The organism is Hymenobacter sp. (genome assembly GCF_036388155.1).
Lineage (GTDB): Bacteria > Bacteroidota > Bacteroidia > Cytophagales > Hymenobacteraceae > Hymenobacter.
This window is the reverse complement of the sequence record NZ_DASVSI010000006.1, coordinates 1-56,597: the sequence shown is the minus strand read 5'-3', so window position 1 is coordinate 56,597 and position 56,597 is coordinate 1. Positions and strand designations below refer to the sequence as shown.

Genomic DNA, 56,597 nt, shown 5'->3' with positions numbered 1-56,597 from the left:
CAACAAGCCCGTCGAATTCAAGGGCCTAGTGGGCAGCAACATTTACTTCCTGGTCGCCGGCATCGGGCTGGTATTTGCCCTGTTCGTGACCTGCTACCTGCTGGGCGTGCCACTGGTACTCACGGTGCTGGGCACCTTCCTGGCCGGGGGCGGGATGTGGGCCGGGGTATTCGCCCTGAACCGCCGCTTTGGCGAGCACGGGCTGATGAAAGCCGCCGCCCGGCGCTCGTCGCCCAAGTACATCACCAACCGGCACAGCCGCTTATTCCAACGCCTCAACGAGGACCCGACCAGCCGCGCCTAGCGACTGGTTTTGGGTGTATTTCCGCATATGAGCAACAAGGTTCTGCCCTCCGTTTCGCTGGAATCCAAACAGCCCATCTACAAGGTGGAGAAGGATTGCCTTATCTCGAAGAATGCCGACGTGACCGTGGCGTTTCGGCTGGATTTGCCGGAAATCTTTACCCTTTCGCGGGAAGACTACGCCCAGCTGCAGGCCGCCTTCGTGAAGGCCGTGCGCCTGCTGCCCGACCACTGCGTGGTGCACAAGCAGGACTGGTACGTGGAGGATAAGTATGCTCCCGGCTTCGAGGCCGAGCGCACGCTGCTCTCGTCGGCCTACGAACGCCACTTCAACGAGCGGCCGTTCCTGAACCACTTCTGCTACCTCTACATCACCAAAACCTCGTCGGAGCGGCCCAACTGGGGCAGCACCTCGGGTCTGCTGGCCCGGCGCAACATCGTGCCCAAGGACATGCTCGACACCAAGGTGCTGGAGAGCTTTTTCGATAACGTAGGCCAGTTCGTGCGGACGCTGGAAGGAGTAGGGCCCACCAACGCGCCCTACATCCGCTCGCACCGGCTCACGTCGGATGAGCTGGCCGGCACGGCCGAGAAGGCCGGCCTGCTGGAAAAATACCTAGCGCTGGATTTGTCCGACCAGGCCCTGCAGGTGGACCTGGACCTGACCGAAGGGCTGAAGGTGGGGGCGGAGTTCTGCCAGATGTTCTCGGTGGCCAACCTCGATGATTTGCCCACGTCGGTGGAAACCGACATCCGCTACGAGCAATACAGCACCGAATACTCGGACTTCCCCATTTCGTTTGCTGCACCGCTGGGGCTGCTGCTGGGCGCGAATCACATCCTGAACCAGTATGTGTTTCTGGACAACACCACCAAGACAGTAAAAACCTTCGAGCAGAAGAAGGACCGGCTCAACTCGCTCTCGCTCTACTCGCGGCAGAACGCCATCAACTTCGAGTACTACAACGCCTTCCTGAATGAGTTGATTGCCCACAAGCGCCGGCCGGTGCGGGTGCACTGCAACGTGCTCACCTGGGGCCGGCACGAGGAGGAGCTGACCGAAGTACGCAAGCTGGTGAACGCTGCCTTCAACGCCATGAACTGCAAGCCGCGGCAGAACACGGTGGACATCGCCGCGCTCTACTGGGGCGGGATTCCGGGCAACGCGGGCGACTTTCCCAGCGAGGAAACCTTCTACACCTTCATCGAGCAGGCCGTCTGCTTCTGGGCCTGCGAAACCAACTACCGCAGCACCGGGGCCACCAAGGGCATCAAGCTTTCCGACCGCCTCACGGGCAAGCCAGTGCTGGTCGACATTTCGGATGAGCCGATGAAGAAGCAAATCATCTTCAACCGCAACAAGTTCGTGCTCGGGCCCTCCGGTTCGGGCAAGTCATTTTTCACCAACCACATGGTGCGCCAGTACTACGAGCAGGGCGCCCACGTGCTGTTGGTGGACACCGGCAATTCCTACAAAGGCCTCTGTGAGCTGGTGGGCGGGGTGTACTTCACCTACGAGGAGGACGACCCGATTGCCTTCAACCCCTTCCTGATTTCGGGCAAGCTGGACGTGGAAAAGAAGGAAAGCATCAAAACACTGCTGCAGGCGCTGTGGAAAAAAGACGACGAAAGCGTGAGCCAATCAGAGTACGTGTCGCTCTCCACGGCTGTGAGCCTGTATTACGTGATGCTGGAAGCAAACGAGCTTATCAAGCCGAGCTTCAACACGTTCTACGAGTTTGTTAAAGGGCCTTATCGCAAGATTCTGGAGGAGGAGAAGGTGCGCGAAAAGGACTTCGACATCGACAACTTCATCTACGTGCTCAAGCCCTACTACCGCGGCGGGGAGTACGATTACCTGCTGAACTCTGAGAAAGAGCTGGACCTGGTGCAGGCCCCCTTCATCGTGTTCGAGCTCGACAACATCAAGGACCACCCCATCCTGTTTCCGGTGGTCACGCTCATCATCATGGAAACCTTCATCTCCAAGATGCGCAAGCTGAAAGGGGTTCGGAAGATGATTCTCATTGAGGAGGCCTGGAAGGCGTTAACCACGCCCGGCATGGCCGCCTACATCAAGTACCTCTTCAAAACAGTGCGCAAGTTCTTCGGCGAGGCCATCGTGGTGACGCAGGAAATCGACGACATCATAGGCAACGAGATTGTCAAGGATGCCATCATCAACAACTCGGACTGCAAGATTCTGCTTGACCAGCGCAAGTTCATCAACCGCTTCGATGAGATTCAGGCGCTGCTCTCGCTCACGCCGAAGGAAAAGGACCTGGTGCTGAGCATCAACCGCGACAATAAGGCTACGCGGGGGCGCTACACGGAGGTGTTCATCAGCCTAGGCGGGGTCGTGTCGAAGGTATATGCCATCGAGGTTTCGAAGGAGGAATACGTGACCTACACCACCGAGGAAACCGAGAAAGTGCGGCTGTTTGAGAAGCTTAAGCAGACGGGTGATATGCCCACGGCCATCAAGCTCTTCGCCAACGAGCTGCGCGAAGGGTAGCGCAGCTGATTTCAACCAAAGGGAAAAATCATGAAAATGAGAATCACGCTCCTGGGCCTAGCCATACTGGGCGTTAGCATCACCAAGGCTTCTGCGCAGCTCGTGGTTACCGCTCCCGTGCTTGAAGTGCAGTCGGGCGTGCAAACCGGCCTGCAGAACACCATGAAGGGGCTTTCCTCGGCGGCCAACGTGCTGGTAAAAGCCGGCGTGAAAGAGCAGGAATTGACCAAGGTCTTTTCGGAAAAGAACCTGCAGCTGGCCAAAACCTGGTACGACGGGCTGCTACAGGTCAGCTCGGCGGTGCGCACCTACCGGCGCGTGCAGTCGGTGTTTGAGAAGCAGGGCCGCATCATCCAGAACTACTCGACGGCTATTGAAACCCTTCGCCAGTCGCCCTACGTGGCCCCGGAACAGCTCTCGGCCATGGCGACGATTTACACCAAAATGCTGACCGAAAGCGCCAACACACTATCGGACTTGCAGACCATTGTGAGCCCGGCCATGCTCAAGATGACGGATGCCGACCGGATGCGCTTCATCGATAAGCTCGACGCGAAAATCACCGACCAGTTGGGTCTCATTAACTACTTCACCCAGCGCAACCTCGTGCAGATGCACCTGGCCGAGCAGAAAGCGCAGGACGCGCAGGCCCTCAACGCGCTGATGGGTGCTCGTTAAGCGCTGCTTCCACTTTACCTGGGCTATTTACTATGAAATCAAGCGCTAAACTTCTCGCCTTGGGCCTAGCCTTGCTGGCCAGCCCCGCTTACGCGCAAATGCCGGCCGTCATCTCAGCACCGATTGCCGAGGACCAGTCCCGCAAGCAAGTCGTGCACCAGGGTATTTCAACTACGCTGCTTGGGCAGGGAAAGGTGCTGGCCAGTGATATGACCAAGGTCAGTGGGCAGATTAAGGGCGTTATCGACCGGACGCAGGCGCTACATGACCAGTGGTACAGCAGCCTGTTGCAAATCAGCGCTGGGGTTCGCAACTACCGCCGGGTTCGGGAAATCTACACCCATCAAAGCGAGATGATTAGCCAGTTTTCGGCCATCATTCCAGAGCTGCGCACCAAGCAATTGTCGGCTGCTCAGCTCAGCGAGGCCTCGACGGTGTACCAGGGCATTCTCACGGAGAACATTGCCCTGATGGGGGAACTGGCCGGGGTACTCAGCGCCAGCAAAGCCAAGATGACGGACCCGGAGCGCATCGAGTTCATCGACAACATCGCCGATCGCATCAGCGAGCAGCACAACCTGATGAACTACTTCAGCAGCAAGTGCCGGGCCATCGCGCAGCAGCAGGCCCAGCAGGTGCAGGACCGCGAATCCATGCGAGCCTTCATGACCGCCCGCTAGCGCGGTGGTCTTCACCCAATTCCACCTTCTGACTTATGAAAACTTTCCTTTGGCTGGCTGCGGCGTTTCTGGTAACCAGCTGTGGTTCCAATGCAGCTAAGCCGGACCCACGCGTTGCCACCATCCGCCAGCAGCATGAGCAGTTGTTGCTTCAGCAGAAGCAGTACGTCATGTTGCTTTCCACACTTGCTGGCCCCGAAAAACTCAGTCCTGCCCATATCAAAGACTCGGAGCAACGCTTCACCGATATGGTGCAGCAGAGCCAGGACAACCTGACCGCGGTGGACCAGCTCGACCCTGGCAAAGCCCAGGACCCAGCCCAAACCGCACTAGTCGGGGAATTGGCCGCGAAGGAAGCCGCCATTCTGGCGCGGGCAACCCGGCGGCTGGCGAATGCCCACGACGAGCACTATCTGCCCTAAGCTGATTCACTCACCTCTCTATTCCTCCAACGCCCGAACTGCACCATGGACCCAACTTCCATCGACCTGAACATGGCCCTGTATGAGCAAAAGCTCGAAGGGATATACACCGAGATGCTGACGTTTACCGCGCAGTTTATCAACCTGGGACGCGCCATTGGCGGGGTAGGGGCGCTGCTTTTCATCAGCAGCCGGGTATGGGGCCACATTGCCCGGGCCGAGCCTATTGATTTTTTCCCGTTGCTGCGGCCCTTCGCTATCGGGCTGGCTATTCTGCTGTTTGTGCCGCTGTGCTCCGGCCTGCGCGGCATCACAATGGCCGTGGCTCATGGCACCGATGCCATTCGCCTCGGGCAACTGGGGGAAGTGAACCGGCTGACGGGTGAACGGGACCGGCTGGCTGCCGACGCCAAGGCCAAATCGGACATGCAGATAAACGAAAAGTATGAAGAGGATTTAGGTAAGCTCGGAGCACTGGACATTGGCCGCAAAGCCACATTGGCCATGAACCAAGTGCAATACTCGGTCGGCCAGAACTTCCGGGAATGGACCAAATCCATCCTGGAATTGGGCGCACTGGCCGCCAAGCTGGCCATTAGCCTCATTTCTACTTTCCTGCTCGTGCTGCTCAGCGTGGCCGGGCCACTGGCTTTTGGCATCGCCATCATCCCCGGTTTTGGCGGCGGACTGATGAAGTGGTTCGGTTACTTCATCACCATTTCGCTGTGGGTGCCGGTGGCCAACATCTATGCTGCCGTGCTGGCACATGTGCAGGTCACGATGCTTAACAGCAACATCCAGCAGCTGCAGGCCGGCGGCAGTGTGGAATCAGCCGACATCGGCTATCTGTGCCTGCTGGTGCTGGCCATCGTGGGCTACCTGATGGTGCCCAAGGCGGCTGATATGCTCATCGACGGCTCGGGTGTGGGCCGCGCCGCTACGTCATTCATCACCACTACCACAGTTGGGGCCGCCGGCATCGCCGGGGCTACGGGTGGCGCGGGCCTGCGCACCGGGGCCGATGGCCTGGGAGCTGCTGTCGGCGCGGGCCAGGGGCTGGCCGGCATGGGCGCGAGCAGCAATGCCACGCGGGGCGAATCCTTCGGCCACCGGGCGGGCACGGCGGTGCGCGAGCGAATCAACCGCCTCCGCGGCTAGCCGAAGCCGCTCTTCATCCTTCCACTTTCCATCCCGCTATGTTCGCGTCACTTAAAACCATCGACTCGGCTTTCCAGCAGGTCAAAACGCTGGCGTTGCTCTTCATTGTAGCGGTGCTGGTGCTGGCCGGCACCATTGCCTACTTCGCATTTCAATCCACCAACGCGGCCGCTAACCGCATCTACGTGCTGGAGGGAGGGCAGCTACTCACGGCCGGAGCACAGGATGCGCGGGCCAACCGGCCAGTGGAAGCCCGTAGCCACGTCACGCGCTTTCACGAGCTGTTCTTCACCCTCGACCCTGACCAGAAGGCCATTGACAGCAACGTGAACAAGGCGCTGTACCTGGCCGACAACTCGGCCAAGCGGCAGTATGAGAACTTCAAAGAGAAGGGCTTTTACAACGACCTGATTGCCGCCAACATCAGCCTGGAAATGACGGTCGACAGTGTGGTTATCGCCAACTCGCGGCCGCTGGTGGCGCGGTGCTACGGCCACCAGCGCGTCATCCGGGCCACCTCAGTGACCAACCGCAACTTCCTCTCGGAATGCTCGCTGCGCGATGTGACCCGCTCGGAGAATAATCCCCACGGCTTTCTGATGGAGAACTGGCGGGTGCTGAAGAATGAAGACCTGAACACCCAGCCCCGCTAATCCGCTCCTATGGAAACCAAACCGCACGACGCGCAATTTCTTCGCACCCGCAAGATGGCTACCTTCCTGCCGGTGGTGGGTGTGCCTTTTATGGCCGTGATGTTCTATCTGGGCGGAGGCGGCCAGGGCACGCCGGCTGCGGCTCAAAACACGGAATCCGGCTTTAACACCAACCTACCCAAAGCAGAAAAGGCTACCATCACCACCAGCAAGCTGGAAGCCTACGCTAGCCCGGTAGATTCCATGCGAAACCGGGGCCTGGTCGATGCCAAGCTGGACACGGCGAAAGGCTCGGGCTTAGCCTACGGCATTGGAGCTAATGGCCAGGCCGGACCCAATGGTTCGGTTGACAAATCAGTGGCCGCCGCACAGCAGCAGCTGATTGCCGCGCAGCAGGCCCAGCTCAATGGCGGTAGCAATACCACCGCTGCACCGGATGCCCAGCCTGGAGCCCTCACCCCGCAGGAGCAAATGGAGCTGATGCGCACGGAGCATGAACGCGACCTAGCCGAGCAAAAAGCGCAGCTGCAAATGGCCGCCATGCTGGCCCAGTCGAACAGTGCCGGTGGGGGAGGGGCAGCACCTCGGGCGTTAGCCACGGTTCCTAAAAAGAAGAAGCCCAGTACACGGCTGCGCGCCGTGGACGATGATGCCGTGGTATCACGCCTGGGCTCTAATGGGCCAGGCCGCAAGCGCACGGCCTCATTTCAGGGCTTTGATGCCGAAACCGGTACGGGCGGCGATGGCAACACGCTGCCAGCCGTCATCCATGAATCGCAGGAAGTAGTGAGTGGCTCGCTGGTCAAAATGCGCCTCACCGAGTCGGCCGTCATAAACGGCCACTCCCTGCCAGCCAACACCTTCATTTACGGCAAGTGCAGCCTGGCCGGCGAGCGGCTGAGCATTGCCATTGAAACCCTGAAATCGGGCAACAGCGTGTTTCCGGCGGCGCTGGAAGTGTACGACGTGGACGGGCTGGAAGGCCTGCACATTCCCGGGGCTATCACCCGGGACGCAGCCAAGCAGGCCGGCTCGGAGAGCCTGGGCGCGGCTGACATGATGACCATGAGCGCCAACCCCGCGACCGCTGCGGCGGGCGTGGCCGTGAGTGCTGTGAAGGGCATTGGCCAGAAGAAAATCCGCCTGGTTAAAGTCCGCCTGAAGGCCGGCTACAACGTGATGCTCAAAGTAGACAAAGACTAACGACTCCCCCCATGAAAACCGCTCTATTTGCCACCAGTGCCATTTTGCTTGGCTTAGCAGCTGCGCCGTTACAGGCCCAAACTTCGGCCGCCCGGATGCTGCAATACTCGGAAGCCAATAAGCTGCCGACCTATCCACTCTACATCAGCGACCAGAAGACCACCCACCTGGTGTTTCCCTTCCCAGTCACCTATGTCGACCTGGGCAGCTCGGGCTTGCTGGCGGCTAAGGCCACGGGCGCCGAGAATATCGTGCGTGTCAAAGCTGCTTCGGCCGGATTCCCCGAGTCGAACATGACCGTGCTCACCTCGGATGGCAAACTGTATTCCTTCGTGGTGAACTACCAGCACGACCCCAAGGTGCTCAGCCTCGACCTGGGCGCAGCCGGGTCGGCCTCGTCGACACAGGGCGAAGCCATCCTCTCGAACTCACCTATCCCGCAGGGCAACCTGGATGCGTACTCCCGGCAGGCGCTGGCGGCGGGTGGCACCTCGGCCAGCGAGAGTGCTAATCAGCTCAGCGTGCGCGCCGGCAACGTGGGATACAAGCAGGAAACCCTGTTTTTCCCGCTGCACATCGCCAACAAGTCGAACGTAACCTACGATGTGGACTTCGTCAAATTCTACATTCAGGACAAGCAGGTGGCCAAGCGCACGGCCGAGCAGGCCCTGGAAATCACACCTATCTACGTCTTCAACGGCGGGCTGAAAAAGATTGACGCCAAAGGCCAGCTCCAGCAGGTCTACATCTTCAAGAAATTCACCATCCCCGAGCAAAAGCAACTCATCATCGAGGTGTATGAGAAGGGCGGCGGGCGCAACATCAAGCTCAAGCTCACCAACGCCGACCTGCTCAAGGCCCGAACATTCAAGTAATCACCCCATCAGACGGGATGCAGATTTACTGCAAAGGCGCTTTCACTAATAACTGCCTGCCAAAGCGACGCCTGCGGAAAGCCCTGAGCCGCCTCCACTATCTCCTGCTTGTGGGCAGCAGAAGTATTGCAGCCAATAATGATTTGGGCGACTGATTCAGGGCGAAATTTCATCGCCTTATTAGAGGCCTGCGGTTTGGTGATACGGACTTCTTTTTCGTACTCCCACGGCGCTGCTTTTGTGTTCAATACTTCCATTAGCTCCCGCATATCATCCTCGCCTCCTAAGCCGGGCAGTATAGGTGGGTAAGCGGGCTGATAGGCAACACGGGTAAATTCTCCGCCCACATCCTTATGCAGCTTCTGGGTATTGAAACCTATCACGAATCCAGCGTGTGACCGGGCATAATGCGACCAAAGCAAAATAGTAGTCGCTTCTTCGGCCAACGACACGAAACCGAAAAAAGCCGCGGCCTGCTCGTAATTAACGTCGTGCAGTTGTTTGAGAAAAGCCGGATTGCGCAACTCAACCAACCTTTTCTCAACCTGCTGTCGAACCGCTTCGTCGCTCATCGCAGGCGCATGCAAACGAAGCTTTTTGTAAAGCATAAGCCGCATTTCCTGGTCAGAGAGGCTGTCGTAGCTCACCCGAAGCTTCGTATCAAAAGGGTCGTTGAAGCCTTTGGGCGATGAGAACCATAGCTCGCGGTCGGTCAACAGCTTACGATGGTTCGAGTCACTCCAATCCCGATACTTATAAAGGATTGCAGGAATTTCTTTTTGCATGAATTGCGTCTACAGCGGGGGTTTAATTAATCAAAAATAGAAACCGTAAGCCGTTGTATCAGGTACAATACGAACCTTACATTTTCCTGCCATGTCAGACTACCAACGAGGACTCGACGAAGGCCGCAATGAGCAGTACTCCTACCAATCCTCGCGGCAGTTTGGGCAAGGGCTTGGGCAGCTGGTTGGCTGGGTAGTGGTAGCCGGGTCACGTCTGACGGTTGAAGTGCTGCTGGCAGCTCCCTTCCTAATGCTGGGCTTCGTTGTAATGGCACCCCTGGATTTTCTCGGGCCAGTGCTCGGGGCCGTCCGCTTGCTGGGAATCGGGGTCATGGCGTACTTGTTTTATGCCGGCCTCTACTGGCTGAAAGGCCTAGTAGTTGCCCAACATCGCCGCGAGGGCTTGTTGTGGCTACTGCCATTCTCGGTGTGCGTGGCGGTTACTTGCCTGCTGCCCGGATGGCTGGTTCGGCTGTTTATCACCAGTTCGTTTCCTACGGCCAGCCCGGTATGGGGCTGGGGCCTCGGGGCAGCGTTCGCCCTGTTTGCCTACGGACGCTATCGCTTTACCGAAGACATTGCGCCCAGCCTCGTGCTTTGGTCTTACCGCCGAGGGTATAACTGGGCTCTTCGTTAGTGCTCAGGACTGTGTTTTCATGTTAGGCTGTCACAATTTCGGCCCTCGACGCTTCGGCCCGGGGGCTTTTTGCTTCGTGGAAGTTGCCGTAACCGGCGGTAAAATCACCCCTTTTGGTTCTGTCAGCAGTACCTCTTGCCGCACAGCCACCCGCTGCTGATGCAGCTTCACGGCCTGCTGCGTGGCCTGGGTGAAGCGCTGTAGCACGGCTTTGTCGGTGAACTGAGGTTTGGCCGAGCGGGCAATAACGATGTAGGCACTCTTCAGTTCATCCAGGGTGGCCTGCTCAGTTAGTGCCTCCGGCCGGGCCATGATGGCAGCCTGCACGTAGTTCATCACCGGCGAAGTAAGTACCGCACCGTTGGGCGCCTTCAATGATGCTCCGGTTTCCTCTGCGTGGCGAATCCCCACCCGCTGGCTACTGGCTTTTAGCTCGCGCAGGGCCTCGATACGGGCAACCTCCAGTGTGGATGCCGCCAAGGGCTGCGCCTGGTTGGGCAAACGGGCCAACAAGCCGGCGGCACCAGGCAATGGCGTAGTGGCCGTGTCGAGCAGGTAGCGCAGGCGGGTCTGGTTCTCTTGCTGATTGGCGGAAACGCCCACCACGCCCGTATCCCGCGCTAGATTGAAATCCTTGTAAACTTTCTCAAAGCTTATGCGGTAGCCAGCCTGGTGGCCCAGCTGCATCAGCACGGCCTGCATAGTACGGCCATTGCCTTCCCGAAATGGGTGGACGTGGTTGAAGTGGTCGAGATAGTAGGCCGCCCGCTCCACAAACTGCGGCTTGGTCAAGCCTTTTAGGTTGTTTTCAGCAGCCAGCTGCACCGCCAGTGCCTCTACATCCGGACTAATGCGGCGGTGGTTAGCATAAGTCATCAAGTGGTCGGCCTGCACATTAGGGGCGGGCTTGTAGCCCTGGAACGCCCGGTCCTGGCGGGTTTCACCAGCCCACGGGTACACGTCCTGAAACAGGTACCGGTGCATCGCACGCAGGTACTGTTCGTCAAACCGCAGTGGAGTAAGGGGAATGGGGTACGCCGGGCCCACGATGGGCTCACTGGATGGCCGGGGGGCAGCCAGCCCCACCTGCGCCCGCACCAGCATCAGGCGCTTGATGGACAGGTCGGCTTCGAGGCGGTCGAGCTGCACCTCGCTGGTGGCGCGCACGTTATTGTAGAGCAACCCATCGGCGGGGTTGGCAAAAAGGTCGGCCATAGGGTGGGAAGTACCAGGGCAAGCCTAGCAAAAAGCCCGGCAACCGGCCGGGCTCTGCGAAGAATACAAGGTGCGGCAGCGCGGGCGGACTAAGCCAAGCTCACGATGCGCTCTTCGAATTGCAGATAGGGTTCGTAAGATTGAGCGGGCTCCACGAGCGGGCCTTCGCCCGGCGCGTATTTGACGTGCGGGTCCGGGCCAGGCGCGGGGCCGTATTCAGCGTCGAGCACGGCAGCCAGCTGCTCTAAGTCAATCTGCCCGGCTATGTAGCGGTTCTGCAACTCGACCAGCTGCGCCGAGGGTGGCTGGCTCTGGCTCAGCGACACGCCCACCGCAAACTTGACCACGTCGCGGCGCTGCTGCTCGGTGCGTTCGTTTTCGGAGAAATACGGGGTCTTTTCCATTAATACAAGATACGTAAAATCGGCGACAAAGGCGGTCCTGAGCGGTTAATGGCACGTGGTTGCCGAGCCAGAACAAGCGGGAAAATGCGCGCCTTTCCCCATCAACAACAAGACAACCGACTTAATTGCTCTGGTCTATTAGATGATAGGCTTCCAGCTGCGTGTTTACTTCGGCCAAGCTCAGCTCACCATTGATGTAGCGCGGGCTCAGTTGCTCGGCGAAAGGACTCAGCTTGCGCGACCCTGAGTCGCATTTAACGCGGCCGCTCGGTCCGCCAGTACCTGGCGCTGCTCCTGAGTTGTTTCCTTGGGACCAAATTTCGGGGTGATGTCCATTCTGTTTTGACCAGCTTTACCACAGAATATGGCAGAAATCGCGAATCCATTGTCGTGCGGCACGCATATCCTTGCCAGCAGGGCGGAAATCAAAGAGAGGAGCGACGTTGTAGCTAGTCAGATAATCCAAAAAATCTAAGCGTCGGTGATAGTGGTGCTGACAAGCAAAATGGCTTTGGAACCCGCCGCCAATAAGCAGGCAGTCCTTGCGAACAGCGTCATAGGGGGACAAGTCGAGTACACCCCCAACCAGCCCACGCAGTTGTCCCTTAAGTCCATTCAAGTCTGCAAAGTATTTGCACTCAACGGCAAATCGTAACTGACCAGGCAGGGCGTAAGCGCCGTGCGTAAGGGGCGTACTGATAGCAACATCAACTTCGTGCCTCATCTGGTGCCCGTCATACTCAATCCCATTCCGCAACTCATAATCGTGGCCATTTATATGAAAAGCGCAGAAGCTATAGTCATCGCTTACTGCTGTTGGTCGACATTTGAAACGAAAATCGGAACCTCCCCCAGGATTTTTTATTACGAAGCGCGGGGTGACAGCTTTAATGTTTTCCGCAACGCAGAGATAAGTGTATAGCTCGTAACGGTGAGGTGGTCTAGCTAAGCTGGACACAAGTGGGACGTGGTTTGAAAGTGGGTTTCGAAGTGGTTGGGCGATTGGTAGCCGAGGGCAGAGTGGCGGCGTTCAGCGTTGTAGTAAGCCACATGGTGGCTGATTTCGAGTTTGGCTTCGGCCAGGCCAGGGAAGCTGCCGCCGTCGAGCAGTTCGGCCTTGAAGCGGCTCCAAAACGATTCCACATGGGCGTTGTCGTAGCAGTTGCCGCGCCGGCTCATGCTTTGCTGGGCGCCGTGTTTGGCGACCAGGTCTTTGAAGCGGGTGGCCGTGTACTGACTGCCCTGGTCGGAGTGCACGATGAGGCCAGCCGGCGGGCGGCGCACGACCAGGGCGCGGCGCAAAGCCTCGCTGACCAGGTCTTCGGGCATCGTCTCGCGCACGTCCCAGCCGACGACCTTGCGCGAGCAGCGGTCGAGCCAGACAGCAAGGTAGAGCCAGCCGCCGCCCTGGCGGGGCAGGTACGTGATGTCGCCCACCCACACCCGATTCGGGGCCGTAGGGGCCGATTGGCCCAGCAAGCGGTTCGGGGCGGCGCGCACGGCCGGGTCCGAGTCGGTGGTGCGCGGTACAAACGAGCGCGGCTGCTGGGCGCGCAGGCCGTGGGCCTTGAGCACGCGACGGATGCGCCAGCGGCCTACGGCGTGGCCCTGGGCCTGCATTTCGGCCCGCAGCCGGCGCGTACCATAGCGCTGGCTGTGGTGGGCAAACGCTTCGCGCACGGCCACTTGCCAGGCCGGTTCGACAGCAGGCTGTTGCCGACGGTGCCGCCAGGCATAATACGCGGCCGGGGCCACGCGCAGCACCTGGCAGAGCTGACGCACCGGTGCTTGGCGGGCCTGCTGAGCGATGTACTGGTAGGTGCTCACGGGGTCGGCTGGCCGAAGATGACCAAGGCTTTTTTTAAAATATCCAGTTCCTGCGCCAGCCGCTTGTTAGCGGCGCGCAGGGCGCGCACCTCCGGGTCGCGGGCCACTTCCGCACTGCCCACTTCGGCCACGACTTGCGCCTGCTGCCAGCGGTAAAGCAACTTGGGGCTGATGCCCAACTGCCGGGCGGCGGCTTGGGTGCTGCGGCTCTCGGATGCTAGGCGCAGGGCCTCGGCCTTGAAGGCCTCGTCGTATTTACGCCGTTTGTCGGGCGACGCCCCGCTGGGTTTTGCTGCCATAACAGAAGAAATATACGTCCTTCTTCCGTCCTTCATCTCTAGACCACCTCACGGTTTCCCTTACCAGTAACAGGTATTAGGGTGGAGCTGGGTGCTAGGGCCCGAAATGCCCGACGTACCTCTACCAAGATGCGTAGCTCGTCCCACGTCATTGGAGGCGTCACAGTTTTAGCCTTGGGTACTTTGGGCCGTGAAGTCATTGGGGTCGAATGTAGCAGGAAATAGTAAGCGGCCGATACCAGCGAAAGCAGTGCGTGCAGCAAATAGGGCTTGGGCTGCTTTGTCTACATTAAACGATTTGAGTCTTACTGTACTCTCCCGGTCAGCATAAATTGACTTCATCGAAGTGATGTCCAAGGCCTGGGTCGATTGAACGATGGCAATATCCTCCTCTAAGGGCAGCACAAAGGCATTGTAGAAGCTCATCAGCAATAAGTAGTAGCGCCGATTCTGTTGATACTTCTCCTGTGCAACCGCTTGGCGACGCAGGTAGTTGGCTATGAATGAAGACATCGCTTGAGGGCCCACTTGCTCATCTCGAAAAACCCCAGTTCTGTCATTACGACTCACTATTTCAACATCGTCCAATTCTCCGTAAAGCTGATACAGGCGGTTAAAATCTGCCACTTGTGCTGGCTTCATTCCCTGAGCTTTAGCAAGAGCACGAATGTGCTGAAGTAACCTGTCAATGTCGATATCACCGGCCATTTAGAAAAGAATCAGGGCCAGTTGAGAAGAGGCCGTATCGAAAGTAGTTGTTTCAAAACACCAATTCCATATAAGCGGTGCAATGAGTGGTGTTTGAGTAGTCCAGCCAGTTGGCAACAGCCCATAATCACGCTGCAAAGGAACGGATATCGAAGAGCAAAGTAGGCACTAAATACCGCCGCAGAATTGCATAATTTGACGGATTGGCCTGGTCAAACGCCGCCATATCTTACAACTCTATATTGTCTGTTTCCGGGTATTCATCCTCGTGCGCAGTTGAGGCCACGGCGTTGCGAAAGAACAGCAGATTGGCCTGCTCAGCCAGCGCTTCCTCCTGCTCTCCCCACTCTTCGCCCTCCAGATACATGAGGTCGTAGCTTTCCAACGCATCAAATCCGCCGGCTTCCGTGGCAATGCCTACAAACTTCTTCGTCTTACCAAAATTTCGAAATTTCACTGCCAACCCGTAAGCTTGCAGCATCTCGAATCGCTCGGCCCGGTATGCTGCCTTGCTCTGTTCTGCCCGCCGGGGTAGCAGCAGGAAAATATACTGCACCCCGCTGTCCTCCAACGCACCGGTATGCCGCACGCGGTACTGGTCAGGCTCTGATTGCACAATCATATCCCGAAAAGCTCGGGCCAGCATCCGGCGGCTCAGCCGGGGTTCCCGCGCCATAATGCGCAGGCCGGCCTCCCGGTCGGCAAATGAAGAGGTAGCACTGAGTGGGTGCGCTTTGTCCTCGGCGGTGTTTTCGTAGATGTACTCAATAAGGCCATCCCAACCATAGCTGACCCGGTCAGCCTCAAGCCGGGCCCGGAACTGGTCGCTATGCACGAAGCCCTCCCAAAAGCCCTCTTCGATGTGCAGCCCTTCGTACCCGGGCGAAACCGGGAAAATGTGCCGCCCAAACGTGGGGCTGTTCTCGTCGTGGTCGGTATTGCGCAGGTAGTAAGCCAGCAAGTCGTCTTCGCCGGCGGCCCACACTTTAAGACCTCGCTTCGATAACAAGGCCTCCTTTTTCTCCAAGTAAGCCACAAAATCAGAAACGGTATCCAGCATGCGCATCACGGCAGCCAGCGACGCATCGTCAAAAACGTGCACGTATTCCTTGGTGGGGTCCACTAAACCCAAGGTGAACGGCTCGGGTTTAAACCACCTGGTGTCGTAGTGAGCCGCGCCCGTAATCTGATTATTGAGCATCAGGCTGCCGGTACCGCCGTACTCTGCCTGACAGGGTTCCGAAGCGCCATGCGCTACCACGATGCGGTGCACTTTCATGGCCGCGGGCAGCGGCACTGGAAAGGGATGCTGGCATTCTTTATCCAGAAACACCCGGTCAGGGTGTTGCTTCAGCCACCGCTCGGCCCCGTAAAGCTGGTCAGCCCCGGCGGCTACGGCTCGCTTATACCACCGGGTCCAATTGAGTACCGCGTCGTCAGTGGTGGGGTACTCGCAGTGCTTGCTGGAAAAGATAATGACGTGCTCGTCGAACACAACCAGCATATCGCACAGCTCTTTGCCTTCGCTGGCTTTGGCACTGGCACTCTGGTCACGAAAAGGACTGGCGTAGCTCCACAGTGTTAGAAAAGACCGTTCGCCAAGTTGGGTGAGATACTGCTCGGCGGGGGTTCCACCAGGGTTTTTGGGTAAAGATGGCATAAGGTGTTTGGAGGTAAGGAAAGTTAGGCAAGCCTGTTTTCAGGTAGCCTGGAGGAAAGAACACCAAACCGCCTACTTTCGCTCCTTCGCCTATCTTATCCACTGCCCCACGTAGCTCATGCTCAACCTAACCAAATTCGAGGACCTGTTTGCGAGTGATGATGCGACCTATGAAATGCCACAATACCAGCGGGCTTATGCCTGGGGCGACAAGCAACTTGACCAGTTGCTGATTGATTTGCGCGAGCAGCCCCTCAAAAAGGACTATTACCTGGGTCACTTTCTGTTGGAGCGCCCCGACTTGAACAAACGGCACTACTACGTTATCGACGGGCAGCAGCGCATTACCACCGTAGCCGTATTCTTTAGCTGTCTGATTGAGGAGTTGCAGCTACGGGAGCGAAACGGCGAAGTGCTGGTTGATTCAGACGGTAGCCCGGTCCAGCCCTGGCGTTGGGAAGAGCGCTACCTCGTGCGCCTCGGAATGCGCCGGCTTCGGACAGTCGTGGCCGATGATGAGTTTTTTAACCGCGCCTTCATTCAGCGGTTGCCTAACCCGCAACCTGACCCCGCCCGTCAATCGCAAAAGCGCTTGTTTCACGCTCAGCAAGTATTCAAACAGGCATTTGCGGCGGAAACGGACACCGCTACCCTACTGCGCTGGGCGAAGCTGCTGGCCACGGCCAGTGTTTCGGCCTTTGAGGAATCCGACAAGGTGCGGGCTACCCAGATTTTCGCGTTTCAAAACGACCGGGGGGCCAAACTCACCACGTTGGAAAAGCTCAAAGCTTATTTGATGCACCGGGCTTATCTGGATGATTCCACCAATCAGGCTACCTACACTATTGCCCACGTCGAGCGGTTTTTTTCTGACATCTACGCGCTGACTGAAGAAATTGACTTGGGCGAAGACACCGTTCTCCGTTACCACAACGTCGCCTTCGGCCCTACCTGGGAGGATGCTTTTGAAAACGTAAAAACGGGTCTTCGTGCCGCTGCCGAAGACGCGAAAGCTGCCTGGATTACATCGTACTGCGATAGTTTGCGGCAGTCCTTCAAAACGGTAGTAGAAGTAACCCGGCGGGCAGCCGGGCACAGCCACATTACCGGGCTGCTTTTTTTGCGTAGCGAAGACAACTGGCCGCTTATTCTGAAAATTCAGCGGCACCACGGCCACGACCAGGCGTTATGCGAAAGCTTATACCGCCTCATGGAAATCGTGAGCTTCAAGATGGAGTTCTCGACGGGTGACTACCGTAGCCACGATTTCCACAGCCTTGCCAAACACTATACTGGCGATGCAGTGGCATTGCGTGACACCTTGCGGGAGCAGGCTCAAAATGGGTTTCGGTGGTGGTGGACGTTTACTCAAAACTTTCACGACCGCCTCGATGGTGACCATCATTACGACCGGGTTACGCGCTATTTGCTTTGGCAGTATGAAAACGAGTTACGGCGTAAATCTCCTAATAGCGTACCAGTGTCCGGGGCTGATTTCCTCAATGTGTGGCAAGTAAAGCGCTGGGAAGGAACACTTGACCACATCACCCCGCAGAACCCTGATGCAGTCGAATACACGAAGGAATTTGCAAAAACGCGCCTGCATAACCTTGGCAACCTAGCCCTGCTAATGCTTGGCCCCAATGCCAGCAAAGGCAATACCATGCCGCAGGACTGCATCCCTCTTTTTATCGAATCAACTTATCTCGCTGACCGCGAAATTGGAAAAGTTTTACAAAAGGATAACCAGTGGGAGGAGCCCCATATTCTTGCCCGTAAGCAGCGCATCGTTGATTTTGCCAAAGCCTACTGGGCAGTGCCGGCCGGCTAGCCTAGCTCTGCTTAGTACTACTGGACTGGGGCATAGGTGGAGACTCTACCTTGCCAGCCATAAGCACCAACGAAGCACGATGGCTAAAATAACCGCCGCCCACTTGGCAACCGAGGTATTTACCCAGTTGCAGACCAGTAAGTCCGTGGCAGATGTTAAAGCCGACCTGGCCATCAACGACAGCACCATGTGGAGCAAAGTAAGCGCGCTGGTTTATGAGAAAGCTAAAGTAGCGGCCCGAAAAGAGCGTGACCAGGATGCCCAGCGGCCCCACGTTTCCACCACGTCTAACGCGGAGATAATGGACCTGCTGGCGTTGAACGAGCAGTTGGCCGGCTATGCCCTATTGGCTCCGCCCACCATGACGACGGCCGAGTTCAGAAGAATCGGGCTGCTCGCCGCAGAGCTACCGGCTTCCGAGGCCACTATTCTGACTTACCTAGACAGCATCATCACATCTCCCAGGATGTGTGCCATCCTGAAGCAAGGGTTTGAGTATTGCCCCGCATTTCAGTCATTTTCCACGCTGGTGGAGGCAGCTATCATCGCTTACTACCAAGAGAATTATACCAGTGCCTTTCTCACGCTGGTCCCCGTGGTGGAGGGACTAATTCTGCGCTGGAATGGGTTTGACGGCACTGGCCCCGAACCCAAGCCAGAATTTGAGGCCATCCGCAAGTTTGTGGGCAACTCCTACCTGCGCCAGCCAAATCCTGGCAACGTGCTCTTTCACGACGTGTACGTGAAAGCCAGTCAGGCCATTTTAACCAAGCACTTGTACCTGAATTCGGAGACTGGTTCGGCCTACGCAAATTTCAGTCGGCACCTGGCCGCTCATTTGCTCAGCAACGAAGCTTTCGCGACGCAGCCCAACTGCGTCAGGCTGTTTATCCTGCTCGATGCCCTGCTCAAGGTTTACACTTACGAAACCAAGCCCGCTAAAGACCCGCGGTTCGATGTGGACGAACCGATGCTGCAACGGGACGTGTTGCGGTACCAGCTAGTAATTGCGCAGCAGCGCATGTTTCGTAAGGCGCTTGAGCAATTCTTTCCCGGCAATGCCGAATGATGTAAGCCACGGGTTTCCGTGCGCTCCCAGTCTGAGTCGGAATACGCGGTATCAGCCGGGGGCAACATCACTGCCGCCAGCTTGGGCCGATGGGCCAGCGCGGGGATACTTATAATAAGGAGTGGAAAAAGCAGCGGGTAGTTTTCGGTCATACAATAAAAGTGAGCGAGCTGGATGGGAATGTGGTTGGCAGAAATACTGCGCACATTTTGGGATGCACAGTACTCGTATTTTCTGACGGCTCCGACTACGTTCGTCTTCTCCCCTTTTCAGAGTTTAGGAACCATAAGACTTACTTATCGACCCTAAACTCTTCTTATCTTTACGGTACCCACACCGGTGATTTTGCAATTGCAAAATCACCGGTGGCTAACTCACTTGTGCCGTTTGCTTCTAGATGTACTTCCTTCTCGACCAGTTATCCGGTCAGCTTCCTAAGCTAGTAGGTTGGCAGCAGCTGTCGCCCCGCCTACAAGCGCAGGCTACCGAGCGGTTGCGCTTACTGCTGGGCCGGGAAGCTTGGGGGATGATTCCTTACGCTGGCCAATTCCATGCACTTCCGGATAGTGGACTAGGCTTGTTACTCATCTACTATCAGCCCGCTGGCATTAGCTGGAGTTTGGAGCTGTTCGACTTCGCTCGTAGCATCGACCGCGTGGGCCACCTTTTCTTGGTTGGTGAGCAGCGCTATGCTGAGCCTCCTAATCCAGAAAGAAGGATGAAAATAGAAGACTTCGTCGTGAACAGTGCCTATCGAAGTCAGGGCCTAGGCAGTTGGATGCTGCAATCTTGTTTACTGCTTGGTCAGCAATCAGGCATCCGAACCATCTGGGGAGAGATTGTATCGACCGACGAAGTCAGTCGACTGTTACCTTATTATATAAGGAATGGATTCACGACTCATCCAGTATCCAATCCTGACGCTCATGTCAAAGCTACTATTAGCCGACAACTTTGATGAAGCAGCCTACTAAAAATGTGACCCTACCCGTAGTAGCCACCGACCGGCCAACGCTGGCCTTGGCCGCCGATTTAGCGAGTCGCGTAGCGCCTAACGTCGAGCGGTATCTGCTACGCGGCCTCGAAGGAGCCGACAATACGCGCTTAGCGTATTCGGCAGACTTACGTTCCTATGAGGTCTATTGTAAGGAAAATGAACTCGCGCCCTGGCCCGCCGCCCTGGAAACGCTGGCCAGTTACGTGGCGCACCTAGCCGACCTAGGCCGCAAGCTGGCCACCATCAACCGGCACCTGGCCGCTATCGAGAAAAACCACCAGTTGCTTGGGCTGCCCTCGGCTATCAACGCGCCAGCGCTGGACGTGCTACGGAAGGGCGTGGCGCGGGAAATCGGCAAAAAGCAGAAACAGGCCCCGGCCTTCTCGGTGCCCCACCTCAAACGCACTATTGACCGGCTGGACCTCTCGCGGCCGGATGGGCTGCGGGCGCGGGCGCTGCTGCTGCTCGGGTTCGCGGGCGCATTCCGGCGCTCGGAGCTAGTCGATATTAATCTGGAGCACCTGGAAATGGTGCATGACGCGACCGATGAAGTCTTGGTCATCACCCTGCCCAAAAGCAAAGCCAACCAAGCGGGGGACGTCGAGCAGAAAATCATCTTCTACGGCGAGAATCCGGCGTATTGCCCGATTGGGGCCTACAATGCCTGGATTGCACAGCTCGGGGGCCGCACCGAGGGCCCGCTGTTTGTTTCGCTCAAACGAAGCCGGCCGGGCGAGCCGGGCAAGCCCACGGAAAAGCGTCTGGCCGACCGGCGCGTCAATCTGCTGGTGAAAGAGCACCTAGGTGCGAAATACTCAGCTCACTCCCTCCGGGTATCGTTTATCACCACATCCAAGCTGGCGGGCCAGAGCAACGACTTTATTAAGAACCAGACCAAGCAGAAGACGGACGCCATGATTAGCCGCTACACCCGGCTCGATGACATTATCAAGTATAATGCGGGCCGGTCCCTGGGGCTCTAGCCATGAAAACGGCATCCTTAATCAGATAGCGCTGCTGACCAACTGCCCAAAACACGAACTATTCAATGCCTCAACAATCCCATCGGCACCATTATATTCCCGAATTTCTCATTAAAAACTTCACTAACGAGAACGGGCAGGTACACGTCTACGACAAGCTTACAGAGCGAATCGCGAAAACCCAGCAGAGCCCAAAATCCGTCTTCTTTGAGTATGACCGCAATACTACTCGCTCGCATGGCAAGGAGCTGGACCACTTGGAGCAGCTATATGGTATGCTGGACAATCTGTTTGCCGCTGATTTAACCAGTGTGCTGACTACGCGCAGCTTCACGCCTGAAAACATAGTTAGCATTATTCTGCTGGCTGCCAACTTGAAATGGCGCGTACCTGCGCGCGACGAGGAGTTCAATGCCTTGAAAGAAACCAAGATACCTGAATTGCAAATGCGGATAACCGTCCTCGACGAGAATCGACAGCATCTGCAAGGAGCAGTCGAATATCTGAGAACGACCGAAATTTTTAAGCAAATACAGCGGGTAACGCTTGGCATGTTGCCCCTAATGCAGGATGATGAAACCAAATTGGCCATGCACAACAACAGTTTCATCTACGCCCAGTCGAGCCAGCTACCACCGGCTCTCATCAGTGACTGCCCCATAATTGAGAAACCTAACGCTGACTATACAAAGCTCGAAAACTTCATCTTTCCGCTAAGCTCGAACGAGACGTTTATCTACAAGTCAAATTCTGGGAAGGACATCAAAAGCATCGATTTTTTCCGGCAAAAAGACTTGGCGGTTTTTCATGCCGCCACGCGCTATGTCGCCTGCCAAAGCCGCGACCATTTGGAGAATATTGCAGCCCAATACCAAGCCCTAAAGCAAACAAATCAACACGGCCGTAGTCAGGAATTAATTTTCGATTTGATAGCGTAGGGTTTCGCACGCATTGCGCGCGGTCCTCTCGTAGCTCTGTCCTAACTGCCAGGCATATGCCAAAGAAAGCCCAGCCATCCCCCGCGCCAGTCATTGCGCAGATTATTTCTTCGACTACCATTTTCTACGAGCTGCAAGTATTCTCCCACGAAGGCTTTGTAGTGACCAGGCGAAGCCGGGGCATTGGCCCCCCGCAGCCAATCTTTAGGTTGCCCTCTGACAAAGAGCCCTATAAGGTAGAGTACACAGCTTATCAGGACTATTGGCACCCCGTTTTTAACGAACTGGCATTGGTTCGGTACGGGTTAAGCAGTAAGTCGAAACGAGCGGAACTGGAAGCCTGGCTTGCGGTACCCGGCAATGATGCGTTCACGCATCCCGAGTGCGCCCCACTGTGCCTGCGCTGGGGAGAAAATACCGATGGGCTTCATGTGAAGAAGTACACCATTCCTGCTGGTAACCCGGACTACCAAACCATGTTTATTCCCTATTCCTGCTCGCAGTCTGGCCTAACCTATTACGCCCTTACTGACCCCTACGACAGTCACGCCCGCGCTACTAAGGAAATGAAGGCACAAGGCGTCCTGCAGAAGCATGCCGAGGAAATCGGTGCAGAAGGCAATTGGCATGGTTGGTACAGTACCGATTGGGTGGCCTTGCAGCAAAACTTAGCTACGTATGGACTGACACCGGTGCTAGTTCAGGTAATTGAGCACTATTTCGTATGCCTTGAAACAGCAGAGCATAAGCAAAAATGGATTAAGCATTTTTACCTGCAGAGCGAGGCTGAAGAGTTGTATGCACAATATACAGAAAATCCAGCTTACGATGCGTTTCAGACGAACGAGTACCCTCGGCTAATAAAAGGAGCATCAGAGATGTTGCGTGGGGACGGAATAAATGGATGGAGAAGCGGCGAAAAAGTAATTTTCAAGACTGCTAAGTAGCAATAAGTGGAGCAAATAGCCGCTGGCCGGCCAGTCTTGATGTGTTTAACATGCGTTTCGGAAAAGGAGAAGTACGCTTAGCCGCAGCGATACTATCTCCCGAGCACCGCACTGAGCCCAGCAAGAGCATTGCTGCCCCGAAGGAAAAGAAAGCTCGGTGCTGCTCCCCAGCTTTTACTACGCGACTGCAGGTCTTGCTGCAAGTCAACTAGAAGCCATACTCTTACCTTGTTTTTGCCTAATTTTCTCAAATAGTCAGAACAGTGTAAAACTCAGTTTTAATCAATACGGCCTTTCGAATGACCAAACGCGAGATAGAAATCAAGAAAATTGCAAACGAGCTCGCCCGTTGGGAAACCCAAATTTCCAATCTGAATTCGCTTAACTTATATGACGCCAACATCTTCTCCGAATACACGATTTGCTTGCTGTTAAATACCATCTACAATTATAATCTGCACAACATCAACATCATGCAGAAAAACTTCCCTGCCATTGACTTGGGGGACAGCTTCAACAGAGTGGCCTTTCAGATAACCTCCACCAAAGCAACCAAGAAAATTCAGAACACGGTCGAAAGCTTTATTGCCAAAGGCCTTGCCAAGGATTTTGACCAGCTTTTTGTCCTGATTCTAGGCAAGAAGCAAAAGCACTACCCAGTGTTTGATACCAAGCAGCAGATTGAGTTTAACAACGACCGACACATCATCGACTTCCACGGCTTGCTAAATCAAATCAGTTCGCTGCCCACTCCCAAGATTGAGGAAATAGCTAAAATTCTCAGCTACGAGAACCAGACCGGCACCAAGGCTGCGCCCAAACAAAGCAGCGCGGCCAAGCTCAAACGGAATCTGGCGCTTCGGAACCGGATGAAGAAGGAGCTATTGCAGCCCGAAGACCAACGACACTGGGAAGCTGGCGTGTATGAGCCGCGAACAAAGTTTAAGTACGGCAACATCATGGTGCGCAATGTCGAAGACCGGACATTTCCTAATACCAGTCCCCCACCAGCAGGTCAGATGAGCCCTTGGTTTAAAGGTGCCTTCTGGGACTTTTACGAAAACGGCCTGGAGCTCTATTCCATAAATGGTGGTGGGGAAGCCATTTTCAATAAGCAGGGCAAATGGGACATTCTCAATTGGAATGGCGACACACGGCGCGATAATCCGGACTATACCGTGGTGCGTTGCAACCAATTTCTTAGAATCCCCTACGATTACATTGTGAGCTTAGACATGGAGGTGGACCAATATTATGGGTACCCGTCCCTGTATGTTGAATACCTGAAAGACGGCATGCCATACGAGGAAATTGTGTATGGCCAGGCCGGAAGTTATGAGCGCAAAAAGCCCACTCATTATTTCGACAACAACCTGCGCGAGCACCTTAAGTGATTAAACCACCCGACCCAATCGCGTAAAACCAGCCATTTTCCGGCGCCGGCATACTGCATTACTACATTCCATAAGCTATGCCACTCGATTCAGTTCTGGGATATAGAATCCCAATGCTCAATTTCGACCTAGCCAGCCAATATTGGCCGGAAATGACGGCCACCGCACGACCGCTGCACGCCGGCAACGAAATCCGTGACCCGGTGGCAGTGGTTGAAATTCTGCGGTCCTGCTTTCGCTACTTGGAGGAGAAATTCATGGCATTGATAGCCGCTGAAACTAAGGCTTCATTTTACCTGGCGGTTCACCGCTTCCACGAAAACACTACCGAGCTATGGCTTCAGCAACTAAAAGGTATAACCTTGCCCGTAAACAGCTCCGACTTCGCTGTTGTGCGGCGGGTGTTGAAGCTGATTCTGGAACAAGGATGCGCTAACGAACTGCAAAACAGCGTCAACTTCAGTCAGGATATTACGACTAACGCCTCGGCCTACCTGCATACCCTCGACCACCTACTGTACTTGGGCCACTGGGCCAACGGCATTGCCGGGTTCATCTCTCGGGCACAGTTATTCCCGGAGGCCATCGGAATTAGGTTTGTTGAGCAAGGAATTGATTTCGTGATTTACGAGCCGTTTGCTACAGTACTGAACTACGTTGACCGGGACTATTATCAGCATCAGCACGATGTCGTTCTGCACAACACCATTCAGGAGCTAAAGCAGGTATTCAGCGAGAAGCTGGGGATTGATTATGACAACGTGACGGGTTGGGTCCTCACGCTACCCAAAGAACCAGTTTTAGTTAATCCTGAGTGGCTTTTCAATGAGCTGCTGCAAAAAGGCTACCGTAAGGAGCACCTGACCACCTTCTTCGCCGGGCTGACGGTCTCCCGTGCCAACAAGATGTCGTTTGAGGACTGCATCATCCGCAACCAAGACATCAATCGCTATACCTACCGTCCGATTATCAGCTTGCAGGTGGATGGCGTCGAATATTGGCTTGTTGGCCTCAACAAGTGGCAGGAAAGCTTGGTGACGATGACTACCAATGCCCTGCCCTTCGGCGTTTGCCCACCCGAGTGGAAAGCCTACCGGCCAATAGCCCGCTTCATCAGCGAGGTGGAAAACGAGCACGACAAAACACTTGAAAAGCCCCTAGCCGACATACTGAAAGAGCAGGGTTTTGTGTATGAGTCTAATGTCAAATTCATCCACAACGGCAAGCAGACCATTTCCATTGTCGTCAAAGACTTGGGCGAGATTGACCTGTTCTATATCGACCACGTGCAGCGAGTGCTATACGTGTGTGAGTGCAAGCACAACCGCTCGAAGTTCGATGCGGCGGGATGGCGACGCGACTACTCAAATTTCGTCCGAGATTACGAAACGCAACTGGCCAACAAGCTACGCTGGGCTACCGAGCATGTAGATGCCCTAGCCGCGCATTTTACTCGCACGGAGAAACGCCCAATCGACTTGGCTGGCTATGCGGTAAAAGGCATCTTTGTCATTAATGCCCCCACGGTGTACATGTACGACGGAGCCTTCCCAACCTACACAATTTCTATGTTTCGGGAATTGGTTAATGGGCGATTCCAAGAACACCAAATTAGCTACACGCTCCCCGAAACTCAGCAGGTGCGGTTGATTGGCCGCCCTTATATGAAGAACGCCGCCCGGTTATTCGCAGAATTAGCGGCAAACGCTTAATTACCGGATAAGGTCGTCTAATCAGGCCGCTCAATGTAGCTAACTGTAGTCGGCTAATTGGGACCCTACTGGTCCCATGAAAAGCATTTAGAAGCGTTAACTTCATGCCGGGGCTGCGAGCGCCCGGCTCTTGTCCACCACCTTAACTCCGGCCATGGAAACCTCTGGTATTGTCGTAAATTGTCTGATTCCCAAACTTGCCAAGCTGAGTAGGTCGGAGATTCTGCAACGCGTGGCGCGGGTTGAGCAAATCCGCACCCAGCCCCTTACATTCAGCTTATTTATCAGCTCGGCGCAACGGTTGAAGCAATTGCAGGAATTGCACGCGGCGGTGCGGGCGAGCCAGTTCACGTCCAGCTTAGCGGGGTTTAATATGTCTCCTAATTGGGTGCCTTTCCTGTTGGAGCTGCCTGCACCCTTGCACGCGTGGCTGAAAGCCAATTCCTGGGACGACATCGAAGCCCAGGTAATAAGCTGGATGGCCGGGCTGTATGCGGCGAATTGCCGGCGCGACGATATGCTGGCCAAGCTCAAACCCGCCATCAAGCAGTGCGCGCTGACCCACTACTCGCCCTTTGACCCACGCCGGGCCGAAGACCTAGTGGCCCAGTGGGCCGCCGAGTACAACCAGGAACGCCAGCGCCTGACCAGTACTCGGCATGCCGACGTTTTGCGCAATCCGTTTGCGGGAACCGAATGGCCCTTTCTCGACAACGCCGCGGTGCTGGCCAGCTTTCGCTTCGAGGTGCGCCTGGGCTATTTCACCGATGTCGATTGGGCTTTTATTGTCGTGCGGGACAAGCAAGAGATTCACAAGCTTTTCCCGGAGTGGTCAGCCGGAAAAATAGCCTCCGAGTTGAAGCGGTCTGAGACCGATAACCTGGACCGCAACCTCGGGCAACCAGCCATGTGGCAAGCGTGGCTACAGCATTTCAGCCCAGCCGAAAGCCAGTTGGTAAGCTAAAAACCCTGCTTTGCCTTACCAAACAATCGTTGCCAACTGAGATTGGTAGTATGAAATACGAGTTGACATTTGCAGAAGACCTGCAGGGGCCGGAACTGGCCCTGATGCAGGCCTACTGGGAAATCAAGGACGGAGAGTTTGTCCACAAGGCTCTACCGCTCGCCCAAGCGCATTCAATGACGGTTCCCCAGCTCACGGCACTGGCCCGGGCTTACGTGGCGTGCAAAATCTCCTTCGGTAACTGTATCGGCTGCGGGGATGAATTGCTCATGGTAATCAATACCAAAACGGCCTTTCAGGAATATTTGGTGGACTTTACGCGGCAGCGCTGCCCGGACTGTCAACGGGCCTTTGAGAAGCGGCAATTGTTCGAGCAACGCTTGGCCACGGAGCAGCCGGGCAGTGCGCTGGGTTATAATGCGGTTGAAGTAAAGCCTTGGCAAAACCTGCCGGCCGATGAGTTGGAAGTGTTAAAATGCATCGTCCAATTCAAAACCAAGCAGCTCATTTACCAGCATTTGTTTAGAGAAGGTAGCCGCTTCGACCGGACCAATATCTGGGATGTTTTTAATCGACTGGAAAAGAAGCGGCTAATCGTAACTAAGCGGGACTACAACCGTGGCATTGAGGGATTCAACTACCTGCCGGAGCTTGACAATGTGCTGCTGGAGCCGACGGAAACTATCACGTTGCCACCGGTGAATTTTCTGAACCTCAGGCTGACCCAGAATCCAACCAAGCAGACCAATCACCACGCAGATTACGCGGCTGTTTTCACCGTGGAGTCGGATGTGCAGCTGAAAGCCGGCAGCCGGTATGTGTACGGGGCTTGGGTGAATAAAAAGGGGGACATCAATCTCCAGATTACGCCGCTGGCCAATGTGCATCATTATCCCAACCAAGGCTTTGCTGGAAGAGAACCGCTAATTATCCGAGAGATTTTAGAGCGGTTATTGCCCCTGCACGACACTGCTGAGTAGGCTTTAGCAATGGCCAACCAACTAAAGCTTCCCTACGGCCTGCGCGATGGCCAGCTATGGCACATCAGCCAGGTGGCCACCGGGTTAGCCTGTAAGTGTATTTGCCTTGGCTGCGGCGCACTGCTGGTGGCGCGCAACTCAGTTGGCAATGTGAAGGTGGCCCACTTTGCGCATTACCAGGCGCTGGAATGCACCACGGGCCTGCAAACGGCCATTCACTTAGCAGCCAAGGACATTATTGCGCAACACAAGCAACTGTGCCTTCCGGGCATGGCGGGGCACTTATCATTCACCCCGGCCTTTTGGGAGAGCTTTTCATTTGATGCTCGGCCCTACGCCGACGAGCTATTTGACACCCTCGGTTTTATGGGCACTGAGTTTATCTCTAGCAGCTACGAAACCGACAACTACTACAGCTTTCCGGCTCGGTTGGTCGTGCTGGATGAGGTGATTCTTGAAAAGCGCACCGGGGATATTATTCCTGACATTATGGTGCGTATCGGCAGTAAATGGTTGCTGGTGGAAGTAGCCGTCACCCACTTCGTAGATGAGGAAAAGAAGACTAAAATCCGGGCAATGGGCTTACCAGCCATTGAGATAGATTTGAGCAAAATCCGGCGCGACATCAGCATGAGCGACTTGGAAGAACTGATAATTCGCGGCGAACAGCACAAGAAGTGGCTTAACAACCCCGAGTTACGCCGAGTAGTGAGCCAGCGTCGACAACGCTATTTTGAGGAGTGCCGGGCCAAAATAGAGCGCCTGCATGCCAAGCAACTGCGCGAAGAGGCGCGCCAAGCAGCACGCGAGCAGTGGCGGGCTAACCAGGCCACGAAGTCGCCAGCCGAGCGCGCCCTGGCCCAGCAACGCAAGCAGGAATTCTACAGCAAAAACTGTCGCCCCATAGTCGAGCGCATTGCCGGGGGCCTCGAATTCGTGCACCACGTCGACGACTGCCCCAAGGCAGCGCACCAACTTTTAGATAAGCCCTACGCTAATGTGCAATGGGACTGCTCCAACTGCTTGGCCTTCCGGGGGTACAGGCCCTACCGCACGGCCATTGTGTGCCTATACGAGTATCTGAGGCACAAAGGAGATATCATCTAACTAGCAAGCCAGGCCAAACTTACTTTGCGGAGGGAAGCAAGAATTTATCTGCAACACCTGCTCCAAAACGTCTTCTCTATAATTGCAAGAGCATACTAAATACACCGTTACAATGGCAGAAATAGATGAAATCGTATTATTTCAGGACAATGAAATCCATGTCTATAAAGGAGATAAACTCCATGATGCTAACTATGATGAAGACATTATCATCAGCATAGGTAGAGCATCGAACGATGGGAGTCTTCGTCCCAACGTACTTCTCCGCCCGCTTTGGAACTTGAAAGACACTGATGAACCTCGTGCTTACAAGGAGAAATTCAGTCCTGGCGACTTCTTCCAGCAGACTTTTGATAGTAACAATCGGCCAGGCTCGGGTAGCATTCTACAGGATTTCCTCCTTGCGAATGGGGACCGATATTCCATTAAGAATGTTTATTCAACGCTCAAATCAGAAGACGGTTTTGATATATCTGACCCCGCGATAGATTTCTGGAAGCGACGAACTGTAAAGAGACTTGCTGTTTTTGACGACACCTTGAATAGATATAAAATCCTATTTCCGCAGATATGAAGCACAGATAACCACTCGAACTCCTATTCTGACGAGGCGGGACTGAACTAACGTTACCAGGGTGAGCTGGAGAAGATGCTGTGGCCGAGAGCTGTGCCGCCACTGTCCATCCCTGCACGGGTTCACCGTCGTCATTAATGCCCCACACATATACCCAGGTGCGAACATGGGCGCCCAACACAAGTTCGGTACCTGTAGGAAGTTCACCGATGATGGGCGCTTTGCCGTACTTCCTGCAGGATGGCCACCTCCCCACACTGGGAGCCGCCGGGGGCGGGAAAGCTTCGCGCCACTTATCGCGGGCCGGCACAATACAGGTGATATAAAAGGCCATAGTTGGCGTGCGCGACCCCGACGGAGCGCAGCCAGCGAGCTTCAAAATTAAGGTAGGTCACAGAAAGGCGTCGAGCCGGTAAAACCGGGATGAGAAAGCTGCCCCGAACTTACTGCATTCTGCGACGGCAACGTCGTTCTGAAACACCAGAAGTGGCCCGCTTTTTGGCACCTGGGTAGCTTTAAAACGCCCAATTCCTTTTCTATTTGATGCACTACCTCTACAAAGGTTTTTCTTTCGGACGGCAAAGCACCTGCCTCATGCGCCTGCGCAGCTTTTCCGCTTCCACTACCGACCACTCGGATTGGGTCGCGTTGCACAGGGAATGGACACGAGCCAGTAATCAACCGGGCCAATGAGTACTCCGCAACCGCCAGCCCTGCCCCTTACCCCGGAGCAGCAGGCCATCGTGGCTTCCTCGGGCAATATCAAAATCAACGCCGTCGCCGGCTCTGGCAAAACTACTACGGTGGTCGAATACGCCCGCACACGGCCGCCACAAGCGCGTATTTTGTACCTGGCATTCAATAGTGCAGTGCGCTGGGAAGCTGTGCGCAAGTTCCGGGCGCAGGGCCTGGGGCATGTGCAGGTTGAAACGGCTCACTCGCTGGCGCACCGCTACATCGTGTACAGCAGCCGTTACACCGTGCGCAAGAAAGATTTCAAACCCTATGACTTGGTAGGGCTGCTTGGCCTGCCTCGGCCGGCCGGGCCATCGGCACTGGGCGAGTTCGTGCTAGCTACGCACATTCTCAAGTTTTTGGCCTATTTCTGCAACAGCAATAAGGAGCGGGTAAAGCAGCTGAACTACCTCGATATTGTGGTAGAAGTAGCGGCGCGGGAGTTTGTAGCGCAGAACTACGACTTGATTGAGGACGGCTGCCTACAGCTTCTGCGCCGAATGCACAGTGCCGAAATTGCCATCACCCACGACTTTTACCTGAAGAAATTTCAAATTGACGCCCGGCTCCTGCGCTACGACTATATCCTTTTCGACGAAGGCCAGGATGCGTCGGAGGCCATGTTGGACTGGTTTTTCAAGCAAGCGGCTACCAAAGTCATCGTGGGCGATGCTCACCAGCAGATTTATGGCTGGCGGCACGCAGTAAACTCCCTGAGCAAGGCCGATTTCACACCCTATCACCTTAGTGCCAGCTTCCGGTTTGGCTCTTCACTGGCCGAACTAGCCACGCAGGTACTGGCTTGGAAAGCACACCTGGGGGCCGAGGCCCCTTTGCCCGTGTCCGGCCATGGCCAGGGGGTAGCCACCACTACACGCGCCGTTATCGGCCGTACCAACGTTGGGCTACTGCTCAAGGCATTCGAGTATGCTGCGCAGCCCGGCGACCATGCTCAAAAACTCTATTTTGAAGGCAACATTAAGTCGTACACCTACGCCGACACGGGTGCAAGTCTTGACGATGTGCTGCACCTATCAAACGGCCGCCACGCGTCCATAAAAGACCCGCTGCTCCGCCGGATGGCCGACCTCGACGGGCTGCGCGACTACGCCAAGCAGACCGAAGACGCACAGCTCCTGCTCCTCGTCAAAATTGTGGAAGACTACGGTAACGACGTGGTGGACCTCATTGAAGAACTCAAGCTGCGCCACGTAAAGAACGAGAACCGTGCGGAAGCGCAGGTGTACTTCTCGACCGTACACCGCTGCAAGGGCCTGGAGTACGACGCTGTGCAGCTGACCGATGATTTCATCACTCAGGAACGAATCGACCAATACGTGCGCGAACACGCTAGAAAGCCCATCGAGTCGGGGGCACTGGCGCGGATTCTGGAAGAAATAAACCTGCTGTACGTAGCCCTCACACGGGCCAAAAACATGCTCTACGTGCCAGCCGCGTGCTTGCCCACTGGCTTCGTGGCTGGCCCTGGCATTGTGGCCACACACGAAGCCAGTGGCCCGACCCTTATTCAGCCGCTGCCATTGCCCGAGGTGCCAGCCGTGGCCGTGGTTGTGCCGCTCGTGCCCGTTACGCCTCGGAGCAAGCCAGCGCCCCAACTGGTGGAGTGGAAGTCATTGCAGCAGAAACTGGATGCAGTTTCTGCACCTCGTGCCTCAAGTTTATTAGAGTAGAAACACTGCTAAATCAGGATACACCAAGCTTTATTGCTAGTGTGAGTAGTCAAAAGTTCCCAACCCGTAAAAAATATTCCGCTGCCAGTCAGGTAGTTGCTCACAGCAATAGCAATGTTATTTTGCCTGTTATATTTTTCGTGATACTTTTGAGTGTCATGAAAAACTAACCTTATGAACAAGACCCTTCGACCGCCCATTAACCTCACCGACTTCAGAAGTCAAATTCCTGCGACTGAGTTACAGGTTATCATTAAGGCGGTGGGGGATGCCATGCAAATGACCATGGATATCGAAGGCGTCGACCCGTTCATTCCTCATTTTCGTGCAATATACTCTTCGTGCCTATTTCCGCGCATCTGGGGCAAGCTCGAAGAAGTATTCGCGGGTGAGGACTCGTGGGAAGTGAAGAAAAGCCGGATGACCTTCACGCTCATTAAGAAGGGCATCTGCCAATTCCATTTTTACAAAGGCAGCGCCAGCGCATCTTTCAAGGCTACTTCGAAACGCCAGAAGGCCATCGTACAAGGAGAGTTGTACGGCGATTTGGAAGAGTTACCCAGCGTAATCCTTCAGCATTTTTCTGACCGGATGAATTCGCAGTTGGTTGGTTTTCATGCCTTATTCTTTGTGCGCGGCAAACTCGTTGAGGATTTTGATATTCTCAACCAGATTTCGGCCCAGCAGTCCGGCTTATCGATTTCCCCCAAAGCTGAGGTTATCGAAGAGGTCGTTCCAGGCTTGACCATCCGCTTCAAAAAGAAGGACAAAGCGGCCCCGGCCACCCCGCAAAAACGCAAACCCACCCAGACACAACAAGCGAAAGGATAAACAATTATGGAGACTCGGTTCAATTACCAAATGCTGGAATTAGCCCGGTCATCACGCGGAATCACCCAGAAAGAACTAGCGACTCTACTCAATCGGACGCAAGCCGCAGTTTCGCAATGGGAGCACAATTTGCGCGAGCCCAACGAGGACGATATTTCACTGCTTTCAACGGCGCTGGACTATCCGATAAGCTTTTTCTACCAACAAGAAATCGATGTGTACTTGCCCCCCGTGCAGGGACACTATCGCAAAAAAGCAGCTCTCAAAGCTGTATCACGCACACAGCTTGAATCCCACTTCCGCCTGCTAGGAGGCTGGGTAAATAAGTTGCAGGATGCCATAGAAATAGAGGATGGAATTGCCAGCCCTGACTTTTTAGAGGACATATCGGAGGCTTCTCCCGAAGACTTAGCCCGACAGCTACGGGCCAAATGGCGGGTGCCAAACGGCCCGATTCGCAACTTGACGACCTTGCTGGAAAACCACAAAATCGTGGTGGCCAAAACGTGGCTGTTCAATGAGAATGTGGATGGCTACAGCTTCCACACTACCTCCGGGATGCCCGTCATCTATGTCAACCGGGAGGTAGACCTTGACCGTTTACGCTTCAACATCGCTCACGAGCTCGGGCATTTGGTCATGCATTCTGATTGCCTGCCCGATGCGGAACGGGAGAAGGAAGCCCACCGTTTCGCCGCCGAATTTCTAATGCCTGGCCATGAAATTCACGACCAACTAATCAACCTCCGCATCGAAGGCTTGATGGCGTTGAAAGCCCGCTGGGGGTGTTCTATGGCGGCTTTGGTGCAACGGGCGCGTCACCTTGGGCTACTCAGTGAGGAACGCTATAAAAGCATTCTGATTGGGCTGTCTCCCTACCGCAAAAAAGAGCCTGTTGATTTGGCGAAGCATGGGTTTGTGGAGAAGCCACAGTTGCTCGGCATGATGATGCAATACCATCTGGAAGAAGTGGCCATGACGGCCACCCAGGTCAGAGATATGCTCCACTTGAATGATGGGGACTTTAGCCAGCTAATGCTGACACTGGGCCTAGGCTCCGGGGGAATGTTTATTTCTCACCGCTAGTGACCAGACCAGCAGGCTAATTACCCATCCGTACCACCCTTAAACCCTAACCACCCGACTACGAACTTCTTAAAAACGCAAACCGGCTGCCACAGGTCAGTGACAGCCGGCATGGTAGAGTTGCAGTAATAATTGGTTGGCGCCTCACTTACTGATGCCGGGAGTAGTCCCCCGGCCGCGCAATCCTACCGTGAAATTTACGAGGGTGCAAAGGTAGTGGAAATTCACTACCCAGGATGCGTATGCCCTTGTGCTTGACCCAGTGCACTGCTCACCACTGAATCATCTCCGTGAGCAATCATTCTAAGCCCCACTAATCATGGCGAAGAATCTGCACGTCGTGCCCCGCTCTACTGGCTGGGCCGTCAAGACTGCTGGCGCGGCCCGTGCCGCCACCATTGTTCCTACTCAATCGGAAGCCATTGCGGTGGCCCGGCAAATGGCCATTGGCCGTGGCAGCGAAATGCTCATCCACGGCACCAATGGACAAATCCGTGCCCGCAACAGTTACGGGAACGACCCTGAATCCAGCAAAGGGTAATGCGAAAGGGGCTGTTCAACTAGATAGTTTTTAGTTGAGCAGCCCCTTTTTGGTATTCACCTGGCATGAGCCCGCGCACTCGTCGCTGGCCCGTCCCCAGGCTTATCATGTCCTAACCACACCTCTGTATGTCATACTTAAACTATGTCACGCCGGCGGATACGCCAGCACAACAGTTTGCGCGCAAGCAAGAGCTGTTTACCTTGCTTGACCGCATCGGTCAGGATATGGAAATCCCTCCTGGTCGCTATAAAGAGGCGGAAGAAAAGTATCTCGCCGTCAGCGACGTGCTGCATGGCTGCCCCACGCTGAGCCAATACGACCCCCACGTTTTTGCGCAAGGGTCTTTTGCGCTGGGTACTACGGTGCGGCCCCTGCACGGCGACGAGTACGATTTGGACTTCATCTGTTTCCTTCGGAAAGCGCATCACTTGCAGCACACGCAGCGGCAAGTCTACGATTACTTGCACAAGCGCCTAGCCAACCACGGTGTATATAGCTCCATGGTTGAGCTAAAGAACCGGTGCGTGCGGATTCGCTATGCTGATAAATTCCACTTGGATATCACGCCCGCCGTGCGCAATCCGTATTGCTACCGGGGCGGCCTTTACGTCCCGGACCGCAAGCTGGTCATCTGGAAGGCATCGCATCCGAAGGGCTACGTGGAATGGTTTACGCCCATTGCAGCCCTGAAGCCGCGCCTCAAAATGCTGGAGAAGGCTGTGGAAGGCCGGCACGTGGCATTGGGGACTACAGAAAAGCTTCCCGAGCAGCAAATGCCGCGAGGCATTCTCCGCCGGGCCGTGCAGTTTATGAAGCGGCACCGCGACACCTACCGCGAGCAATACCCCTTGCACGCAGATTATGCTCCTATCTCTATCATCATCACTACCCTGGCGGCCCATGCCTATCAGCTAGCGGTCAGTCTGGGAGAATACGATTCGGAGTTCGATGTGATGAATGCCGTTATCGACCTGATGCCGCGCTTTATCGGCATCGAGCAGGATTGGGCAAACAAGCGCATTTACACGGTGCTGAACCCGACGACGGACGGTGAAAACTTCGCCGACAAATGGATTGACCCCAAATACTACGAAGCGTTTACGGCATGGCACCAGGCGGCGAAACACGACCTGCGCAACCTGGAGATGCTACGGGGCCGCGATGAGATTCAAAAATCTCTGCGCAACTCGCTGGGCAGCGTGGAAACGGACCGGGTATTTGGCATCCAGACCCAGCGCATCAACCAGGCCCGGGAGCAACAAACACTACACATTCCCCCGGCGGCTCGCCCAAGTATCGCGGCAGCGGCAGCTTTGCCGGTGCTCCGAAACAACTTTTTCGGCAAGTAAGTGATGGGGCTTTTACGTACGAAGTCTCTCTCCTTGCCGCATCAGCTGGCCACCCTCCGCGCCAATTGGCCGGAGGGTGAAACGCGCCTGACTCAACTTGGCCTGACGTGGACTGGCCCCCTCATGCCATCCGTGTTCAGTCGGACCTACTTGGCGCGGGTTTCCTATCAATCACCACAGCATCTGCCAATTACACAGGTCTTGTCGCCATCTTTGGATGAGTTGGCAGGCGGGCGAGAAATCCCCCATATGTATTCTCAAAAGAAAGGGGAGTTGTGCCTGTTCACGCCAAAATTTCATGAATGGACGGGGCAAATGCGCCTTTCCCACAGCATTCTACCTTGGGCAGAGTTGTGGCTCTATTATTTTGAAGACTGGCTCGCTACTGGGGAGTGGCAAGGTGGCGGCACCGACCATCCCACCCCTCGCACTATTTCTACTTACAGTGCACCTTTTCTACGAAGTCTCCGATGAAGGCCAGTACTTCCAAAAAGCAGGCGGGCACTTCCAAGGAAGCGCAGCGCAAAGCACTCAGCCCAAGAGTAAAACAACTTCTTTACGTGCGGGCTGGTGGTCGTTGTCAACTCTGCCAGGATTACCTGCTGGAGAGCGACGAATTGGGCTATTATGAGTTCAATCGGGGCGAAATGGCGCACATAGTTGGGCAGAGCCTCGCTGTTACCTCCCCACGGGGTGACTTTCCATTGGCCAAAGAATTGCGGGATGAGGTCGAGAACCTCATGTTGCTTTGTGCCCGGGACCACCAGACTATCGACAAGGCGATTGAGAATGGTGACTTCACGGTAGAGCTACTGCGCGAATTAAAGCAGGAGCGGGAAGCGCACATCAAGCACGTCACTGGGATTCCCCAGAACCACCATACTTGCATCGTGCGACTGGTAGGTCGGATTCGGGGTAACATAGTGCAGGTTACGCGCCCTGAGTGCAATAGCGCCACTTTGCACCACCATCCGGCTCGATTCGCCAATTTTGCGCTCGACTACCACCGGCAAGGAGTGGAAATTGACATCACCGCGTTAGGTGAACCCGAAGAAAATCCAGCCTATTACCAGACCGTTAAACTCTTAATTGACCGAGAGATACAGCTCATTCGGCAAGGTATTGAGCGTAGTGAAATAGCTCACCTATCCGTGTTTGGGTTTGCTCGTATTCCAGCACTGGTGTACTTAGGCTTCCAGCTGGGCAATAAAGTTGGTGCTACCCTGTTCCAGCGTCGACGAGTCGATGCCAAGCATTGGCATTGGTTACGAGAGGGGCCGGTGCAGCATTTCGAATGGGAGCTTATTCAATCCTCCCCGCAGGTAGAGCGAGTAGCATTGATTGTGAATGTCACCGGGTGCATTCATCGATGGGAGCTGCCAGCTGCTATAGATGACACGTATAACATCTTTTTACTTAAGCCGACTGACGTTGACCCGCACGCTGATACCGTTTTGACAGTAGAATCGCTCGACCAATTTCGCCAAGCCTACCGTCGGCTTATGGCTCACCTGGAAATCAAGCATAAATCGACAAACCAAGTCCATCTGTTTCTCGCTGCTCCAACTGCGGTTGCCATTGCGTGTGGACTCGACTTAATGCCTCATGCTCAACCCACCTTGCTGGTTTATGACCGTATGCCCCGAGAATTCGCTGCTGCTTTATCCGTGAACTAGTTAGTTGCTTTGAAGTACGCCATCTGCAATTGGAAGGTAGCCAGTGCCTCGCCATCGGGCAGCAAAAAACGCTGGCTCGGGCTATCCGGCGGAAATTGCAGCAATTCGTTCTGCACATCAAGGCTGCGCAGTAGCCGGTGCAGCAAGCGGGGTTCCTCTTTCTTCAGGTTACCGTTTTTGAGGTTGATGATGGTGGTGTAGGGAAACTTGTGGGCTTCACAAAAAGGCAGCAGTCCACCCCGCGCAATCATCTTCAACCGGTTCTGGGCGTAGAGCAGTGCATCCTGATAGGGCAAGGCCAGGCTCAGGTCGGGAAAGCTTAGGGGCGCTACTTCCGGCCCGCGTTTTTCTTCTTCCATGCTTTGTAGCTTTTAATCATTTCGGCGGCCTGCTCCGCCGTGGTAGCCCGGGCTTGCTCCTCTGTACAGTCGGGCTTAAACTTAGCTTTTACCTCTCCATCGGAGACATAAAGGCCCCATTCGTTGCGGCCGATGGTGTACTTCCCCACGGTAGCCAGCACGTTTTTGGCAGCCTCTGCCTGGGCTTTGATGAGGTAGTTGACGGCCAGCGCCGGGGTAACGGCCGCGGCTGATATGCCGGCCGGCACGTTGAAATACTGCTCGCGCCACTTCAGGTACACGCCTTTCGGTCCCTGACCCACGACCACCGGCTTGCCCTCGTGCTGGCTCACCTCGCGGGGGGCCGACGCCCGTCGCTGGGTAATGAGGTCCTGGGCCTGCGCTTCGCTCAGCTGCGCGGGGCTGATGCCCTCAGGAATGTTATAGTATTTCTCGGCATGTAGAATGTAGGGGCCGTTTTTGCCGGTTCCCAACAGCAATTCTGCGCCCTCAAAGTGGCCCAGGAGGCGCTTTTGCAGCTCGGCCCGGTCCGGAGTAAGCTGGTCGGCAGCGGCCACCCAGCCTAGCAGGTTCTGGTCGAACATCGGCACGAACTGCTGGTAGGTCTGCTGGCCCCGGGCAATCTTGTCGAACACGGCCTCGCAGCCAGCGGTGAACTTGTAGTCCATCACGGGGTCTCACTAGAGTAGGAACAGAAAACCCCGCTAAGGAATTTCGGTCAGTACTCCTTACTAGCCAGTTGGGTTAGGCAACAGGTTCTGGGTGCTGATAGGTAGTTGGGGAAAGCAAGTGCCTTATCTTGCCAATGCTAGCCTCCCCGTTATGGACCCCATCGCCGACCAGACCACTCACGCCACCGACCCGGCTCAATTACCAGCCCTGCTACAGCAACTCGTCGCGGACTTGGCCGACCCCGCCATTACCTATCTGCTAGGGGGCCACTACTATGACCGCACGAATCATCCGCGCTACCGGCACTTCCCCGCCGTGTTTGCCCTGCGGCAGGGCGAGGTAGACAACGTGGAGGTGGGACTAGATTTCGTGGCCTTCGACACGGAATTGGTGCGCTACCCCGAACGGGGCGAACGGCATTACCCGGGCCCGTGGGCCGACCGCTTCCGGGCCACCGTTCCCTTCGACCAGCTGTATCAGCTCTGCCGCAAACAACTCACGTCTGCCGAGCAAACGGCGGACGAGATTCGCTACGGCCCCGACACCATTATTTATTATAACGCGCAGGTCTATCAGCGCTACCCCACCCCGGCCGATATCAACCAGGCCTATGCGGCGGCTCCCCCCTCCGGAGAACACCCGCTGGTGGCCGTGCTGACGGCGGTGGAGGCGGGCCTGGCAGACCCCAACAATCACTACCTGGTGAATACCACCTCTTTCGAGAGCCCGGACGGCCCCGTGCTACTGGGTATGCTCCATCTACAGACCCATACTATTCAAGACTTAGTTATTGAAGAGGAGGGTTTCACGTGCTCCGTGCGGTTCGACCCGTACGACCGGCGCGCGTGGTCAACCGTACGCGTGGCCTTTGCCCAGGTCTGGCAAGTACTGTGCAGCGATAGTCCCCAAGTAGACATGGAAGAAGTCGAAGAGGCCGGCGGCCTCCTGTACGATGCCCCCGAGGTGTTGAGTGCCCACGCTCGGCAGGGGCGAATAGCTTAAGTGATTTACTGACTTCCCCATGGAAGAGCTCCTCCGCCCCCGACATCCCCTAGATAAGTACCACCAGTCGCAGTTAGAATTTCTGGCGGCGCTGCCGGAAGCGCAGCGCGCCTACCACGCCCGGCTGTTTCGGCTCGGCAACGCCAGCTACCGCTATCAACAGCAGGCTGAGGGCGCGGTGACGGAAGACGACTTTCACCATTGGCTCGAAGGCTTGCCCGAGAAGATGCGGCTAGCCATGGAACGCGATGGCTTCGCGGCCAGCAAGAACAGCCTACCCCTGCGGCGCCATGCGCTCGAGCGCCGCGACCTGGGCCACGATGCCTTCTTGCAAGCCATCCTCTCGCCCGAGGACTGGGCTTATCAGCAGGAGTTGGCGCAGTCGCCACCCCCGAAGTAGTAGCGTACCTAACGGGAGAAAAAGCAATGGTCGACGACCGGCTTCGGGTGGCCGAATAACGTTTTTCGGCAAAAGTTTCAAGTTAAGGACGTTCGTCTTTAGCATGAAACCTGGTACTTTTAGGCCCTGATGGCTGCCAAAAAGACCCTTGCTCCCCCGCCGGTGCTCAACGACCGGCAGCGCCACTACCTGCTGGCCGCTTACCAGCTCGACCAGCAATTGGAGGCAGCCCATCGGAAGGACTACCTCCGCGGCGTCAGCACGCCGGCCGCCGAGTGGCGGGCGATGCCCTACGGGCGGTGGCAACACTTTTTGGAGAAGCCCCCGACTAAGCTGCGCCAGTTGATTGAAGCACAGCAAGACGCCAGCCAGCAGCGGCTGGTCGACCCGGGCACCGGCAGCACGTGGAAAGCGTTGGCCGAACGGGGCTTGGTTGAGGTAGAGGAGCGGACCATCACGAAAGGTTCGGAGGGGTATTCGCTGCCGCATATTCTGCTGACCCGGGAGGGGCGCAAGTTGGTGCGCCAACTCACCGGCGAAGTGCGCCCGGTGGTGCCGCGGAAGGTCAAGCTTGCGCAACCCGAAGGCTTATTGACCGCCCAGCAGTGGTTAGCCCTGGTTCGACTCTACGAGCTGGATTACGAGGGCCTGCCCGCCGACGATGAGCAGGCCCTCAGCTATGACCGCATTCCGCTTACTGACTTGGAACAGTTGCGCGAACGGGGCCTGGTCGCCGGCACACCCCTTGACGAGTCGTTGCCGGCGAAACACTACACCATTACGGAGCAGGGCCGCGCGTTCTACTATACGTACTACCGCACCAACGCCCTGGCCTACCACCGGGGGCACGAATTGCCGCGCCCGGTGCTCACGGCGGAGCAGCGCGCTTTTTGGCAGCGCATGGAAGAACTGAATCTCGCCAAGACCCAAGCCATCGGCCCGACGAAAGAGGCGCACGAGGCCGTGCGGCGGGAAATGCTTCGATTTCAGATTGCCGGCCCGTTCCATACGCTCTACGTGGCGCCCTATTGGTACGTCGCCTTGGCCGGTCGGGGCATTGAACTAGCGCCCAACATCGCGCTGGTGGACAGCCACCTGGACACGGAAGCGGAAGCCGTAACCGCCGGCCAGCAATTGGTTGCGCGGTGGAAGCTCCAATTATCCTGGCTGGAACCAGCTGTCTAAGTTACGCGTGATGGAGTACGTTCTTTACCTGCGAGCGAGCACCCAGCGCCAGGGCCTGAGCGGGCTGGGGCTGGAAGGCCAGCGCCTGATTGCCCACCGCTTTCTACAACCCGGTGACCGCATTCTGTCCGAATACATCGAGGTGGAAAGCGGGCGCAAGAATAACCGGCCCGAGATGGCCAAGGCCATCGTGGAAACGCGCACCGCCGGGGCCACGCTGCTGGTGGCGGAGATGTCGCGCTTGGCCCGTAGCGTGTACTTCACATCAAAGCTGATGGAGGAAAAGGTGCGCTTCAAGGCGTGCGACATCCCCCACGCCGATGAGTTCACCATTAACATCCTGGCGGCCGTGGCGCAGAAGGCGGCCAAGGATATTTCCGATAGCACGAAACGCGGGTTGGCAGCCAAGAAGGCCCGGGGCTTTGAGCTGGGCAACCCGCAGAACTTTACCAGCGACTCGCGTGCGCTGGGCCGGGCGGCCGTGCAGCGCAACGCCCAGGAGCACGTCGCCAACAAGCAAGCCCGGCGGCTGGCGGTGCTGCTGCGCCGCGACGGGCTGACGCTGGCCGCCATCGCCGACGAGTTGAACACCCACGGCTACCGCACCCGGCGGGGCCAACTCTTTCGCAAGAGTACCGTGTACCGCCTGCTGCCCCGCGAGCAGCCGGCAGTGCCAGAACCAGTAGCGGCCTAAAGACTAATTTGGATGCCCGTAGAAATTCTCAGCGACGAGCAAGCGGCCCGCTACGGACGCTACCAAGCGGACCCAAACGCGGAGCAGCTTACCCGCTATTTCTACCTCAGCCCGGCCGATGGACAGTTTCTGGCCCAGCGCCGCCGGGCGGCCAATAAGCTGGGCTGCGCCGTCCAATTGGGTACGCTACGGTTTCTGGGCACGTTTCTGCCGGAGCCTACCCAGGTACCGGCCGTCGTGGTGGATATCCTGGCCACCCAGTTGGGCGTAGACCCCGCCGAACTGGCCGGCTATCGCAAGCGTCCGAACACCTGGCACGAGCACCAGCCCCGCATTTTGGCGCACCTGGGCTACCAGCCCTACGACGTCCGGCAGTCCTTCCGGCTCACCCGCTGGTTGTACGCGCAGGTCTTGACCAGCACGGTGCGGCCCAGCGTGTTGGTGGACTTGGCCACGGCGCACCTGATTGCCCAGCGGGTCGTCTTACCCGGCGTGACCGTGCTGGCCCGTCTGATTGCCCGGGTGCGCGAACGCACGGGCCGTCACCTCTACCGCCAGCTGCACGCGCGCCTCACGGAGTCCCAGCGAACGGTGCTGGAAGCGCTCCTGACCGTGCCGGCCGGGGAGCGACTTACCAAGCTAGAGCTGTTGCGTACCCCGCCCACCCGCGTTTCTGCGCCCGCCCTGGTGGCCGCGTTGCACCGCGTGGACCAGATTCGCGCGCTCGGGGTCAGTGCTGTACCGGTAGCCGACTTGCCGGAAGCCCGGCTGGCGCGCCTGGCCCGCCATGCCCAACTGGCGTGGGCGCAGACCCTGGTCCGGATGAGCGAAGAGCGCCGCCTGGCAACGCTGTTGGTCTTCGTGCAAGCACTGGAGCGCACGGCCACGGATGACCTGCTGGACCTGTTCGACAACTTGTTGACCTCCCTGGCCCTGCGCGGAGAAACGAAGCGCCGGCGCGAACGCCTCCGCTCCCTCAAGGACCTGGACCAGGCGGCGTTGGTATTGCAACGAGCAGTGCAATTGCTGCTCGACGATGCCGCGCCGGACGCGGCCCTACGGCAGCAGGTACTCGACGCCATTGGCGAGGAGCCCCTGCGCAAGGCAGCAGCCACCGTGCAGGAATTGGCTAGTCCGGGCGATGACCCGCTGCTAGAAGCCTTGAGCGGCAGTTACGCCACGGTTCGTCGGTTTCTACCCGCTTTACTGACAGGTGTCACCTTCGAAGGTACTCCGGCCGCGAAGCCCCTGCTGGAAGCGTGGTCCTTTTTGCAGCAGCAAGAGGCCAGCGGCCGGGGCCGCCCGAAGTGGAGCGTCGCCCCGCGCTCGGTCGTGCCAACCAGTTGGGCCCGACGGGTATTCCCGGCGAAAGGAGAAGTCAACGCTCAAGCCTATACCCTGTGCGTGCTGGAGCGGTTGCACCAAGCCTTGCGCCGCCGGGAGGTGTTCGTGCCGGACAGCGAGCGCTACGCCGACCCACGGGCCGAACTGCTGCGCGGGGCGGCCTGGGAAACGGCGCGGGATTCGGTGGCGAGGGCCCTGGACCGCTCCCTCGACCCGGCCGTGGAGTTGGCTCATCTCCAGCAGCAGCTACGGACGGCATACACGGAGGTAAGCGAGAATCTCGCCCACAATACGGCCCTGCAACTGGTGCCGCACGAGGGTGGACCGCTGGTCGTGCTTACCCCCTTACCCGCGCAAGCCGAGCCTGCCAGCTTGGCACACCTGCGGGCGCAGGTGGCCAGCGCACTGCCCCAGGTCGAATTAGCGGCCCTGTTACTGGAAGTGGAAGCGTTTACCGGCTTCGCCAGTGCCTTTACCCACGTCTCTGATGGGCAGCCCGCCGCGGCTGACCTGCCGCTGAGCATTTGCGCCGTGCTGCTGGCCCAGGCCTGTAACATCGGCCTGAACACGGTGGCGCGGGCCGACGTGCCGGCGCTGACGCTGGCGCGCCTGGGGTGGGTGCAGCAAAACTACGTGCGGGTGGAAACGCTCACGGCTGCCAATGCCCGGCTCGTCGAGGCGCAGGCAGTCCTCCCGCTGGCGCAGGCCTGGGGCGGCGGGGAGGTCGCCTCGGCCGATGGGATGCGGTTCGTGGTGCCCGTGCGCACGCTGCACGCCGGCTGGAATCGAAAATATTTCGGCGCCGAGCGCGGGGTGACGTATTACAACTTTACCAGCGACCAGTTCACGGGCTTTCACGGCATCGTGATTCCCGGCACCCTGCGGGATTCGCTTTTCATTCTGGCCGGCCTGCTGGAGCAGCAGACCCACTTGGACCCGCGCGAAATCATGGCCGATACCCACGGGTTTAGCGAAGTGGTATTTGGGCTGTTTGCGTTGCTGGGCTACCGCTTCAGCCCCCGGCTAGCTGACCTCTCGGACCAGCGCTTCTGGCGCCTAAATAAGGAAGACGATTACGGCCCGCTCAACGAATTGGGCCGCCACGTGGTCAACCGCCGCCTGATTCACGACCACTGGGACGACATGCTGCGCCTGGCCGGCTCGCTCAAACTGGGTAAAGTCAAGGCCACGGCCGTGATGCGGACGCTTCAGCGGTCCGGCGCGCTGTCAGGGTTAGGCCGGGCGGTAGCGGAATTAGGTCGGGTGGTAGCGGAATTAGGTCGGGTGGAGAAAACCCTGTACCTGTTGGCTTACGTGCAGGACGAGGCCTACCGGCGGCGCATCCTGGTGCAACTCAACCGGGGCGAGGGGCGGCACGCCGTGGCCCGGGCCGTATTTCACGGCAAGAAGGGCGAACTGCGCCAGCGCTACCGGGAGGGAATGGAAGACCAACTGGGTGCCTTAGGGCTCGTGGTCAACGCCTTGGTGCTGTGGAACACGCGGTATCTGCAACAGGCGCTGGAACAATGGCAACAAACGGAAGGGGAGCCTCCGGCGGACGAAGTGTCGCGCCTCTCGCCCCTGCTGCACGAGCACATCAACATGCTGGGCCGCTACGATTTTACCCTACCTGACCGTATTGCCGCCGGCGAGTTGCGGCCGCTGCGTAACCCCAGTAGCTGGGAAGAGCAACTGGTCGAAATTCCTTAGCGGGGTTTTCTGTTCCTACTCTAGTGAGACCCCATCACCTTGGGGAAGTTGCGTTCCAGAAACTCCGTGACCTGGGTGCCGGTGGCCGTGGGCAACAGCTTGTCCTTGTCTGCGCCCAGCGTTTCGCTGCGCTGGCTGGTGCTCAGCTGCCCGCCCTGCCAGGTCAGTACTTGCGCCGTGAGCTTCTTGCCCGCCACGCTGCCCGTGCTGATGTACTGACGGGCGAAAATCGTGCGCAGGATGGACGCGTAGGTGCTCGGCCGGCCAATGCCCTGCTTTTCCAGGTCCGCGACCAAGGTGGCCTCGTTGTAGCGCTTAGCGGGCCGGGCAAAGCTCTGGCAAGCCTCCAGCTTTACCAGCGTTAGCACCTCGCCTTCCTGCACCGGATGCTTAAGGGTCGTTTTCGCCTCATCATCGGACTCCTCCCCTTCTTCCTCGGCATCCTGGTACACGGCCAGGTAGCCAGCGCGGGTGAGCAGGCGGGTGGAGCTGGTATAAGTGTCAGTGGCATCGGCCGCCGGCGCAAGGGTTATCGTGGTCTGGTCGTACTGGGCGGCCAGCATCTGCGAGGCTAGGGCGCGGGTGTATATCAGCCGGTAGAGCGCCTGCTCGTCGGGCGTGTCGCCGGCGTGGGTCTGCTCCCAGTGGGTGGGGCGGATGGCTTCGTGGGCTTCCTGCGCGCCGTCCTTGTTTTTGGTCTGGCGTGCCTGGAATTGACCGGCTCCGAACTGCGCCACAATCTGTGCCTGGGCTTGCTGAGTGGCCTCCTCGCCCAGGTTCACGCTGTCGGTGCGGATGTAGGTAATGTGGCCGCCCTCAAACAGCTTCTGGGCCAAGTCCGACACCTTCTGCACGGTGAACCGGAGCTTTTTCACACCTTCCTGCTGCAATGTCGAGGTGGAGAAAGCTGGCGCGGGCTGGCGCTCCACGGGCTTCTTCTCCACGCCCAGCACGCCAAAGCCCGTGCCGCGGCCAGCCTGCTGCAGGTAGGCCTGCGCCTGGTCGAGCGCTGCGAAGGGTTGGTTAGTGCGGCGGGCGCGCAGCTGCTCGCCGTGACTGGTCTGCAGGGTGGCCACCACCGGCACGGTGAACGTGTCGGTGAACTGCTGAATCTGCCGCTCCCGCTCCACTACCAGGCGCACGGCCACCGACTGCACCCGGCCCGCCGAGAGGCCAGCCGCCAGCTTGCGATTGAGCACCGGACTGATGGTGAAGCCCACCAACCGGTCCACGGCCCGCCGGCCCTCCTGGGCGTGCACCAGGTGCAGGTCTACCGTGGTGGGCGCGGACAGCGCGGCCTTGATGGCCTTCTCGGTGATTTCCTGAAAGGAGATGCGCTTGGTCGTGCGCGGGTCGAGGCCCAGCACCTCGCAGAGATGAAACGCGATGGCCTCCCCTTCGCGGTCGGGGTCGGTGGCCAGGTACACCTCCTGGGGGCCGGCGGCTTTGGCCAGGCGGCGCAGGTTGGCCACCACGGCCTTTTTGTCGTCGCTAACGACGTACTTCAGCGCGTGGCCGTGCTCTCGGTCGATGCCAATGTCGCCCCCACCCACGGGCAGGTCCCGAATGTGGCCCACCGAGGCGGCCACCTCGTATTCTGGCCCCGCGTAGCCCTTGATTTTTTTAATCTTGTTGGGGCTTTCGACAATAATAAGCTTCATGCTGGGTAGCTAGTACGCAGCGAAACTACCAAGACCAATTAGCCCTCGGGAGAAAAAAGGACGAGTGGTAAAAAGTCGGCGGTGAAGTGCAGTAACTGGCTACGAATGGTAGCGAAGTTGGTGCCTGAGCTATGTGTTTGCTGACTAAAAACTATTATTGTCCCGGCAACACTAAAGTCTTGACTAGCGGCGCCTGCATAACTTGCCAAGAAGGTGGTAACACAGCAAGTGGTTCTAACTCTACAGCCAATCAGGCATCAAGCAAACCTGTAAAATGAGTTGGATAGAAGCGAAGCACCGACGCTCAGAGGAAAAGGCTGAGCTTTTGCAAAGCGCAGAACTTGAAAAAATAAGGTTGGCCCGCGAAAAACTGTTTGAAGAGCTTTCAGCACTCGGCTATGATAAGCATGGGTTGTCAATTGAGGAGGTTGACGTCAGCTATCTGTTTTTGTCAAACGATACTGATTGTTCTGATTATGGAACAGATACTTATCGGTTGGCAAAGGAGCGTAGCGCTCGTGGCCGAATCCTGAGATTAGATACTCTCAGTCCGTCCATGCTACATCAGCATGGCTTGTATGCGCATCTGGCCAATTCCCCCGCATCGTCTGGCTTCCATGCTGCATGCAGCTATTCAACAGCACTCAAGGGACTTATAGGGATTGAAAGGAAGTACCAGTACAAGTCTGCTCAGGTGATTGAGGCTTCCACTGTATATATCACTTTCAAACACGAAGGGGCGAATAGTTTCGTCTCAACGGATGAAATCATGCCGGACGGGTCACCTCGTCAAATAACCAAGCAGTTACCTATCGTTTGCGATAAGGATTATTGCAATGTGAGGACGCTCTTCTTATTGGTGAGCACCTAGCATTACTCCGAGTAAATGCTGGTTAATTTCACCACAATCAACTTGCGTCTGGCTGGTTCTTCTTGAAGCGCGGGCGGCCCAGCGCCGGCGCGGGCGGCTCGACGGGATTGTCCATCTGCTTCTGGGCCAGCTTGGTCATCGTGAGCAGGTCGGACTTGGCCAGCTCGGCCACTTTTACCAGCTCATCCAGCGTGAAAGTGCCAGGCTTGGACATGCGCACGTTGAGCGTGTTGTGCGAGATGCCGATGTGCTTGGCTGTATCGCTGCGCATGCCCAGGGCGTGAATCAATTCGGCCAGCGTATTATAGGAACTTGGTTTGAGCATAGCCGGGGCCGCAAAGAGGTCTAACACGAGCAAAGATTAGTCAATTTTTGCAACATTACGGCCCCCGCCGCCCCGTAGTTGGCCTTGGTTAAAAAATGTTACATGAGGCCCTCAGCAGATTCGCACACGAGAATTTACAAGATAAAATTTATGGTTTACCACCTGTAAAATGCCTTTCAGGGCCCTACATTTGGGCATGGATGGCTTGAATTCTCGCTTGGTCCAGCGGCTTGTGTAGCAGCCCCGCGACCAGTGGGTACTCGCGGGCCCGATTCGTGTCGGCAGGGGCCAGCGAGGAAGTAAGAATGTACACGGCACAGTGGCCCGTCAAGTGTGGCTCCAATGGTTGGAGAGCTTCCAACACGTCCCAGCCACTCATCACCGGCATGTTGAGGTCCAGCAAAATCACGCGGGGTACGGTGCCGGCCAGCGCTTGCGCCCGCAGAAAGGCCACGGCCTCCACCGGGGATACGAAGGCCGTCAGCTCCTCGCCTAGCCCTTCGCGTTCAAAGAGCCGCGTGGTCAAAAACACCGTCGTGGCGTCGTCGTCAATGAGTACGGTCCGCATCACGCAATTAGGGCAGAAAAATGGAAAAACGGGTGCCCTCATCCACCCGGCTGTGCACCGCGATGCGCCCGCCCAGCGCTTCGACGTGGGTTTTGACCAGGTATAGCCCCACGCCCCGGCCGGCGTGGCGGGGGTGAAACCGTTGGTAGAGCTTGAAGACGTTGTCCCCGGCCCCCGCCTGGTCAAAGCCCGAGCCGTTGTCGGCCACCTCAATAAACTTAGCTCCGTCCGGATTCCCGGTCGCGCTAACCTGCACCCGCAGAGGTCGCCCGTCGGCGCGGTACTTGAGGGCGTTGGACAAGAGGTTGAAGAAGATGCTGTGCAGGAAGGAGCGGTTGGTGTGCACGCGGAAGTTGTCGGGAATCTGCACGTCGATGGTGCCGCCCGCTTGCCTCAGTAACTCGTGCAGGCCTTCCACGACCTGGTGCACGACCTCGGCCAAGGGCACGGCCTCGGGCGCTTCCCAGTCCCGCTGTTCCCGCACGGCGAGGATGGTGTTCATGTCGCGCAGCACCTGGTCGAGCTGCTGCAAGTTGGCTTGCAAGTGGGCGTGGGTTTCCTGAAAATGCGGCGACCCCGATTCCTCGGTGCCCAGCAGGTTGGCCAGCCCCAGGGCATTGGCCAGCGGGGCGCGCAGGTTGTGGGACACGATGTAGGTAAACTGCTACAAGTCCCGGTTCTGCGTGAACATGGCCTCCTGGCTTTTGACCTTCTCGGTGATGTCGCGGGCCAGCATGTGCACGCCCACCACCCGGCCGTGCTCGAGCAAGGGCACCTTCACCACATCCCAGTGCCGGGGGGCACTGTTCCCCTGGCTGGCGTAGAGGTCGAAGCGCACGGGTTTGCCCGTCGCAAACGCTTCCCGCAACTTTTCTCGGAATAGCTCCCGTACGTCCAGGGGCAGAAACTCGTAGTAATTGCGGTGCAGTACCTGGTCTTTCGGCAAGCCGACTAGGGTGAGAAAGGCCGGGTTGGCGTCGAGGATGATTCCTTCTTCATTCTGATAGAGAATCAATTCGGGGCTGTTGTCCAGCAGCGATTGAAAGCGGACCTCGTTGGGGGCGATGGGGAAAGTAGAAGCCATAACGGAGCAAGCAATACGAATTACGCCCGCATTCACCCGCAGGACGCACGGAAGAGCTTACGAAGAACTGCTGCTTGGCGCTGAACCAGTCCCAAAAAGCGGGGCGGGGCCTGCATCGGGAAAGTACCACGTTGGCAGCACCCCGCGCAAAGTGGCTAAAATCGCCAAGTTTCCGGCAAGTGTTCGGTATCAGGTTTTAAAAATACTATTCATGTCCTTGCGAAGCCATAATGTAACATTTGGACCAAACTTTTAACCAAGGCCGTAGTTCGGCTATTCAAAAAAGCTGGGCGCCTGGTAGCGGACAATCTCCGCCCCGTCCGGCTCGGTGATGCGGTCGAGGTACACCAGCACGTTGCCGTCGCGGGCCTGGCGCTCGTCGGCCCGCTGCCAGATGGGGTAGAGCTCGGCGTAGGGGAAGAAGTTCATCTGGTCGAAGCCGCTGGCAAAGCCCGGCACCATTTCCGCCACCTGCTCCCGCTGCTCGTGGGACACCTCGTTGTACACCCAGCGCAGAAACTCCGCCGTGTCGGCCGGCAGGTCGAAGTAGGCCACCGTCTGCGGCACGGTGTGGCTGCCCATGTAGAGCAGCAGTTCCCAGAGCCGGTAGTGGCTTTTCTCCCGCTGCCAGTACTCCACGATGTCCCGGCGCCCGGTCCCCACGGCCTGCCCACCAAACGTCATCGTGCCGGGGTCTGCTTCGAGGGCTTTGCGAAAGCCGTAGTCGGTGGCCCAGTCCTTTTTCGTGAGGCTCGGAAAGTTGTACATGCCGGGGGTAATGGTCAGGCGTTAGAGAGGCAAGTTAAGGCAAAGCCCGAACTGAAAAACCACTTTTTATAAGCGGCTATTCCAGCCTTTGCGCGGGTGCCGGGCTGTTCCACTCGCGGTAGGCGGTGGTGTAGCGGTCGGCCACGATGGCCAGGCGCTCGGGCTGGTCGTCCCGGTTTATCCAGACGTGCGAGCTGCCGCAGTGCACGCGGTAGCCCGGGCCCAGCAGCTGGCGGGCGGCTTCGGCAAACCCGCGCAGGTCGGCCGTGTCCGGCGCGGCCTCGATAAGCTGCCGCAGCTGCTCCAGGCGTTGCGCTTCGATTGAGTCGACTGGTTGTTGCTCCACGGCCAGATAAGCCAGCTGCAGAGCGAAAACGGGGCTATTCAGGGGGTACGGAGTGGTGGCGGGCATGGCAAAAAGAACAAAAGGGAGATAATGGCTACTGCTGGGGAGATTCCGGGCGGGCAAGCTCCCGCGCCAGCAGCAGGACCTCGGCATCGTGAAAGGCCTGGCCGAACACCCCGCGCTGGTAGTCCCGGGCCAGCTGACCCACGTTCACAAACTCGTAGCGCAGGCCCGTATCACCCAGCGGTTGCAGGAACTGGTCAGCCTCCTCGGCGCTGAAGCCACTCAGGTCGCGGCCGTCGCTGAGCAGCAGCTGCACGCCGGGGCGCTCGTGGCGGCCCCGCTCGTAGGTGGTGTAAATCAGGCCGACGGCCCGCTCCCGGGCATAATACACGGCGTCGCCAACAACTAAATCCTGGGGCTGGGTCATGGCATAATGGTTTAAAGCAACAAGAGGGAAAACTGACCGCCCTGGTCCTCGCGGGGGGCCCGCAGGGCCTCGCGGCCGATGGGGCGTACCGCTCGTACCAGGGCGTTGAGCACGTCGAAATCGGCTTGGGTATCGAGGCTGAGTCCGAGTCGGGGCGCTACTTCGGCGGTCAGACCCTCGCTGTCCAGGCCTTTACCCAGCTGCTGCATCAGCATTTCCACGTCGGTGATGGCGGCAATAACCCGGCTGCGGTACTGGTTCCAGCCCGGGTGGACGATGGTGGGGGCTTCGCTGGCACGCATCAGGAAGGGTCTAGAGGTGGGTATCGTAGCCCGTGACCGAGGTGAAGAGGGCCGGTAAATCCTCCCCGTACACCATTTCAAAGGTCTGCTGGTTGGTGATGACCGGCTCCCAGTCGACCAGCTTCTGGTGGTAGAACTCCACCTTGTAGGTGTCGGTCGGCATGAGGGTAATTTTCAGGCGGTTTACCTGGGCTTGGTTGCGGCGCAGGTCCATGCGCAGCCAGGGATTGGGATTGCTGGCCGTCCGGCCGGCGGCCATGAGCTTGTCGGCCCCGGTCATGACCAGGAAGCGGCGGCCCCCTAGTTGCGATAAGATGGTGTAAGCTTCTTCGACGACTTCGGGCTTGGCGCTCATAATCAAATGCTGTTTTACTGCGTCAGGGATACTAATTAAACGTAAATCGAGGCGTTAATGTTTCAATTTTATTTAAATTAAGTTGTCAATTATTGACTAATTATAACTTCTGGATAACCCAGTTGATGTTCCAATTTGCCCGCGCAGGCAGTCGCTCACAGGCAGATGCCGCTCGGAGCACCTGAATCTGTTAGGTAACAGCAGTACAAAAGCGCCAATTTCCGGGTATGGACTCAATAGTGGTTACTGTGTTTAACTAACTGTTATCTTGTACCTTAATTACTTATACCAAGTGTTTTAATGGGGAAAAATCCTTCAATAATGGGTAAATTAAAGTGTCTATTTTTAGCGGCTTATTGGTAATCCCCGCCTGTAGCTTGATTTTCCCCTCTTGTTCCTGTAGGAAAGCCTGTTTTTGGCGGATTTTCGGCTACCAGCAACCGTTTTGATGTCTAGGGCTTAGTTTTTGGCGTTAATTGCGGGCGTTTGTTTGGCAATGGCTATTGATTCGGGGTGGCCGCTCCAGAAACTGTAGCTGCTGATGAAGCTTTGAACAGCTGCTAGTTATCCTACTACCTAAGCAGTATAAGATAACTATCTCACCCTGTAATAATAGTATAAAAAAGCAGAAAAGTGCAATCCCGGTTTTTTACCTTTTTAAACTTTGTTATTTGTTTTCTTTTCGCCCCCTTGTACCGGGGGAGTACATCCTGACGGTCCTAAATGCCTTCGCCTGGTCGACGGACTAAATAGTAGTTTTTTTACTGATTAGTTAAAAAGAACATACTAGTTTACTATAAGGAGTAAACGGCCAAAAGCTAAGTTCTGGACAGGTAAAAGCTAAGTTTCGGACAGGTGCTCTGGCTGCAAAAGCTAAGTTTTGGACAGGTTTTCGCCATCAAAAAGTAAGGTCTGGACAGGTAAAAAGTAAGCTTTGGACAGGTGGGTTATCCACATCGTCTCGCCTGCTTTGGGTAGCTACTGCTGGTCGCCAAACGGAATAAACTAAGGTTTGGACAGGTGACCGGCCTTGGCCAATGCGTGCCCGATAGGTGGAGTTTGGCTGCACTGAGCGAATAAACTAAGGTTTGGACAGGTGATACTGGCAGTGGTCAGGCACATCAGACGGGTAGCTACTTGGCGGCGGGCTAAGTCAAAAGGTAAGGTAGGCGAAGTGGCACCTTACCTTTTTAGCCGTTTTGGTATATCTTGCGTATGCTTCCCACCGCTACCTGCTGCTCAACTCCATGGCTGACAAACGTATCTCCCGCGTCCCGGCTGCTCCCATGCTGGAGCTTGACCTCAAGTACGAGCCCGAATACCGGGGGGAAGTCAAGCAGCACTGGAACGTAACTTTTGCCCACCAGAAGAAGATTTCGGTATACGGCAAGCGCATCATGGCGCGGGTTATCGACCAGATTCGGGACAACGACTACCAGCTGCGGGACTTCTATCAGCTGCACATCTCTTCTATCCTGGAAGGCACCGACATCGAGCCGGAAACGGCGTATTCGAAAATCAAGGGGGCGCTCTACGAGCTGGCCGACGTGAAGTGGGAGTTTGAGAGCATCGAAAAGAAGGAATGGTACTTCCGGCACCTGCTCGACACGACCCGCGAGCAGCGCGTGGGCTACAAAGACGGCATCATCACCATCCTGCTCAACCCGCAACTAGCCCCCTACCTGGTAAAGGCGGCCCACTTCAGCAAGTTTCCGCTGCACGGCTACATGAATCTGAAAAGCTGGTACAGCATGCGGTTCTTTGAAATCCTGGCCGCCTGGCAGGACAAGGGCTACTGGGAAGTGCCGGTGGAAGAGTACCGGCAGTACATGGACTGCTGGTACGAGTACGACAAGCGCGGGCAGGTGAAGAAGGGTAAGACCGGTAAGGCGCTGATGAAGTACCCCAACACCATGCTGCTCATTGCCAATACCATGAAAGAGCCGGAAAAGGAGCTGGCCGGCACCGACTTCGAATTCACCTTCACCCCCATCTACGAAACCAGCCGGCCCACCCGGGGCCGCAAGAAGATTATCCGGTTTCGGTTCGAGCTGAAAAAAGGACCAACGCTGAAAGACATTCCCGCCTCCTGGCTGGAAAATGCGGCCACCGGCAGCATCATTGCCCGGCTGCGCGACTGGAAAGTCACCGATGCCAACATCGTCAAGTACGCCCCCATCCTCAAGCAGGAAGGGGCGCTGGAGCTACTCAAGGCCTGGGAGCTGAAGAACCGCTCGAACCGGCACATTGATGACAAGCTGCGCTACTGCAACGCGGCCTTTGTGCGGGCCGGCAAGCAGGCGCTAGAAGATGCCAAACAGGCCAAAATCGACGCCAAGAACGAGGCAGCGGAAGCAAAGCTCATCGTGCAGCAGGCTCTGAACCTGTAGGTGACAGTCGTCGCCTTATTCCATGCAAATGGACCTTCTTACTAGTAGCGAGAAATAAGCTTACTTTAAGCTCTTCCAATGGCCTTTGTAGGCTGCACAGGCTATTGGACCGGCACTCCGCGAGTACCAGCTGATTGACTCACCACGAGTTCGCACTAAAGGGCGAATCGGTGAATGAACGCTGCAGGGCCACATTTTTTAGCAGATGAATTGGCTCACGATTGGCTCAGCCAACCGTACGCTGCCAGCCACGCCTTCGCGGTAGGGTTGATATACCAAACGGCCACGTAACTGCGGTAGAGGGGCAGGCTCAAACGTTCAGGAAAGCCGCAGCAGATACCTAAGTGAGCACCGTAACGACCAGGCGCAGTGAAGCCGGGTCGTGGTTGAGCCGCAGAGCAAGTAGCTCCGTCCTTGGGAATAATGGCGTGGGCGCCGGACGGGTGACCGGCAAAGACTGGCAGAGCTGGTTGTTTGAAACTCATACCCATTGGTTTGATTCCTATTATTTGTCCGGGCCGTGCTGCCCGAACTTTGCACTTGTAAAGTACCACTGCTGGCGGCCCGATTTCGCTTGCCTGACACTTCTGGTGATGGACTTTGCTGTGGTCCGCAACGGCGCAAGGTCTTGACGGTGTCGCCGCTCTGCAGCGAGCACCAGCAACGGCCCGGCCGGGCCTTCCGGAACGTGGGCAAGCAGCCAGGTCTTACCTCCTCCTGACATCCACCAATACTAGTTGATTTCCCAACCCTTGCCCGATGGCTTACGCTGTAGTCTCTCCCCCGTTTCCGGCTGGTGCTGCCGGTTCACTCCGGGGCTTCAAAGCCTATGAGCTCGACACCTCCCGCAACCCGGTGCCCTCCTACAATCGGTTCGACTTTTACAAAGTCAGCCTGGTGACAGGCCACGTCGTGGTGCAATACGCCGGCCGTACCCTGGAGCTCAAAGGCACGCACCTGTACTTCGCCAATCCCCGCATCCCGTACACGACGCTGTTGCTCTCTGCCCGCGTCATGGGGTACGCCTGCCTGTTTACCAAGGAGTTTGTGCAAGGCAACAGCGGGCTGGGCAGTCTGCCCCAATCCCCGCTTTTTGAGCCGGGCAGCTTGCCAATCTGCCGGCTGAATGAGGTAGAAGCCACTTACAGCGCGGGAATATTCGAGCAGATGCTGGCCGCGCAGCATAGCGGCTATGCCTTTAAGAATGAGCTGCTGGCTTCTTACCTGCAGTTGCTCCTGCACGAGGGGCTGCAGCAGCAGCAACTGGGCAATTGCTTCCTGCCGGAACCTCCCGCGTTGGGTCAGTTGCCTCGGTGGCTGGGGTAAGAGCGGCACTGCCACCCGCACCAGCGAGCAGGGCCCGCAATCGGCACTGGGCTGTTGCGGGCCCTGCTTCGGCAGGGGTGCCTCAACATTCTGGCAATTTTGCCGTGAACCCTGTCTACCCCACGGCCCAGTGTGGGCGGCGGTTGATTCATCCTGGCCCGGCCCTTATGCAAAACCTCTTCCTCGAATTCATTTACCTCATCTTCATCATTCTGGCGCTGGTGATGCTGGCCAACCGGTTGCGACTGGCCTACCCCATTGTGCTGGTGCTGGGCGGGTTGGTGCTAAGTTTCACGGGTCGGTTTGCGGGCATAACGATTAGCCCGGAGGTGGTTTTCCTCGTCTTTCTGCCACCGCTGCTCTACGAATCGGCCTGGCAGGTGTCGTGGAAGGAGTTCTGGCGCTGGCGCCGCGTGATTGCCAGCTTCGCGTTTCCAGTAGTGATTCTCACCTCCTGCCTCGTGGCAGTGGTATCGCACGCCCTGATTCCGGGCTTCACGCTGGCGCTGGGCTTTTTGCTGGGCGGCATTGTCTCGCCGCCCGATGCCATTTCGGCCACCACCATCATGCGGCGGGTGCAGGTGCCCAAGTCGCTGCTCAGCATCATTGAGGGGGAAAGCCTGCTCAACGACGCGTCCTCCCTGATTGTGTTTCGCTTTGCCCTGGCGGCCGTGCTCACCGGGCAGTTCCACTTCGGGGAGGCGGCGGGCAGCTTTTTCCTGGTCATTGTGCTGGGCACGCTCATCGGCCTGGGCGTCGGGCTGGTGTTCTACGCCATTCACCGCTGGCTGCCGACCACGACCAGCATTGACACGGTGCTGACGCTGCTCACGCCCTACTGCATGTACTACGCGGCCGAGCACTTCCATTACTCCGGCGTGCTGGCCGTGGTCAGCGGCGGGCTGTTTCTTTCCAGCCGGCGCGACACGCTGCTCACCTACCGCAGCCGAATTGAAGGGGTGAACGTGTGGTCGGTGCTCAGCTTCGTCTTCAACGGGGTCATTTTCCTGCTCATCGGCCTGCAGCTGCCCGCCATTATCCAGCAGCTCGGCGACATTAGTTTGGGAGCCGCCATTGGCTACGGCCTGCTTATCACGCTGGCCCTGATTGTGGGCCGAATCATCATTTCCTTTGGCGCGCTGCTCTTTACGCGCTTCGCGAGCCACTTCATCACGGTGGCCGATGCCAATCCGAGCTGGAAAATGCCCCTCATATCGGGGTGGTCCGGCATGCGCGGCCTTGGTTAAAAGTTTGGTCCAAAAGTTAATCGGCCAGAGCCCGAGCCTGCTCCCAGTTGAAGGCGAAGAGGGCTTCGATGTCAAAGCGGAGGGAGTCTTTGAGGGCGTCGTCGGAGAAGTCAAATTCGCCGTGCAGG

General features: G+C 57.0%; 57 protein-coding genes (1 of these 57 running past the window's edge). 37 read left to right on the top strand and 20 right to left on the bottom strand.

Annotated elements, in window-relative coordinates; genetic code table 11:
- The 9 genes in view from VF629_RS01080 to traN are tightly spaced (at most 45 nt apart) and all read left to right on the top strand, a layout consistent with a single transcriptional unit that may run on beyond the window.
- On the top strand, positions 1-304 hold the 3' portion of the coding sequence (locus VF629_RS01080; protein WP_331056588.1) for a DUF4133 domain-containing protein. It extends 29 nt beyond the left edge of the window; only the last 304 of its 333 coding nucleotides appear in the window; the start codon falls outside the window, past its left edge; the stop codon is at positions 302-304.
- A gap of 27 nt (positions 305-331) precedes the next feature.
- A complete protein-coding gene (locus VF629_RS01075; protein ID WP_324679976.1) occupies positions 332-2,818 on the top strand; it encodes a TraG family conjugative transposon ATPase in 2,487 nt (828 codons plus the stop codon).
- A gap of 36 nt (positions 2,819-2,854) precedes the next feature.
- Entirely contained in the window at positions 2,855-3,496 is a 642-nt protein-coding gene (locus tag VF629_RS01070) for a hypothetical protein (protein ID WP_331056587.1), read from the top strand.
- Positions 3,497-3,528: 32 nt separating this feature from the next.
- Positions 3,529-4,176 carry a hypothetical protein gene (locus VF629_RS01065; protein WP_331056586.1) on the top strand — a complete coding sequence of 216 codons (648 nt, stop codon included), beginning with the start codon at positions 3,529-3,531 and terminating at the stop codon, positions 4,174-4,176.
- 35 nt (positions 4,177-4,211) lie between these two features.
- Positions 4,212-4,598 carry a hypothetical protein gene (locus VF629_RS01060; RefSeq protein WP_331056585.1) on the top strand — a complete coding sequence of 129 codons (387 nt, stop codon included), beginning with the start codon at positions 4,212-4,214 and terminating at the stop codon, positions 4,596-4,598.
- Between the two features lie 45 nt (positions 4,599-4,643).
- Positions 4,644-5,756 (top strand): hypothetical protein, encoded by a 1,113-nt coding sequence (locus VF629_RS01055; RefSeq protein ID WP_331056584.1) that lies wholly within the window; start codon positions 4,644-4,646, stop codon positions 5,754-5,756.
- A 38-nt stretch (positions 5,757-5,794) separates the two neighbouring features.
- Positions 5,795-6,409 carry a conjugative transposon protein TraK gene (traK, locus tag VF629_RS01050; RefSeq protein ID WP_331056583.1) on the top strand — a complete coding sequence of 205 codons (615 nt, stop codon included), beginning with the start codon at positions 5,795-5,797 and terminating at the stop codon, positions 6,407-6,409.
- A 9-nt stretch (positions 6,410-6,418) separates the two neighbouring features.
- Positions 6,419-7,612 (top strand): conjugative transposon protein TraM, encoded by a 1,194-nt coding sequence (gene traM / locus VF629_RS01045; RefSeq protein WP_331056582.1) that lies wholly within the window; start codon positions 6,419-6,421, stop codon positions 7,610-7,612.
- Between the two features lie 11 nt (positions 7,613-7,623).
- Positions 7,624-8,487 carry a conjugative transposon protein TraN gene (gene traN / locus VF629_RS01040; RefSeq protein WP_331056581.1) on the top strand — a complete coding sequence of 288 codons (864 nt, stop codon included), beginning with the start codon at positions 7,624-7,626 and terminating at the stop codon, positions 8,485-8,487.
- An 8-nt stretch (positions 8,488-8,495) separates the two neighbouring features.
- Here traN and VF629_RS01035 read toward each other — a convergent pair whose 3' ends face one another.
- Entirely contained in the window at positions 8,496-9,272 is a 777-nt protein-coding gene (locus VF629_RS01035; RefSeq protein WP_331056580.1) for a DUF2971 domain-containing protein, read from the bottom strand.
- Positions 9,273-9,363: 91 nt separating this feature from the next.
- Here VF629_RS01035 and VF629_RS01030 point away from each other — a divergent pair, with 91 nt between their 5' ends.
- Positions 9,364-9,909 (top strand): hypothetical protein, encoded by a 546-nt coding sequence (locus tag VF629_RS01030; RefSeq protein ID WP_331056579.1) that lies wholly within the window; start codon positions 9,364-9,366, stop codon positions 9,907-9,909.
- Positions 9,910-9,939: 30 nt separating this feature from the next.
- On the opposite strand, the gene VF629_RS01025 is transcribed toward VF629_RS01030, so the two are convergent.
- The 7 genes from VF629_RS01025 to VF629_RS00995 all read right to left on the bottom strand — a co-directional run bounded on the left by VF629_RS01025 (position 9,940) and on the right by VF629_RS00995 (position 16,022).
- A complete protein-coding gene (locus VF629_RS01025; protein WP_331056578.1) occupies positions 9,940-11,124 on the bottom strand; it encodes a Fic/DOC family protein in 1,185 nt (394 codons plus the stop codon).
- Positions 11,125-11,213: 89 nt separating this feature from the next.
- Positions 11,214-11,528 carry an antitoxin VbhA family protein gene (locus VF629_RS01020; RefSeq protein ID WP_331056577.1) on the bottom strand — a complete coding sequence of 105 codons (315 nt, stop codon included), beginning with the start codon at positions 11,526-11,528 and terminating at the stop codon, positions 11,214-11,216.
- Between the two features lie 352 nt (positions 11,529-11,880).
- On the bottom strand, positions 11,881-12,486 hold the full coding sequence (locus tag VF629_RS01015; protein ID WP_331056576.1) for a hypothetical protein: 606 nt from the start codon (positions 12,484-12,486) through the stop codon (positions 11,881-11,883).
- Positions 12,474-13,355 carry an IS3 family transposase gene (locus VF629_RS01010; protein ID WP_331056575.1) on the bottom strand — a complete coding sequence of 294 codons (882 nt, stop codon included), beginning with the start codon at positions 13,353-13,355 and terminating at the stop codon, positions 12,474-12,476. The genes VF629_RS01015 and VF629_RS01010 overlap by 13 nt, the downstream gene beginning before the upstream one ends.
- A complete protein-coding gene (locus VF629_RS01005; protein WP_331056574.1) occupies positions 13,352-13,654 on the bottom strand; it encodes a transposase in 303 nt (100 codons plus the stop codon). Before VF629_RS01005 ends, VF629_RS01010 begins: the two co-directional genes overlap by 4 nt.
- Positions 13,655-13,822: 168 nt before the next feature.
- On the bottom strand, positions 13,823-14,362 hold the full coding sequence (locus VF629_RS01000; RefSeq protein ID WP_331056573.1) for a hypothetical protein: 540 nt from the start codon (positions 14,360-14,362) through the stop codon (positions 13,823-13,825).
- Positions 14,363-14,591: 229 nt separating this feature from the next.
- Complete coding sequence (locus VF629_RS00995; protein WP_331056572.1) at positions 14,592-16,022, bottom strand: hypothetical protein; 1,431 nt, start codon at positions 16,020-16,022, stop codon at positions 14,592-14,594.
- 118 nt (positions 16,023-16,140) lie between these two features.
- Between VF629_RS00995 and VF629_RS00990 the strand changes: the two genes are divergently transcribed.
- From VF629_RS00990 to VF629_RS00905, 18 genes are all read left to right on the top strand, one after another.
- Positions 16,141-17,853, top strand: coding sequence for a DUF262 domain-containing protein (locus VF629_RS00990; protein WP_331056571.1), 1,713 nt, complete (start codon positions 16,141-16,143; stop codon positions 17,851-17,853).
- 79 nt (positions 17,854-17,932) lie between these two features.
- Positions 17,933-18,922: a hypothetical protein gene (locus VF629_RS00985; RefSeq protein WP_331056570.1), complete on the top strand. Its 990-nt coding sequence runs from the start codon at positions 17,933-17,935 to the stop codon at positions 18,920-18,922.
- 397 nt (positions 18,923-19,319) lie between these two features.
- Positions 19,320-19,880 carry a GNAT family N-acetyltransferase gene (locus tag VF629_RS00980; protein WP_331056569.1) on the top strand — a complete coding sequence of 187 codons (561 nt, stop codon included), beginning with the start codon at positions 19,320-19,322 and terminating at the stop codon, positions 19,878-19,880.
- Positions 19,880-20,902 carry a site-specific integrase gene (locus VF629_RS00975; RefSeq protein WP_331056568.1) on the top strand — a complete coding sequence of 341 codons (1,023 nt, stop codon included), beginning with the start codon at positions 19,880-19,882 and terminating at the stop codon, positions 20,900-20,902. The genes VF629_RS00980 and VF629_RS00975 overlap by 1 nt, the downstream gene beginning before the upstream one ends.
- Before the next feature lie 65 nt (positions 20,903-20,967).
- On the top strand, positions 20,968-21,840 hold the full coding sequence (locus VF629_RS00970) for a DUF4238 domain-containing protein (RefSeq protein ID WP_331056567.1): 873 nt from the start codon (positions 20,968-20,970) through the stop codon (positions 21,838-21,840).
- 56 nt (positions 21,841-21,896) lie between these two features.
- A complete protein-coding gene (locus VF629_RS00965; protein ID WP_331056566.1) occupies positions 21,897-22,787 on the top strand; it encodes a hypothetical protein in 891 nt (296 codons plus the stop codon).
- A gap of 299 nt (positions 22,788-23,086) precedes the next feature.
- The gene (locus VF629_RS00960) at positions 23,087-24,181 is read left to right on the top strand and encodes an SMEK domain-containing protein (protein ID WP_331056565.1); all 1,095 of its coding nucleotides are present in this window, start codon (positions 23,087-23,089) and stop codon (positions 24,179-24,181) included.
- Between the two features lie 113 nt (positions 24,182-24,294).
- Positions 24,295-25,893: a hypothetical protein gene (locus VF629_RS00955; protein ID WP_331056564.1), complete on the top strand. Its 1,599-nt coding sequence runs from the start codon at positions 24,295-24,297 to the stop codon at positions 25,891-25,893.
- 154 nt (positions 25,894-26,047) lie between these two features.
- Entirely contained in the window at positions 26,048-26,857 is an 810-nt protein-coding gene (locus VF629_RS00950) for a hypothetical protein (protein ID WP_331056563.1), read from the top strand.
- A gap of 50 nt (positions 26,858-26,907) precedes the next feature.
- Positions 26,908-27,837: a hypothetical protein gene (locus tag VF629_RS00945; protein ID WP_331056562.1), complete on the top strand. Its 930-nt coding sequence runs from the start codon at positions 26,908-26,910 to the stop codon at positions 27,835-27,837.
- Positions 27,838-27,846: 9 nt separating this feature from the next.
- The gene (locus VF629_RS00940; protein ID WP_331056561.1) at positions 27,847-28,944 is read left to right on the top strand and encodes a hypothetical protein; all 1,098 of its coding nucleotides are present in this window, start codon (positions 27,847-27,849) and stop codon (positions 28,942-28,944) included.
- Positions 28,945-29,056: 112 nt separating this feature from the next.
- Entirely contained in the window at positions 29,057-29,518 is a 462-nt protein-coding gene (locus VF629_RS00935) for a hypothetical protein (RefSeq protein WP_331056560.1), read from the top strand.
- 689 nt (positions 29,519-30,207) lie between these two features.
- Positions 30,208-31,944 (top strand): UvrD-helicase domain-containing protein, encoded by a 1,737-nt coding sequence (locus tag VF629_RS00930; RefSeq protein ID WP_331056559.1) that lies wholly within the window; start codon positions 30,208-30,210, stop codon positions 31,942-31,944.
- A 174-nt stretch (positions 31,945-32,118) separates the two neighbouring features.
- Positions 32,119-32,775 carry a hypothetical protein gene (locus tag VF629_RS00925; protein ID WP_331056558.1) on the top strand — a complete coding sequence of 219 codons (657 nt, stop codon included), beginning with the start codon at positions 32,119-32,121 and terminating at the stop codon, positions 32,773-32,775.
- Positions 32,776-32,805: 30 nt separating this feature from the next.
- Positions 32,806-33,861, top strand: a complete 1,056-nt coding sequence (locus tag VF629_RS00920; RefSeq protein ID WP_331056557.1) for an XRE family transcriptional regulator — start codon at positions 32,806-32,808, stop codon at positions 33,859-33,861.
- A gap of 319 nt (positions 33,862-34,180) precedes the next feature.
- The gene (locus tag VF629_RS00915; RefSeq protein WP_331056556.1) at positions 34,181-34,402 is read left to right on the top strand and encodes a DUF2188 domain-containing protein; all 222 of its coding nucleotides are present in this window, start codon (positions 34,181-34,183) and stop codon (positions 34,400-34,402) included.
- A 128-nt stretch (positions 34,403-34,530) separates the two neighbouring features.
- On the top strand, positions 34,531-35,754 hold the full coding sequence (locus VF629_RS00910) for a nucleotidyltransferase (RefSeq protein ID WP_331056555.1): 1,224 nt from the start codon (positions 34,531-34,533) through the stop codon (positions 35,752-35,754).
- A gap of 470 nt (positions 35,755-36,224) precedes the next feature.
- Positions 36,225-37,430 (top strand): SAVED domain-containing protein, encoded by a 1,206-nt coding sequence (locus tag VF629_RS00905; RefSeq protein ID WP_331056554.1) that lies wholly within the window; start codon positions 36,225-36,227, stop codon positions 37,428-37,430.
- On the opposite strand, the gene VF629_RS00900 is transcribed toward VF629_RS00905, so the two are convergent.
- Together VF629_RS00900 and VF629_RS00895 are read right to left on the bottom strand one after the other, a co-directional pair.
- Positions 37,427-37,789 carry a hypothetical protein gene (locus VF629_RS00900; RefSeq protein WP_331056553.1) on the bottom strand — a complete coding sequence of 121 codons (363 nt, stop codon included), beginning with the start codon at positions 37,787-37,789 and terminating at the stop codon, positions 37,427-37,429. The genes VF629_RS00905 and VF629_RS00900 overlap by 4 nt on opposite strands.
- Positions 37,759-38,457, bottom strand: a complete 699-nt coding sequence (locus VF629_RS00895; RefSeq protein WP_331056610.1) for a topoisomerase C-terminal repeat-containing protein — start codon at positions 38,455-38,457, stop codon at positions 37,759-37,761. Before VF629_RS00895 ends, VF629_RS00900 begins: the two co-directional genes overlap by 31 nt.
- Before the next feature lie 154 nt (positions 38,458-38,611).
- Here VF629_RS00895 and VF629_RS00890 point away from each other — a divergent pair, with 154 nt between their 5' ends.
- The 5 genes from VF629_RS00890 (at position 38,612) to VF629_RS00870 (ending at position 44,796) form a co-directional block, all read left to right on the top strand.
- Entirely contained in the window at positions 38,612-39,463 is an 852-nt protein-coding gene (locus tag VF629_RS00890; RefSeq protein WP_331056552.1) for a hypothetical protein, read from the top strand.
- A gap of 19 nt (positions 39,464-39,482) precedes the next feature.
- Positions 39,483-39,863, top strand: a complete 381-nt coding sequence (locus VF629_RS00885; protein ID WP_331056551.1) for a hypothetical protein — start codon at positions 39,483-39,485, stop codon at positions 39,861-39,863.
- A gap of 129 nt (positions 39,864-39,992) precedes the next feature.
- The gene (locus VF629_RS00880; RefSeq protein WP_331056550.1) at positions 39,993-41,048 is read left to right on the top strand and encodes a hypothetical protein; all 1,056 of its coding nucleotides are present in this window, start codon (positions 39,993-39,995) and stop codon (positions 41,046-41,048) included.
- A gap of 10 nt (positions 41,049-41,058) precedes the next feature.
- A complete protein-coding gene (locus tag VF629_RS00875; protein WP_331056549.1) occupies positions 41,059-41,742 on the top strand; it encodes a recombinase family protein in 684 nt (227 codons plus the stop codon).
- Between the two features lie 12 nt (positions 41,743-41,754).
- The gene (locus VF629_RS00870) at positions 41,755-44,796 is read left to right on the top strand and encodes a Tn3 family transposase (protein ID WP_331056548.1); all 3,042 of its coding nucleotides are present in this window, start codon (positions 41,755-41,757) and stop codon (positions 44,794-44,796) included.
- Positions 44,797-44,816: 20 nt separating this feature from the next.
- Here VF629_RS00870 and topA read toward each other — a convergent pair whose 3' ends face one another.
- Positions 44,817-46,457, bottom strand: coding sequence for a type I DNA topoisomerase (gene topA, locus VF629_RS00865; protein WP_331056547.1), 1,641 nt, complete (start codon positions 46,455-46,457; stop codon positions 44,817-44,819).
- Between the two features lie 274 nt (positions 46,458-46,731).
- Between topA and VF629_RS00860 the strand changes: the two genes are divergently transcribed.
- The gene (locus tag VF629_RS00860; RefSeq protein ID WP_331056546.1) at positions 46,732-47,328 is read left to right on the top strand and encodes a hypothetical protein; all 597 of its coding nucleotides are present in this window, start codon (positions 46,732-46,734) and stop codon (positions 47,326-47,328) included.
- Between the two features lie 37 nt (positions 47,329-47,365).
- On the opposite strand, the gene VF629_RS00855 is transcribed toward VF629_RS00860, so the two are convergent.
- The 9 genes from VF629_RS00855 to VF629_RS00815 all read right to left on the bottom strand — a co-directional run bounded on the left by VF629_RS00855 (position 47,366) and on the right by VF629_RS00815 (position 51,506).
- Positions 47,366-47,680, bottom strand: coding sequence for a hypothetical protein (locus tag VF629_RS00855; RefSeq protein WP_331056545.1), 315 nt, complete (start codon positions 47,678-47,680; stop codon positions 47,366-47,368).
- A 157-nt stretch (positions 47,681-47,837) separates the two neighbouring features.
- Positions 47,838-48,221 carry a response regulator gene (locus VF629_RS00850; protein ID WP_331056544.1) on the bottom strand — a complete coding sequence of 128 codons (384 nt, stop codon included), beginning with the start codon at positions 48,219-48,221 and terminating at the stop codon, positions 47,838-47,840.
- A 7-nt stretch (positions 48,222-48,228) separates the two neighbouring features.
- Positions 48,229-48,873: a HAMP domain-containing sensor histidine kinase gene (locus tag VF629_RS00845; protein WP_331056609.1), complete on the bottom strand. Its 645-nt coding sequence runs from the start codon at positions 48,871-48,873 to the stop codon at positions 48,229-48,231.
- A gap of 12 nt (positions 48,874-48,885) precedes the next feature.
- Complete coding sequence (locus VF629_RS00840) at positions 48,886-49,305, bottom strand: PAS domain-containing protein (protein WP_331056543.1); 420 nt, start codon at positions 49,303-49,305, stop codon at positions 48,886-48,888.
- Positions 49,306-49,578: 273 nt separating this feature from the next.
- Positions 49,579-50,073 (bottom strand): hypothetical protein, encoded by a 495-nt coding sequence (locus tag VF629_RS00835; RefSeq protein ID WP_331056542.1) that lies wholly within the window; start codon positions 50,071-50,073, stop codon positions 49,579-49,581.
- A 76-nt stretch (positions 50,074-50,149) separates the two neighbouring features.
- Positions 50,150-50,485, bottom strand: coding sequence for a hypothetical protein (locus VF629_RS00830; RefSeq protein WP_331056541.1), 336 nt, complete (start codon positions 50,483-50,485; stop codon positions 50,150-50,152).
- 28 nt (positions 50,486-50,513) lie between these two features.
- A complete protein-coding gene (locus VF629_RS00825) occupies positions 50,514-50,849 on the bottom strand; it encodes a hypothetical protein (RefSeq protein ID WP_331056540.1) in 336 nt (111 codons plus the stop codon).
- An 11-nt stretch (positions 50,850-50,860) separates the two neighbouring features.
- Entirely contained in the window at positions 50,861-51,151 is a 291-nt protein-coding gene (locus VF629_RS00820; RefSeq protein ID WP_331056539.1) for a hypothetical protein, read from the bottom strand.
- Positions 51,152-51,161: 10 nt separating this feature from the next.
- Positions 51,162-51,506, bottom strand: coding sequence for a hypothetical protein (locus tag VF629_RS00815; protein WP_196294820.1), 345 nt, complete (start codon positions 51,504-51,506; stop codon positions 51,162-51,164).
- A gap of 1,247 nt (positions 51,507-52,753) precedes the next feature.
- Between VF629_RS00815 and VF629_RS00810 the strand changes: the two genes are divergently transcribed.
- The 3 genes from VF629_RS00810 to VF629_RS00800 all read left to right on the top strand — a co-directional run bounded on the left by VF629_RS00810 (position 52,754) and on the right by VF629_RS00800 (position 56,469).
- A complete protein-coding gene (locus tag VF629_RS00810) occupies positions 52,754-53,896 on the top strand; it encodes a replication initiation protein (protein WP_331056538.1) in 1,143 nt (380 codons plus the stop codon).
- Positions 53,897-54,655: 759 nt separating this feature from the next.
- Positions 54,656-55,222, top strand: a complete 567-nt coding sequence (locus VF629_RS00805) for a hypothetical protein (protein ID WP_331056537.1) — start codon at positions 54,656-54,658, stop codon at positions 55,220-55,222.
- 167 nt (positions 55,223-55,389) lie between these two features.
- The gene (locus VF629_RS00800) at positions 55,390-56,469 is read left to right on the top strand and encodes a cation:proton antiporter (RefSeq protein ID WP_331056536.1); all 1,080 of its coding nucleotides are present in this window, start codon (positions 55,390-55,392) and stop codon (positions 56,467-56,469) included.
- Positions 56,470-56,597 lie beyond the last annotated feature (128 nt).

Coding starts and splice junctions, on each gene's coding strand:
- VF629_RS01075 (WP_324679976.1), top strand. CDS start 332: ATGAGCAACAAGGTTCTGCCCTCCGTTTCGCTGGAATCCAAACAGCCC.
- VF629_RS01070 (WP_331056587.1), top strand. CDS start 2,855: ATGAGAATCACGCTCCTGGGCCTAGCCATACTGGGCGTTAGCATCACC.
- VF629_RS01065 (WP_331056586.1), top strand. CDS start 3,529: ATGAAATCAAGCGCTAAACTTCTCGCCTTGGGCCTAGCCTTGCTGGCC.
- VF629_RS01060 (WP_331056585.1), top strand. CDS start 4,212: ATGAAAACTTTCCTTTGGCTGGCTGCGGCGTTTCTGGTAACCAGCTGT.
- VF629_RS01055 (WP_331056584.1), top strand. CDS start 4,644: ATGGACCCAACTTCCATCGACCTGAACATGGCCCTGTATGAGCAAAAG.
- traK (WP_331056583.1), top strand. CDS start 5,795: ATGTTCGCGTCACTTAAAACCATCGACTCGGCTTTCCAGCAGGTCAAA.
- traM (WP_331056582.1), top strand. CDS start 6,419: ATGGAAACCAAACCGCACGACGCGCAATTTCTTCGCACCCGCAAGATG.
- traN (WP_331056581.1), top strand. CDS start 7,624: ATGAAAACCGCTCTATTTGCCACCAGTGCCATTTTGCTTGGCTTAGCA.
- VF629_RS01035 (WP_331056580.1), bottom strand. CDS start 9,272: ATGCAAAAAGAAATTCCTGCAATCCTTTATAAGTATCGGGATTGGAGT.
- VF629_RS01030 (WP_331056579.1), top strand. CDS start 9,364: ATGTCAGACTACCAACGAGGACTCGACGAAGGCCGCAATGAGCAGTAC.
- VF629_RS01025 (WP_331056578.1), bottom strand. CDS start 11,124: ATGGCCGACCTTTTTGCCAACCCCGCCGATGGGTTGCTCTACAATAAC.
- VF629_RS01020 (WP_331056577.1), bottom strand. CDS start 11,528: ATGGAAAAGACCCCGTATTTCTCCGAAAACGAACGCACCGAGCAGCAG.
- VF629_RS01005 (WP_331056574.1), bottom strand. CDS start 13,654: ATGGCAGCAAAACCCAGCGGGGCGTCGCCCGACAAACGGCGTAAATAC.
- VF629_RS01000 (WP_331056573.1), bottom strand. CDS start 14,362: ATGGCCGGTGATATCGACATTGACAGGTTACTTCAGCACATTCGTGCT.
- VF629_RS00995 (WP_331056572.1), bottom strand. CDS start 16,022: ATGCCATCTTTACCCAAAAACCCTGGTGGAACCCCCGCCGAGCAGTAT.
- VF629_RS00990 (WP_331056571.1), top strand. CDS start 16,141: ATGCTCAACCTAACCAAATTCGAGGACCTGTTTGCGAGTGATGATGCG.
- VF629_RS00985 (WP_331056570.1), top strand. CDS start 17,933: ATGGCTAAAATAACCGCCGCCCACTTGGCAACCGAGGTATTTACCCAG.
- VF629_RS00980 (WP_331056569.1), top strand. CDS start 19,320: ATGTACTTCCTTCTCGACCAGTTATCCGGTCAGCTTCCTAAGCTAGTA.
- VF629_RS00975 (WP_331056568.1), top strand. CDS start 19,880: ATGAAGCAGCCTACTAAAAATGTGACCCTACCCGTAGTAGCCACCGAC.
- VF629_RS00970 (WP_331056567.1), top strand. CDS start 20,968: ATGCCTCAACAATCCCATCGGCACCATTATATTCCCGAATTTCTCATT.
- VF629_RS00965 (WP_331056566.1), top strand. CDS start 21,897: ATGCCAAAGAAAGCCCAGCCATCCCCCGCGCCAGTCATTGCGCAGATT.
- VF629_RS00960 (WP_331056565.1), top strand. CDS start 23,087: ATGACCAAACGCGAGATAGAAATCAAGAAAATTGCAAACGAGCTCGCC.
- VF629_RS00955 (WP_331056564.1), top strand. CDS start 24,295: ATGCTCAATTTCGACCTAGCCAGCCAATATTGGCCGGAAATGACGGCC.
- VF629_RS00950 (WP_331056563.1), top strand. CDS start 26,048: ATGGAAACCTCTGGTATTGTCGTAAATTGTCTGATTCCCAAACTTGCC.
- VF629_RS00945 (WP_331056562.1), top strand. CDS start 26,908: ATGAAATACGAGTTGACATTTGCAGAAGACCTGCAGGGGCCGGAACTG.
- VF629_RS00940 (WP_331056561.1), top strand. CDS start 27,847: ATGGCCAACCAACTAAAGCTTCCCTACGGCCTGCGCGATGGCCAGCTA.
- VF629_RS00935 (WP_331056560.1), top strand. CDS start 29,057: ATGGCAGAAATAGATGAAATCGTATTATTTCAGGACAATGAAATCCAT.
- VF629_RS00930 (WP_331056559.1), top strand. CDS start 30,208: ATGAGTACTCCGCAACCGCCAGCCCTGCCCCTTACCCCGGAGCAGCAG.
- VF629_RS00925 (WP_331056558.1), top strand. CDS start 32,119: ATGAACAAGACCCTTCGACCGCCCATTAACCTCACCGACTTCAGAAGT.
- VF629_RS00920 (WP_331056557.1), top strand. CDS start 32,806: ATGCTGGAATTAGCCCGGTCATCACGCGGAATCACCCAGAAAGAACTA.
- VF629_RS00915 (WP_331056556.1), top strand. CDS start 34,181: ATGGCGAAGAATCTGCACGTCGTGCCCCGCTCTACTGGCTGGGCCGTC.
- VF629_RS00910 (WP_331056555.1), top strand. CDS start 34,531: ATGTCATACTTAAACTATGTCACGCCGGCGGATACGCCAGCACAACAG.
- VF629_RS00905 (WP_331056554.1), top strand. CDS start 36,225: ATGAAGGCCAGTACTTCCAAAAAGCAGGCGGGCACTTCCAAGGAAGCG.
- VF629_RS00900 (WP_331056553.1), bottom strand. CDS start 37,789: ATGGAAGAAGAAAAACGCGGGCCGGAAGTAGCGCCCCTAAGCTTTCCC.
- VF629_RS00895 (WP_331056610.1), bottom strand. CDS start 38,457: ATGGACTACAAGTTCACCGCTGGCTGCGAGGCCGTGTTCGACAAGATT.
- VF629_RS00890 (WP_331056552.1), top strand. CDS start 38,612: ATGGACCCCATCGCCGACCAGACCACTCACGCCACCGACCCGGCTCAA.
- VF629_RS00885 (WP_331056551.1), top strand. CDS start 39,483: ATGGAAGAGCTCCTCCGCCCCCGACATCCCCTAGATAAGTACCACCAG.
- VF629_RS00880 (WP_331056550.1), top strand. CDS start 39,993: ATGGCTGCCAAAAAGACCCTTGCTCCCCCGCCGGTGCTCAACGACCGG.
- VF629_RS00875 (WP_331056549.1), top strand. CDS start 41,059: ATGGAGTACGTTCTTTACCTGCGAGCGAGCACCCAGCGCCAGGGCCTG.
- VF629_RS00870 (WP_331056548.1), top strand. CDS start 41,755: ATGCCCGTAGAAATTCTCAGCGACGAGCAAGCGGCCCGCTACGGACGC.
- topA (WP_331056547.1), bottom strand. CDS start 46,457: ATGAAGCTTATTATTGTCGAAAGCCCCAACAAGATTAAAAAAATCAAG.
- VF629_RS00860 (WP_331056546.1), top strand. CDS start 46,732: ATGAGTTGGATAGAAGCGAAGCACCGACGCTCAGAGGAAAAGGCTGAG.
- VF629_RS00850 (WP_331056544.1), bottom strand. CDS start 48,221: ATGCGGACCGTACTCATTGACGACGACGCCACGACGGTGTTTTTGACC.
- VF629_RS00840 (WP_331056543.1), bottom strand. CDS start 49,305: ATGGCTTCTACTTTCCCCATCGCCCCCAACGAGGTCCGCTTTCAATCG.
- VF629_RS00835 (WP_331056542.1), bottom strand. CDS start 50,073: ATGTACAACTTTCCGAGCCTCACGAAAAAGGACTGGGCCACCGACTAC.
- VF629_RS00830 (WP_331056541.1), bottom strand. CDS start 50,485: ATGCCCGCCACCACTCCGTACCCCCTGAATAGCCCCGTTTTCGCTCTG.
- VF629_RS00825 (WP_331056540.1), bottom strand. CDS start 50,849: ATGACCCAGCCCCAGGATTTAGTTGTTGGCGACGCCGTGTATTATGCC.
- VF629_RS00820 (WP_331056539.1), bottom strand. CDS start 51,151: ATGCGTGCCAGCGAAGCCCCCACCATCGTCCACCCGGGCTGGAACCAG.
- VF629_RS00815 (WP_196294820.1), bottom strand. CDS start 51,506: ATGAGCGCCAAGCCCGAAGTCGTCGAAGAAGCTTACACCATCTTATCG.
- VF629_RS00810 (WP_331056538.1), top strand. CDS start 52,754: ATGGCTGACAAACGTATCTCCCGCGTCCCGGCTGCTCCCATGCTGGAG.
- VF629_RS00805 (WP_331056537.1), top strand. CDS start 54,656: ATGGCTTACGCTGTAGTCTCTCCCCCGTTTCCGGCTGGTGCTGCCGGT.
- VF629_RS00800 (WP_331056536.1), top strand. CDS start 55,390: ATGCAAAACCTCTTCCTCGAATTCATTTACCTCATCTTCATCATTCTG.